Origin of the sequence: Streptomyces lydicus (genome assembly GCF_000717345.1) — a bacterium.
In the GTDB taxonomy this organism is placed as follows: Bacteria; Actinomycetota; Actinomycetes; order Streptomycetales; family Streptomycetaceae; genus Streptomyces; species Streptomyces lydicus.
Genome location: NZ_JNZA01000034.1, coordinates 1 through 55,057, shown reverse-complemented (window position 1 = coordinate 55,057; position 55,057 = coordinate 1). Strand labels below are relative to the sequence as shown.

55 protein-coding genes and 1 pseudogene (1 of these 56 cut by a window edge) are annotated in these 55,057 nt (G+C 72.6%); 29 read left to right on the top strand and 27 right to left on the bottom strand.

The window, feature by feature from the left end:
* The 4 genes from OO62_RS27800 to OO62_RS27785 form a co-directional block, all read right to left on the bottom strand.
* Positions 1-1,933: the 5' portion of a M48 family metalloprotease gene (locus tag OO62_RS27800; protein ID WP_033270354.1), read on the bottom strand. The gene continues 977 nt to the left of window position 1, outside the view; only the first 1,933 of its 2,910 coding nucleotides appear in the window; its start codon is at positions 1,931-1,933; its stop codon lies off the left edge, out of view.
* Between the two features lie 10 nt (positions 1,934-1,943).
* Positions 1,944-2,489, bottom strand: a complete 546-nt coding sequence (locus OO62_RS40235) for a hypothetical protein (protein ID WP_180290082.1) — start codon at positions 2,487-2,489, stop codon at positions 1,944-1,946.
* A gap of 95 nt (positions 2,490-2,584) precedes the next feature.
* Positions 2,585-4,432 carry an ABC transporter ATP-binding protein gene (locus OO62_RS27790; RefSeq protein WP_051733662.1) on the bottom strand — a complete coding sequence of 616 codons (1,848 nt, stop codon included), beginning with the start codon at positions 4,430-4,432 and terminating at the stop codon, positions 2,585-2,587.
* Between the two features lie 561 nt (positions 4,433-4,993).
* Positions 4,994-6,496 (bottom strand): MFS transporter, encoded by a 1,503-nt coding sequence (locus OO62_RS27785; RefSeq protein WP_063739061.1) that lies wholly within the window; start codon positions 6,494-6,496, stop codon positions 4,994-4,996.
* Positions 6,497-6,688: 192 nt separating this feature from the next.
* Between OO62_RS27785 and OO62_RS27780 the strand changes: the two genes are divergently transcribed.
* A complete protein-coding gene (locus tag OO62_RS27780) occupies positions 6,689-7,735 on the top strand; it encodes an Lrp/AsnC family transcriptional regulator (RefSeq protein ID WP_033270353.1) in 1,047 nt (348 codons plus the stop codon).
* Between the two features lie 67 nt (positions 7,736-7,802).
* On the opposite strand, the gene OO62_RS27775 is transcribed toward OO62_RS27780, so the two are convergent.
* Positions 7,803-8,579, bottom strand: a complete 777-nt coding sequence (locus tag OO62_RS27775; protein WP_033270352.1) for an Fpg/Nei family DNA glycosylase — start codon at positions 8,577-8,579, stop codon at positions 7,803-7,805.
* Between the two features lie 193 nt (positions 8,580-8,772).
* Between OO62_RS27775 and OO62_RS38345 the strand changes: the two are divergent.
* Positions 8,773-9,200 (top strand): annotated as a pseudogene (locus tag OO62_RS38345) (LLM class flavin-dependent oxidoreductase); the annotation flags it as partial.
* Here OO62_RS38345 and OO62_RS40885 read toward each other — a convergent pair.
* The 4 genes from OO62_RS40885 to OO62_RS27750 all read right to left on the bottom strand — a co-directional run bounded on the left by OO62_RS40885 (position 9,146) and on the right by OO62_RS27750 (position 14,284).
* Positions 9,146-10,003: an ICP22 family protein gene (locus tag OO62_RS40885; protein ID WP_051733661.1), complete on the bottom strand. Its 858-nt coding sequence runs from the start codon at positions 10,001-10,003 to the stop codon at positions 9,146-9,148. The pseudogene OO62_RS38345 and the gene OO62_RS40885 overlap by 55 nt on opposite strands.
* 166 nt (positions 10,004-10,169) lie before the next feature.
* Positions 10,170-12,407, bottom strand: coding sequence for a family 2 encapsulin nanocompartment cargo protein terpene cyclase (locus OO62_RS27760; RefSeq protein ID WP_033270350.1), 2,238 nt, complete (start codon positions 12,405-12,407; stop codon positions 10,170-10,172).
* 153 nt (positions 12,408-12,560) lie between these two features.
* Complete coding sequence (locus OO62_RS27755) at positions 12,561-13,388, bottom strand: ATP-grasp domain-containing protein (RefSeq protein WP_033270349.1); 828 nt, start codon at positions 13,386-13,388, stop codon at positions 12,561-12,563.
* Positions 13,385-14,284 carry an ATP-grasp domain-containing protein gene (locus tag OO62_RS27750; protein ID WP_051733660.1) on the bottom strand — a complete coding sequence of 300 codons (900 nt, stop codon included), beginning with the start codon at positions 14,282-14,284 and terminating at the stop codon, positions 13,385-13,387. Before OO62_RS27750 ends, OO62_RS27755 begins: the two co-directional genes overlap by 4 nt.
* A 355-nt stretch (positions 14,285-14,639) precedes the next feature.
* Between OO62_RS27750 and OO62_RS27745 the strand changes: the two genes are divergently transcribed.
* A complete protein-coding gene (locus OO62_RS27745; RefSeq protein ID WP_397787759.1) occupies positions 14,640-16,082 on the top strand; it encodes an amidohydrolase family protein in 1,443 nt (480 codons plus the stop codon).
* A gap of 199 nt (positions 16,083-16,281) precedes the next feature.
* Here OO62_RS27745 and OO62_RS27740 read toward each other — a convergent pair whose 3' ends face one another.
* Entirely contained in the window at positions 16,282-17,847 is a 1,566-nt protein-coding gene (locus OO62_RS27740) for an MFS transporter (RefSeq protein WP_051733659.1), read from the bottom strand.
* Positions 17,822-18,613 (bottom strand): GntR family transcriptional regulator, encoded by a 792-nt coding sequence (locus OO62_RS27735; protein WP_228332497.1) that lies wholly within the window; start codon positions 18,611-18,613, stop codon positions 17,822-17,824. The genes OO62_RS27740 and OO62_RS27735 overlap by 26 nt, the downstream gene beginning before the upstream one ends.
* Before the next feature lie 205 nt (positions 18,614-18,818).
* On the opposite strand from OO62_RS27735, the gene OO62_RS27730 reads away from it, so the two are divergent.
* From OO62_RS27730 to OO62_RS41585, 4 genes are all read left to right on the top strand, one after another.
* Entirely contained in the window at positions 18,819-19,325 is a 507-nt protein-coding gene (locus tag OO62_RS27730) for an Lrp/AsnC family transcriptional regulator (RefSeq protein WP_033270348.1), read from the top strand.
* 169 nt (positions 19,326-19,494) lie between these two features.
* Entirely contained in the window at positions 19,495-20,307 is an 813-nt protein-coding gene (ddaH, locus tag OO62_RS27725) for a dimethylargininase (RefSeq protein ID WP_033270347.1), read from the top strand.
* Positions 20,304-21,539, top strand: coding sequence for an ornithine--oxo-acid transaminase (gene rocD, locus OO62_RS27720; protein WP_033270346.1), 1,236 nt, complete (start codon positions 20,304-20,306; stop codon positions 21,537-21,539). Before ddaH ends, rocD begins: the two co-directional genes overlap by 4 nt.
* A 323-nt stretch (positions 21,540-21,862) precedes the next feature.
* Entirely contained in the window at positions 21,863-22,390 is a 528-nt protein-coding gene (locus tag OO62_RS41585; RefSeq protein WP_228332496.1) for a phospholipase, read from the top strand.
* Between the two features lie 61 nt (positions 22,391-22,451).
* On the opposite strand, the gene OO62_RS27710 is transcribed toward OO62_RS41585, so the two are convergent.
* Positions 22,452-23,027 (bottom strand): TetR/AcrR family transcriptional regulator, encoded by a 576-nt coding sequence (locus OO62_RS27710; protein ID WP_033270345.1) that lies wholly within the window; start codon positions 23,025-23,027, stop codon positions 22,452-22,454.
* Between the two features lie 104 nt (positions 23,028-23,131).
* Between OO62_RS27710 and OO62_RS27705 the strand changes: the two genes are divergently transcribed.
* The 3 genes from OO62_RS27705 (at position 23,132) to OO62_RS37125 (ending at position 25,852) form a co-directional block, all read left to right on the top strand.
* Positions 23,132-23,590 carry a nuclear transport factor 2 family protein gene (locus tag OO62_RS27705; RefSeq protein WP_033270344.1) on the top strand — a complete coding sequence of 153 codons (459 nt, stop codon included), beginning with the start codon at positions 23,132-23,134 and terminating at the stop codon, positions 23,588-23,590.
* 117 nt (positions 23,591-23,707) lie between these two features.
* Positions 23,708-24,061, top strand: coding sequence for a peptidase inhibitor family I36 protein (locus tag OO62_RS27700; protein ID WP_033270343.1), 354 nt, complete (start codon positions 23,708-23,710; stop codon positions 24,059-24,061).
* 240 nt (positions 24,062-24,301) lie between these two features.
* Positions 24,302-25,852, top strand: coding sequence for an IPT/TIG domain-containing protein (locus OO62_RS37125; protein ID WP_051733657.1), 1,551 nt, complete (start codon positions 24,302-24,304; stop codon positions 25,850-25,852).
* A gap of 86 nt (positions 25,853-25,938) precedes the next feature.
* Here the strand turns inward: OO62_RS37125 and pdxR are convergent, their stop codons facing one another.
* A complete protein-coding gene (gene pdxR, locus OO62_RS27690) occupies positions 25,939-27,471 on the bottom strand; it encodes a MocR-like pyridoxine biosynthesis transcription factor PdxR (RefSeq protein WP_033270342.1) in 1,533 nt (510 codons plus the stop codon).
* Between the two features lie 29 nt (positions 27,472-27,500).
* Between pdxR and OO62_RS27685 the strand changes: the two genes are divergently transcribed.
* Complete coding sequence (locus OO62_RS27685) at positions 27,501-28,331, top strand: methyltransferase domain-containing protein (protein WP_033270341.1); 831 nt, start codon at positions 27,501-27,503, stop codon at positions 28,329-28,331.
* On the opposite strand, the gene OO62_RS27680 is transcribed toward OO62_RS27685, so the two are convergent.
* Genes OO62_RS27680 through OO62_RS27670 form a run of 3 tightly spaced genes read right to left on the bottom strand, consistent with a single transcriptional unit; the run spans position 28,321 to position 29,546 of the window.
* Positions 28,321-28,539, bottom strand: coding sequence for a DUF397 domain-containing protein (locus OO62_RS27680; RefSeq protein WP_033270340.1), 219 nt, complete (start codon positions 28,537-28,539; stop codon positions 28,321-28,323). The two genes, OO62_RS27685 and OO62_RS27680, sit on opposite strands and share 11 nt — an antisense overlap.
* 1 nt (position 28,540) lies before the next feature.
* On the bottom strand, positions 28,541-28,759 hold the full coding sequence (locus OO62_RS27675) for a DUF397 domain-containing protein (RefSeq protein WP_033270339.1): 219 nt from the start codon (positions 28,757-28,759) through the stop codon (positions 28,541-28,543).
* On the bottom strand, positions 28,752-29,546 hold the full coding sequence (locus OO62_RS27670) for a helix-turn-helix domain-containing protein (RefSeq protein WP_033270338.1): 795 nt from the start codon (positions 29,544-29,546) through the stop codon (positions 28,752-28,754). The genes OO62_RS27675 and OO62_RS27670 overlap by 8 nt, the downstream gene beginning before the upstream one ends.
* A gap of 151 nt (positions 29,547-29,697) precedes the next feature.
* Between OO62_RS27670 and OO62_RS38340 the strand changes: the two genes are divergently transcribed.
* From OO62_RS38340 to OO62_RS27660, 3 genes are all read left to right on the top strand, one after another.
* Positions 29,698-29,979: a hypothetical protein gene (locus OO62_RS38340; RefSeq protein ID WP_078617380.1), complete on the top strand. Its 282-nt coding sequence runs from the start codon at positions 29,698-29,700 to the stop codon at positions 29,977-29,979.
* A complete protein-coding gene (locus tag OO62_RS27665) occupies positions 29,976-30,332 on the top strand; it encodes a hypothetical protein (RefSeq protein ID WP_051733656.1) in 357 nt (118 codons plus the stop codon). Before OO62_RS38340 ends, OO62_RS27665 begins: the two co-directional genes overlap by 4 nt.
* Positions 30,333-30,515: 183 nt before the next feature.
* A complete protein-coding gene (locus OO62_RS27660) occupies positions 30,516-31,874 on the top strand; it encodes an FG-GAP-like repeat-containing protein (RefSeq protein WP_033270337.1) in 1,359 nt (452 codons plus the stop codon).
* 78 nt (positions 31,875-31,952) lie between these two features.
* Here the strand turns inward: OO62_RS27660 and OO62_RS27655 are convergent, their stop codons facing one another.
* The 8 genes from OO62_RS27655 to OO62_RS27620 form a co-directional block, all read right to left on the bottom strand.
* The gene (locus tag OO62_RS27655) at positions 31,953-32,822 is read right to left on the bottom strand and encodes an AraC family transcriptional regulator (RefSeq protein ID WP_033270336.1); all 870 of its coding nucleotides are present in this window, start codon (positions 32,820-32,822) and stop codon (positions 31,953-31,955) included.
* A 112-nt stretch (positions 32,823-32,934) separates the two neighbouring features.
* Positions 32,935-34,077 carry an acyl-CoA dehydrogenase family protein gene (locus tag OO62_RS27650; RefSeq protein ID WP_033270335.1) on the bottom strand — a complete coding sequence of 381 codons (1,143 nt, stop codon included), beginning with the start codon at positions 34,075-34,077 and terminating at the stop codon, positions 32,935-32,937.
* A gap of 4 nt (positions 34,078-34,081) precedes the next feature.
* Positions 34,082-35,074: a diiron oxygenase gene (locus OO62_RS27645; RefSeq protein ID WP_051733655.1), complete on the bottom strand. Its 993-nt coding sequence runs from the start codon at positions 35,072-35,074 to the stop codon at positions 34,082-34,084.
* A complete protein-coding gene (locus tag OO62_RS27640) occupies positions 35,055-35,876 on the bottom strand; it encodes an aminotransferase class IV (protein WP_051733654.1) in 822 nt (273 codons plus the stop codon). Before OO62_RS27640 ends, OO62_RS27645 begins: the two co-directional genes overlap by 20 nt.
* Positions 35,873-37,960 (bottom strand): aminodeoxychorismate synthase component I, encoded by a 2,088-nt coding sequence (gene pabB, locus OO62_RS27635; RefSeq protein ID WP_033270334.1) that lies wholly within the window; start codon positions 37,958-37,960, stop codon positions 35,873-35,875. Before pabB ends, OO62_RS27640 begins: the two co-directional genes overlap by 4 nt.
* Before the next feature lie 29 nt (positions 37,961-37,989).
* A complete protein-coding gene (locus OO62_RS27630) occupies positions 37,990-38,418 on the bottom strand; it encodes a MaoC/PaaZ C-terminal domain-containing protein (protein WP_033270333.1) in 429 nt (142 codons plus the stop codon).
* Positions 38,415-38,885, bottom strand: a complete 471-nt coding sequence (locus tag OO62_RS27625; RefSeq protein WP_033270332.1) for an FAS1-like dehydratase domain-containing protein — start codon at positions 38,883-38,885, stop codon at positions 38,415-38,417. Before OO62_RS27625 ends, OO62_RS27630 begins: the two co-directional genes overlap by 4 nt.
* A gap of 416 nt (positions 38,886-39,301) precedes the next feature.
* Complete coding sequence (locus OO62_RS27620; protein WP_051733653.1) at positions 39,302-40,198, bottom strand: helix-turn-helix transcriptional regulator; 897 nt, start codon at positions 40,196-40,198, stop codon at positions 39,302-39,304.
* 152 nt (positions 40,199-40,350) lie between these two features.
* On the opposite strand from OO62_RS27620, the gene OO62_RS27615 reads away from it, so the two are divergent.
* From OO62_RS27615 to OO62_RS27595, 5 genes are all read left to right on the top strand, one after another.
* Positions 40,351-41,850: an MFS transporter gene (locus OO62_RS27615; RefSeq protein ID WP_033270331.1), complete on the top strand. Its 1,500-nt coding sequence runs from the start codon at positions 40,351-40,353 to the stop codon at positions 41,848-41,850.
* 169 nt (positions 41,851-42,019) lie between these two features.
* Positions 42,020-42,646, top strand: a complete 627-nt coding sequence (locus OO62_RS27610) for a TetR/AcrR family transcriptional regulator (RefSeq protein WP_033270330.1) — start codon at positions 42,020-42,022, stop codon at positions 42,644-42,646.
* A complete protein-coding gene (locus tag OO62_RS27605) occupies positions 42,633-43,325 on the top strand; it encodes a peroxiredoxin-like family protein (RefSeq protein ID WP_033270329.1) in 693 nt (230 codons plus the stop codon). Before OO62_RS27610 ends, OO62_RS27605 begins: the two co-directional genes overlap by 14 nt.
* Positions 43,326-43,456: 131 nt before the next feature.
* Entirely contained in the window at positions 43,457-43,708 is a 252-nt protein-coding gene (locus tag OO62_RS27600) for a hypothetical protein (protein ID WP_033270328.1), read from the top strand.
* Between the two features lie 11 nt (positions 43,709-43,719).
* Positions 43,720-44,886 (top strand): flotillin family protein, encoded by a 1,167-nt coding sequence (locus OO62_RS27595; protein WP_033270327.1) that lies wholly within the window; start codon positions 43,720-43,722, stop codon positions 44,884-44,886.
* 85 nt (positions 44,887-44,971) lie between these two features.
* On the opposite strand, the gene OO62_RS27590 is transcribed toward OO62_RS27595, so the two are convergent.
* Positions 44,972-45,469 carry a MarR family winged helix-turn-helix transcriptional regulator gene (locus tag OO62_RS27590; RefSeq protein ID WP_033270326.1) on the bottom strand — a complete coding sequence of 166 codons (498 nt, stop codon included), beginning with the start codon at positions 45,467-45,469 and terminating at the stop codon, positions 44,972-44,974.
* 292 nt (positions 45,470-45,761) lie between these two features.
* On the opposite strand from OO62_RS27590, the gene OO62_RS27585 reads away from it, so the two are divergent.
* Together OO62_RS27585 and OO62_RS27580 are read left to right on the top strand one after the other, a co-directional pair.
* On the top strand, positions 45,762-47,009 hold the full coding sequence (locus tag OO62_RS27585) for a cytochrome P450 (RefSeq protein ID WP_033270325.1): 1,248 nt from the start codon (positions 45,762-45,764) through the stop codon (positions 47,007-47,009).
* 58 nt (positions 47,010-47,067) lie between these two features.
* On the top strand, positions 47,068-47,262 hold the full coding sequence (locus OO62_RS27580) for a ferredoxin (protein ID WP_033270324.1): 195 nt from the start codon (positions 47,068-47,070) through the stop codon (positions 47,260-47,262).
* A gap of 98 nt (positions 47,263-47,360) precedes the next feature.
* Here OO62_RS27580 and OO62_RS27575 read toward each other — a convergent pair whose 3' ends face one another.
* Complete coding sequence (locus tag OO62_RS27575; RefSeq protein WP_033270323.1) at positions 47,361-47,783, bottom strand: nuclear transport factor 2 family protein; 423 nt, start codon at positions 47,781-47,783, stop codon at positions 47,361-47,363.
* An 88-nt stretch (positions 47,784-47,871) separates the two neighbouring features.
* Between OO62_RS27575 and OO62_RS27570 the strand changes: the two genes are divergently transcribed.
* The 3 genes from OO62_RS27570 (at position 47,872) to OO62_RS27560 (ending at position 50,279) form a co-directional block, all read left to right on the top strand.
* Complete coding sequence (locus tag OO62_RS27570) at positions 47,872-48,441, top strand: PadR family transcriptional regulator (RefSeq protein ID WP_033270322.1); 570 nt, start codon at positions 47,872-47,874, stop codon at positions 48,439-48,441.
* A gap of 255 nt (positions 48,442-48,696) precedes the next feature.
* Complete coding sequence (locus tag OO62_RS27565) at positions 48,697-49,050, top strand: hypothetical protein (protein WP_033270321.1); 354 nt, start codon at positions 48,697-48,699, stop codon at positions 49,048-49,050.
* Positions 49,051-49,223: 173 nt separating this feature from the next.
* Entirely contained in the window at positions 49,224-50,279 is a 1,056-nt protein-coding gene (locus tag OO62_RS27560; RefSeq protein WP_033270369.1) for an NAD(P)-dependent alcohol dehydrogenase, read from the top strand.
* Between the two features lie 19 nt (positions 50,280-50,298).
* Here the strand turns inward: OO62_RS27560 and OO62_RS27555 are convergent, their stop codons facing one another.
* Positions 50,299-52,557: an MMPL family transporter gene (locus tag OO62_RS27555; RefSeq protein ID WP_078617385.1), complete on the bottom strand. Its 2,259-nt coding sequence runs from the start codon at positions 52,555-52,557 to the stop codon at positions 50,299-50,301.
* Positions 52,558-52,764: 207 nt separating this feature from the next.
* Between OO62_RS27555 and OO62_RS27550 the strand changes: the two genes are divergently transcribed.
* The 5 genes from OO62_RS27550 to OO62_RS27530 form a co-directional block, all read left to right on the top strand.
* Positions 52,765-53,088 carry an ArsR/SmtB family transcription factor gene (locus OO62_RS27550; RefSeq protein ID WP_033270320.1) on the top strand — a complete coding sequence of 108 codons (324 nt, stop codon included), beginning with the start codon at positions 52,765-52,767 and terminating at the stop codon, positions 53,086-53,088.
* Positions 53,089-53,100: 12 nt separating this feature from the next.
* Positions 53,101-53,334, top strand: coding sequence for a hypothetical protein (locus OO62_RS27545; protein WP_033270319.1), 234 nt, complete (start codon positions 53,101-53,103; stop codon positions 53,332-53,334).
* Between the two features lie 125 nt (positions 53,335-53,459).
* A complete protein-coding gene (locus tag OO62_RS37120; protein WP_129322993.1) occupies positions 53,460-53,948 on the top strand; it encodes an LAETG motif-containing sortase-dependent surface protein in 489 nt (162 codons plus the stop codon).
* Positions 53,949-53,971: 23 nt separating this feature from the next.
* Positions 53,972-54,682: an RNA polymerase sigma factor gene (locus OO62_RS27535; protein ID WP_033270318.1), complete on the top strand. Its 711-nt coding sequence runs from the start codon at positions 53,972-53,974 to the stop codon at positions 54,680-54,682.
* The coding region (locus OO62_RS27530; protein ID WP_033270317.1) for a hypothetical protein at positions 54,679-55,057 on the top strand (379 nt) is incomplete at its 3' end. The genes OO62_RS27535 and OO62_RS27530, both read left to right, overlap by 4 nt.

The window sequence follows — 55,057 nt, the reverse complement described above, 5'->3', positions numbered from 1 at the left end:
GCTCCGGGGGCGGCTGCCAGGTGTGCATGACGGCCATGAGGGCGATCGTGCCCGCCCAGCACAGCGCGGTGCCCGCGGCGGCGGCGAGGAGCACCCGGCGCAGCGGCGGCAGCAGCGGTCCGGAGAGCTCCGGGGCGGGGGCGCCGCGCAGGGCCCGGCGGGCCCAGTCCGGTACGCCGGTCGCCGGCCGGCGCGTCCAGGCGAGCAGCGGCAGCAGCCACAGCACGGCCGCGGCCCAGCCGATGAAGGGGTCCACGCCGATCGGCAGGAGCAGCGGCAGCGCCGCGGCGAACCCGGCGAGCACGTCGCGGTCCGCGGGGACGGTGCCCGGCAGATCGTGCAGCAGCGCGTCCCGGATGCCGGTTTCGGAGTACGCCCAGCCCGTCGTGAAGGTGTGCCCGTCGGCCTGCCACCAGGCGTACCAGAGGGCGAAGACCACCCAGATCGCGGCCAGCCCCAGGAGCATGGCGGGCCGCAGCGTACGGCCGCGCCAGGAGCGCACCGACAGCTCGGCGAACTGCGCCGTCCAGCACATGATTCCCACGCTGATGAGGGTCAGCACGGTGAGCGTCTCGGGGTGGTTGGGCAGCCATCGTGTGCTGCCGGAGGTGCTGCTCGTCAGCAGCTCGCCGACCGCGAGGCCGAGCCCCGTCCACCAGCCCGCTCGCAGCCCGGTGGGGATCCGGCCGCCGGTGAGGACCGCCCGCGCCACGGCCCGCCAGACGGAGACGCCGGGGATCGCCGCGATCAGCCCCGCGAGCAGTGCCGTCAGCACCCGGAGTGCGCCGCCGGCCCGGGGGCCGTTCAGCACATCGGTCAGCTGGTCGCCGGCGATCGTCGCGGTGGCGCCGGCCACGAACAGGGTCAGGGCGTGCGGTGCGAAGAGTTCCCGGGGGTCGGTGAGCGCGGCCACCCGCCGGTCCCATGCCGGGTGGGTGCGCCACAGCGCGGTGAACGAGGCCAGCGCCCTGCGGATCCGGCCGGGTGCGGCGGCCTTGCCGGTGCCGTGTGCGGCGGCGTGGTGCCAGCCCCGGGCGTCGGCTCCCCAGGCAAGGGCGTCGAGATCGGCGTATGTCTCGCGGGTGCGCAGGATGTCCGCGCGGGCGAGGTAGACGAACGCGATCATCACGCCCGACAGGAGGAGTTCGTGCCCGGTGCCGAGGCGTTCCGCGGGGCCGAGGATCGCGGACGCCGCGGAGTCCTTGAGGTCCTGCGCGATTTGGAAGAGGTAGGCCGGGAGGACGGCGACCAGGAAGACCCGCCAGAGGGCGACCGTGGCGTAGGTGACGTCGATGTCGTGGTTGCGGAGGTGCGCGAGTTCGTGGAGGACCACCGCGCGGAAGCCCTCGGGGTCCCGGCGCCGGCGGGCGACCAGGCCGCCGTGCAGGCAGACGGAGTAGCGGCGCAGCCGTCCGAAGACCACCGCGCCGGCGGTGGCCGCGGCCGGTGCCACGACGAACCGCGGCGGGCGGGACAGCCCGGCGACGCGGACCAGTTCGTCCAGGAGCGGGCGTAACTCCCCTTCGGGGTCGACGGCTTGGAGCGGTACGACGCGGCCGCGGCGGCCCTTCCAGCGGGGCAGCAGCCAGTACACAGTGGCGGCCGCGATCAGCAGGGCGGCGAGGACGGCGAGCGGCACCCACGCGGCGGCGGTGGGCACGTACCGGCGCAGGCAGGCCGGGTAGGCGTCACCGGCGCGCACCGCGGCCAGGCCGATGCCCAGATAGTCACTCTCCGGGTCGGCGCCGGCCGCGAGCGCGCAGCCGACGCGGATGTTGCGCGGATCGGCCAGCGCCTGGACGATCTGGGTGACGATCGTGGCGCTGCTGGTCAGGAACAGCACCAGCAGCAGTGCGAAGCGCAGTCCGGTGCCGGCGCCGAGGACGCGCTCGTCGACGGGCGGGCGGGGCGGTGCGGCCAGGGTCCCGCTCACGTGTCGCTCCCTACGCCTCGGGTTCTGCGGACCCGTCGCTTCCGGCGTCGTTCGGCAGCCGGCCCTGCGGGCGCAGCACGAGGCGCGCCACCACCCGCTCGGCGAGCGCGGTGGCGGTCTCCGGCGCGAGGCCGCTCTCCGTCCCCAGCTCCAGGACCCGCGCGCGCACCGCGGCCAGTTGTTCCTCGCTCAGCGGGGGGAGCGTCCTGACCGCCGCCGGTCTGCGGGTGACGCGGCGCAGCCACCCTCGCGTGCGATCGGTCGCGCTGGTGACGGCGGTGCCGACGACCTTGCGGGCGGCCTCGTCCAACACCAGCCAGGCCACCGGCGTGATCAGGGCGGTGACCTCCTGGAGGCCGAAGCCGAGCGGTTCACGTGAGCGGCGGCGGCCGGCCAGGCGCGCCACCACGCTGTCGTCGTCGTACCGCCAGAGCCCTTCGACCAGCACCAGCTCGTCCGGGGCCAGCTCGGCCACGACCGACCGGACGATGTCCCGCACCGCCACGCCCGTCCCCGGCTCCGGTTGCCCGTCGGCCGGCTTCGCCAACGCGTCCATCCGCCCCCCTCACCGAACGCACTCTCGCCCACGCATCGTAAGTGCGCCGCCACGCGCGCGGGCGGTTTTCCACAGGACTTTGTCCGCCGGAGCGCTCAGCCGACGATGCCGCGCCGTCCCACGGCGGGGTTGGCCGCTCCGTTGTGCGGGTGGGACGGGGGGTGGGCGTGGAACAGGGTGGCGTACAGGCCGCGTTGGGCGAGCAGCTGGGTGTGGGTGCCGGACTCGACGAGCAGGCCGTGGTCGAGGACCAGGACGCGGTCGGCGTCCGCGGCGAGGTCCAGGTCGTGGGTGATCACGAGGGTGGTGCGGCCCTCGGCGAGGCGGCGCAGGGGGCCGAGGATGCGCTGGGTGGCGAGCACGTCCAGGCCGGTGGTGGGCTCGTCGAGGATGAGGACGGGGGCGTCGCGGAGCATGGCGCGGGCGATCGCGACGCGCTGGAGCTGGCCGCCGGAGAGGCGGGCGGTGCCGGGGGCGATGACGGTGTCGTAGCCGTCGGGGAGGGCGGTGATGAACTCGTGGGCGTCGGCGGCCCGGGCGGCGCGTTCCACGTCGTGGTGGGTGGCGCGGCCGTGCGGGCGGCCGGCGGCGATGTTCTCCGCGACGGTGTCGTGCAGGACGAGGGTGTCCTGGGGCAGCAGCGTGATGTTGTGCCGCAGCTGGGCGAGCGGCAGGCGGTGCACGGGGATGTCGTCGAGGCGGATGCTGCCCGCGTCGGGGTCGTAGAACCGAAGCAGCAGCGCGGCCAGGGTCGATTTGCCGGCGCCGCTGGGGCCGGTGATGACGAGCAGTTCGCCGGGGACGGCGGTGAAGGAGAAGTCGCGGAGGACGTCCTCGTGGCCGCCGGGGTAGCGGAAGTGGACGTGGCGGGCCTCCACCTCGCCGAGGGCGCGGCGGTAGCGCGGCGGGGCGACCAGGGAGGGCGCCGGGTCACTGACGGCGGGGCGGGCGTCGAGGATCTCCAGGAGGCGCTCGGCGCCGGCGGTCGCTTCGGTGGCGGTCAGGCCGAGCTGGCCCAGGGAGCGGATGGGCGGGTAGAGGTAGCCGACGAAGGCGGCGAAGGCGAGCAGCTGGCCGAGGGTCATCCGGCCGGCGGAGATCTCCCAGGCGCCCAGGCCGATGATCGCCAGCACGCAGAAGGTCTCCAGGAGTTCGACGACCTGGTCGTAGAGCCCGTTGAGGCGGGCGCTGGTCACCGACGCCCGGAACCACTTGCGCGCCTGGCGGTCGAGCCGCTCCTCCTCGTCGCGCTGCCGGTTGTACGCCTGGGTCAGCACGACGTTGACCAGGCCCTCCTCGACGACGGAGGTGATGGCGCCGTCGGCGGCACGCTCGCGGCGGGAGACCTCTTTGACCCGGCCGGTGAAGCGGCGGGTGGCGGTCCAGAACAGCGGGGCCAGGACGAAGGTGGCCAGTGCCAGGTCCCAGCGCAGCCAGAGGGCGGCGCCGGCGTAGAAGATGATGCCGAACAGGGCCGCGGCCACCTGGACGAGGCCGGTGATGACCATCTGCTCGATGGCGTCGACGTCTCCCGTCAGCCGCTCGACGAGGTCACCGCGGCGGCTGCGCTGGAAGAAGTGCGGGGGGAGCGTCTGCAGATGGGCGAAGACCCGGGCACGCAGCCGCATGACGAAGCGCTCGGCGGTCCAGGCCCCGAGCGAGTTGCCGAGGTAGCCCACCACCGCGCCGACCACGGCGACGCCGAGCCACAGGGCCGCGGGCACCCAGAAGGCGCTGACCGAGCCCTTCTGCAGGGCCTTGTCGGTGAGTTGGGCGAAGAGCAGGATGGCCGCGGTCTCGGCGAGGGCGGCGACGACGGCGGCCAGGCAGACCAGGACGATCCAGCGCCGGTCGCCGTGGGTCAGTGGCCAGAAGCGGCGGAGCGATTCCTTGAGTCCGACGCGCCTGGTGCGGATCGTGAGGTCCGTCTGCAGGCTCCACATGCCGTGGTCAACAGGCGGGGATTCCGTGCCGGGTTGGGGCGGGGGCGGCGGCTCCTCTAGGGGTGCCGGGCGCCCGCGGGAACTACGCAGATGCATGGTCGCCACGCCATATCGGGCTGCTCGGAAACCTGGACCGGTTCACGGGCCCCAAGCACACGAGGCGGACCCGCGTGGCACGCGAGTCAGCCTCGAGCTCAGAGCTTTTGGTCAGTAGTTGTCGTAGCCGAAGAAACGACGACGCCTGCGGCCGAAGCGGCGGCGATACCTGCGACGGCGGCGGCCGTGGTCGTGGTCGTGACCCCAACCATCGTCTCTGCGCCTGCGTGGGAAGACCTTACGGAAGCTCATTCTCGCCTCCTAGAAGTTCTTTTCCTTGCTGACGAGCCGTTTCCGACTGCGTCAACTCCCAAGCTACGTCCATGACCTGCCTACCAACAAGGAAATATGCGTGAAAATTCAGACAAACAGCAAAATTCTTGGCGCATCACCACAAAGTGGCGATGCGTGACCCTCCGGAGGCGGGCTGGCCGCGGCAGCACCGGCGCCCCCACCAGGCAAGCGTCACCTCCCGTAGCCGGAAGGGGACTTGGCGTTCCGCAGGCGGCGGCCCCACCGCGGGGAAGCGGGCCGGGTGCGGGCAGCGGCGTGCAGCAGGACGGCGGCGGCGACGGTGCCGGCGAGGAGGGCGACGGCCGCCCCGCAGGCGTCGCGGGCCCCGAGGAGCGCGGCATCCGCGCCCGGGGCACCGGTGCCGGGGGCGGTGTGCAGGAAGACCGTGCCGAGCAGGGCGACGCCGAGCGTGCCGCCCAGCTGCTGCGCGGCGTTGAGCAGGCCCGCCGCCGAACCGGTCTCGTGCGGGCGGACCCGGCCCAGTGCGGTGGTGAAGAACGGCACGGAGAACAGCCCCTGCCCCAGCCCGGCGGCGGTCAGCGCGGCGAGCAGCGGCCACGGGTACGCCGCGGGCCGGCCGGTGGCGTAGACGACGAGGGCGCCCAGGGTGCCGAGGAGCAGTGCCGCGAGCCCGGCGAACATCACCCGGGAGCCGTGGCGGGGCACCAGGCGGGCGCCGGCGGTCCAGGACGCCGCCGCCATCGCCGCCGACCACGGCAGCAGGGTGAGCCCCGCGGACCGGACGTCGGTGTGCGGTCCGAGTTGCAGCTGGAGGACGACGACCAGCATCACGCCGTTGATCACCGCGAAGAACAGCACGGCGGCGGCCAGCGCGGCGGGGAATCCCCGGTCGCTGAAGAGGCGGGTCTCGACGAGCGCGCTGCGTCCCCGGGCCGTCCGGCGCCGCTGGTGCGCCCCGAACAGCGCCATCAGGCCCAGGCCCGCGGCGAAAAGGGCCCAGCGCCCGGGTGATCCCCGGTCCGGCCCGGACTCGATGAGCGGGTGGACGAGCGCGCCGGTGCCCAGGACGGCCAGCACCGTACCGGTGAGGTCCAGCCGCGGCCGCCGCTCGGAGCGGTCCTCGCGCAGCAGCGGCGCCGCGGCGAGGACACCGAGGCCGAGCGGCACGTTGACCAGGAACACCGCCCGCCAGGAGGAGCCGAACAGGTCGGCGTGGGTGAGCACTCCGGCGAGCACCGGGCCGCACACCGCGGCCAGGCCCATGACCGGGCCGATGCTGCCCATCGCCCGGGCCAGTTCGTCGCCGTGGAACATGCCGCGGATCAGCCCGATGGTCTGCGGGATGACGAGCGCGGCCGCGGCGCCCTGGACCGCCCGCGCGCTGATCAGCATCGCGGGTGACGCGGCCAGCGCGCAGAGCGCCGAGGCGAGCACGAACGCCGCCACCCCGGCCCGGAAGACCCGCTTGCGCCCGGCGATGTCGCCGAGCCGGCCCCCGGTGATCAGCAGCACCGCGAACGGCAGGGTGTAGGCGGCGCTGAACCACTGGATGCCGGAGGCGGGCCCGCCGAGATCGGCGTGGATCACCGGTGCGGCGACCGTCATGATCGTGGAGTCGAGCAGATTCATCGCCTCGGCGACCAGCAGCACCGCGAGGGCGCACCAGCGGCGGGGGTACGGCGTCGGCCGTACGGGCGGCAGGGGGTGGGGCATGGCTCTTCCCTTCGGTGGAGTACGGGCAGAGCGTGCGCCGGCGCCCACCGGGTGTTCCCTCCACGAGCCGGAGATCGCTGATGTTTTCCATCCGGGCGCGTGTGGTGAAGGATTTGTCCGGGCGCAAGGATTTCTCCGCAACGCGGAGGCAGCCGGCCCCGCCGCCTCGGACGCACCACGGAGGGAATCACCATGAGGGACGCGGCCACGACCGGGGTGCCGGTGCTCGACGACGTCGACCGCGGGATCGTCCATGCGCTGCACCTCGACGGGCGGGCCCCGTTCAGCCGGATCGCCGAGGTGCTGGGCGTCTCGACGCAGACCGTCGCGCGCCGCTACCGCAGGCTGCGCGCCGACGCCGGACTGCGGGTCGTCGGGCTCGCCGATCCGCACCGTGCCGGCCGGGCACAGTGGCTGGTGCGGCTGACCGCCGCCCCGCACAGCGCGCAGGACCTGGCCCGCGCCCTGGCCCGGCGGACGGACACCTCCTGGGTGAAACTGGCCTCCGGCGGCACCGAGATCCTCGCGGTCGTGCACACCCCGGCCGACGGCACCGGCGGCCACGCGCTGCTGCTGCACGACATCCCGCGCACCGCCGGCATCACCGCGGTCTCCGCCCATTGCCTGCTCCACACCTACCTCGGCGGCCCCACCGCCTGGCGGGGCCGAGCCGGCACCCTGGACGAAGACCAGCAGCGCCGGCTCGCACCGCCCGGCGCCGGGCCGCACGACGGCCAACTCGCCCAGCCCGGGCTGGTGTTGACCGAGACGGACCGCGCGCTGGTCGCGGCGCTGGAGCGGGACGGCCGTACCGGCCAGGCCGATCTGGCCGCCGCCACCGGGTGGTCACCGGCGACCGTGGCCCGCCGGCTGGCCGCGCTGCGGGCCGCCGGCGCGCTCTTCTTCGATGTCGAGGCCGACGACGCGCTGTTCGGCGCCACCACCCAGGCCATGCTGTGGATGACCGTCTCCCCCACCCACCTCGACCGGGTCGCCACCGCGCTGGCCGGGCACGACGAACTCGCCTTCGTCGCCGCCACCACCGGCCGCACGAACGTGGTCGCGCACGCGCTGTGCCCCGACCCGGCGGCCCTGCACCGCTATCTCACCCGGCGGCTGGGCGGTCTGCGCGCGATCCACACCCTGGAGACCGCCCCGGTCCTGCGCACCGTCAAGGGAGCCGGCCCGCTCGCCCCGGCGGCCGCCCCGCGCCCGTCACCGAGGGCCGCCCGGCGCTGAGGAGGCGGCTCGGCCGGCCGCACCCGCGCCTCCGGTGAGCGCCTCGGGCCCGGCGGGGTCCGCCGGGTCAGGGCTGGCAGCGGGGGCACCACACCGTGCCGCGGCCCGCGACGCGGCCGCGGCGCAACGGGCCGCCGCAGCGCGGGCAGTGCGGGTCGGGGTCGTCGCGGCGGCCGGTCAGCCAGGTGTCGCGGGGTGGCACGCAGCCCGCGCGCACCGCCGCGCGCAGGGTGCGGCGCAGCTCCGTGTGGAGGCGGTCGCCCTCCTCGTCGGTGAGGTCGCGGGCCGGCCGGGACGGGGGCAGCAGGGTGCGCCAGAGGATCTCGTCGACGAGGAGGTTGCCGAGTCCGGCCAGCACCGACTGGTCCATCAGGACCGCCTTGAGGCGGCCGCGCCGGGCGGCGAGCGCCGCCCGGAAGGCGTCGCGCGGCACCGTTGCCGCGTCCGGTCCCAGACGGCCCAGCACCCGGTCCAGTCCGGCCTCGTCGACGAGCCACAGGCCCTGGAGTTTGCGCTGGTCGCGGTAGCGGAGCCGGTGGTGCCTGCTCATGGTGAAGACCACCCGGTCGTGGGGGTGGGGGGCCTCCTCCGGCGTGGTGCACACCAGCCGGCCGGTCATGCCGAAGTGCAGCAGCAGGATGGGGCCGCCGGTACGGGCGATCAGCCACTTCCCGTGCCGCTCGGGCTCGGCGAACCTGCGGCCCTCCAGTGCGTGCCGCAGCTGACGGCCGCTCAGCCCGTGCAGCACGCCCGCGTCGTGGACCTCGATGTGCTGGACCACCCGTCGTTGCGCGCAGCGGACGAAGGTTCGGCGGAACGCCTCGACGTCGGGCAGCTCGGGCATGCCGTCCTCCGCCCTCCTGGCCGTGGTCGCGGGGTCGTTTGGTATCCCTGACCCGGGACCCGGTCGGCGAAGGCCGCCAGTTGGGCCCTCATCCGCGCGGGGGTCCCTCCGGCCGGGCGCCCGCCGCGCACCTTCCGCGCGCACGCGCATGCTCACCGGTCCGGCGGGGCCGCCCGTATCCTGGCGCCATGAGGCGGCCGGCCGCACCCGCGCCGACCTCGACATCTGCCAGGGCGCCGAGGTCGCCTTCGCCGAGTACGAGGAGGCGCTGCGGGCCATGGTGGCCGGCCGTCAGAGGAGCTCGCGTTCAGCCTGGGCGGGATGGGCTCCGCCCGCACCAACTTCTACAACGCCGCCTACAGCCGCCAGGGCTGGGCCCGGGTCGCGGCCGAGGTCCGGGAGCGCTGGCAGGCCGGGGACCGGGACGGCGCGGCGGAGCTGGTCACCGACGAGATGGTGCTGGGCACCACCCTGATCGGGACCGAGGAGATGGTGCAGGCGCGCCTGCGGGTGTGGCGCGCCGCCGGGGTCGACACCGTACGGCTCTACCCGGCGGGCGGCACGCTTCAGGAGCGCTTGACCACCTTGGGGCGGGCGCTCGACTTGGTGGGTGAGCTGGACGACGGGCGGGTGACGCGCCGGGGGCGGGCGCTCGACTTCGTGGGTGAGCTGGAGGACGGCCGGGCGACGCGCCGGGGGACGGCGGCACCCGGGGAGTTGACCGGGTCCGAGGCACCGGCCGGGGCGGGGAGGGTGCTGGGATCACCGGGGTCCGAGGAGCGGGCCGGGTCCTGAGGGTCGCGGCGGTCCGGCGCGTCGCCGGTGTCCCGCGCGTCGCCCGGGTCCAGGTAGTCGTCGGAGTCCCGGGGGTCACGGGAGTCGCCGGTGTCCCGGTCGCGTCCCGGGTCACGGGAGTCGGACGGATCGTTGTAGTCACCGGGGTCGCGGGAGTCCCCGGAATCGCGCCTGTCGGACGGATCCCGGTAGTCCCCCGGGTCACGGGAGTCGCCCGGGTCACGGGAGTCGGACGGGTCCCGGTAGTCGCCGGGGTCACGGGAATCCCCCGGGTCCCGGGATTCGCTGGGGTACGACGGCGCGGGGGCGCTGGCCGGGTCCAGCTGCAGGCTGCCGTACCGCGCGAACCGCGCGGAGCTGCCGGCCCGTACGGTCGCCATGGCGCGCCCCGTGCAGTCGCGGGAGGACCACAGCACCAGGTCGAGGGGGGTGTCGTTGTCCACCAGGCCGCCCCCGTCGCCCAGGCCGTAGCAGTGATCGTCGCCGGGGTCGACGATCTGGTAGTCCTTGTTCCGCGAGCGCATGTGGAAGGTGATGGTGCCGGTGGTGGCCTGGGCGGCGATCGGGCCGAGCAGGGCGAAGGCACCGGTGGCGGCCACGGCTCCGAGGAAGGCGGTCTTGTGTCGCATGACGCCAAGGTTCCCGACGACATATCGGGCTATTCACCTCGAAACGGATATTCACCCATCGCCACGACCCGGTAGCGCGCACGGGAGGAGCACAGGGGGCACGCGCGGCCGGTCGCGGCAGTCCGCAACCGGCCCGGCGGGCGCGCCCCTCACGGGCCCACCGGCGTCATCCGGCGCTCGCGGCCGCTCGCTGGAAGAACCGGGCCGCCGACGTCCCCAGCCCCGACGGGGCACCGAGCCGGCCCGGTGAGCCCACCGGGTGGCGCAGCTCCGGCTCGATGTAGCGCCGGCAGCGCTGGTGCCAGTTGAGGATCCCCGCCATCCAGTTCTCCAGCTCCCGCACATAACCGTCGAGCGTGGCGCGGGCCTCGGCCGGCAGCTGGAAGTCGTCATACACGACCGGGAGTTCCTTCGCGGCGACGTGCTGGAACTCCCGGATGCGGGAGGTCATGAGGTCGTTGACGATGGCCAGCGCGGTCGGGTAGTCGCAGTCGAAGAACGTCTGGACGACCAGGATGCCGTTGTGCACCTCGCCCTCGTACTCGATCTCCTTCTGGTAGGAGAAGACGTCGTTCATCAGGGCGGCGTAGTCGGCGGCGGCGTTCTCCAGCGAGCGGAGGGTGCCGGTGCGGTAGACCTCCGGCGGGATGTGCCGGCCGTGGCCGAGGCGGCTGAGGGCCATGGTGAGGTCGGAGCCGAAGGTGGCCCGGCGCATCTCGATGTAGTCGACCGGGTCCGGGATGCGGTTCTGGATCTGGTTGTCGATCTCCCAGAGCCAGCTGGCGGTCATCGTGTCGACGGCCGCGCGGAAGGCCCGGCGGGCCTCGGGCGTCATCGGGCGGGTCGTACGGGGCCACAGGTCGGCCAGTGCGCGTTCCATGGCGTTGACCGGCTCGGGCGGGGTCTTCGCGGGGTCGAGCGGCATGAAGAGCTTCAGCCGTTCGGTGCACGCGTAGGCCGCGGCGGCGTCCCGGGTCCGGCCGAAGACCTGCGGGTAGTAGTCGTCCGCGTAGGTGCCCCACGCCAGCCAGGCGGAGTCGAGGTCGAGCTGCTCGGGAGTGGCGTCCGGGTGGATGCCGGCCGCGCACAGCGCCAGGTCGTGCCGGGCCATCGCCGCCTCGTCCCAGACGTCGGAGAGCGGCACGCCGGGCTGCGGCTGGAGCAGGCCCATCCGGTCGGCCCAGTCGATGACCCGGCGGCGGGCGCCCTCCAGGTGCGGGCTCAGGGTGAGCGGGAACGGCATGCAGAAGTCGGGGATCCGCGAGGGCCCGACCTGCTGGTGCGGGACGTGGGTGTGGCTGCGGACGCGGTGCGCGCCGGCCGTGGCCAGGGCCTTCTTGAGGTCCGTGGCCGAGGTGCCGAGGCCGCCGGCGGAGAACGGCGACCAGGCTGGTGCGGAGCCGGCCGCCGCCCCGCCGTCGTTCATGTAGCGGCTGGAGCGCATGTGCCATTCGTGGCCGCCGGACTGCCAGTCCTGCAGCCCCTTGGCGTACGCGAGCACGTCCGCGCAGGACTTCGGGTCGAGGCCCTTCTCCAGGAAGAGCGCCGGGAGTTCGGCGACCACGGTGTTCTCGAACTGCTGGAGCCGTGAGGTGATCAGGTCGTTGACGGCGTCCGCGGCCTCCTGGGTGGTGCAGTCCAGGAAGGTCTCCAGGACCAGCACGCCGTTGCTCAGCTCGCCCTCCTCCTCGGTCTCCCGCTGGTAGGAGAAGAGGTCGTTGCGCAGGTGGACGGCGTCGGAGAAGGTGTCACGCAGCACCCGCAGGGGACGGGAGCCGGCCACCCGGGCCGGGACCTCGGCCCCGGTCGCGTACTCCACCAGCCCGGCCGACCAGGGCGCGCCGCCGACCTTGCGGCGCATCTCGATGTACTCGACGGGGTTGGGCACCCGGTTGATGTTGATGTTGGACAGTTCCCACAGCGATTCGTTGAGCAGGTGCTCGGTGCTCTCGGCGAACCGCCGGCGCCAGTCCGCCGACATGTGCGGCACGGTGCGCGCCCACAGGTCGGCGAGTCCCGCCTCGACGGGGTTGGTCGGCTCGGGCACCGGCGCGCCGAGGTCCATCGGCATGAAGGCGGGCAGCCGGTCGAGGTACTCCTTGCCGCCCGCGCGGTCCAGCGTCCGCTTGAACTTCTCCAGGAAGTGGTCGTCGAAGAAGAAGACCCAGACGTACCAGTCGGTGACGAGTGACAGCGCCTCCGCGTCGCAGTCGGGGTGGGTGTAGGCGCAGAGCAGGGCGTAGTCGTGGGCGTCGAGGTCCCGCTGCTCCCAGATGCCCGAGCCCTCCAGCATCCCCATGCCGCGGGCCCACTTCCTGGAGTGCGTACGCGCCGCTTCCAGGTGCGGGTTGAGCCGCGCCGGGTAGGGCGTGTAGAAGTCGGGCAGTTCGAATGGCTTGGTCACCGTTCTGGCCTCTCCCCATACGTGTGGAGGAAGACGTGCTGGACCACGCCCCCCTGACGGGGCAGCGCTACCCCGGGGATTGCCGCACTAGACCTTACGGAGGAGGAGCTTCCGCCTCCCCGCCCTTTCCGCTCGGCCGATGTCATTCATTGATCATTCGGGGCCGTTTCCCGACGCCCTTCTTCCGGCTCGTGCCCCCGTACGCAGGGCGAGTTCCGCCAGTGCCTCCGGGGCGCCGGCCTGGCCGCGGATGCCGGGGAAGGCGTTGACGTCCACGAGGAGCGGGGCGCCGCCGCCGGCGTCGAGGAGGTCCACGCCGTAGACCTCCAGGCCGAAGACCTCGCCGACCCCGAGGGCGAGGGCGCGCCAGTCCGCGGGCAGTTCGCCGGGCGGCAGCGGCAGCGTCTCCCCGCGGCCCTCCGGGGCCAGTTCGGAGCGGCGCAGCCCGGCGAACAGCCGCCCGTCGACCACCCACACCTTGTGGTCCCAGCCGCTGCCGGCGAGGAAGTCCTGCACGACCACCGGTTCCTCGGGCCACTCGGCGGCCAGCTCCCGCAGCCGTACGGTGCTGTCGGCGCGGGTCACCAGGTCGCCGCGCCGGCTGTGGCGGCTCTTGACGACCAGCGGGCCGGCCGGCTCCCCGGCCGCGGCCAGCTCCGCCGGCGTGCCCACGAAGCGGGTGCGGGCGAACGGCAGTCCGGCCCCGCGGGCCAGCTCGGCCATCGCCACCCGGTCCTGGCAACGGGCGGTCGCCGCCGCGGAGTTGATGACCGCGGCGCCCCGCCCCTCCAGGCGGGCGGCGAGGGCCAGCGCCCGGGGCGTACGGGCCTTGAGGAGGTAGACGTCGGCGAGCGGGCCGGGGCCCTCAGGCACGCCACCGGGGTCCACGACCTCGACCCGGTGGCCCTCCCCGACGAGCAGGGCGCCGGTCGCGGCCAGCACCGGGTGGGCGGCGTCCGCGGTGATCAGGCCGATCCTCACCGGTCGCCGCCGATCGCCGCCAGCGGGGGCTCGGCGGGGGCGGCCGGGCCGGGAACCGCCGGTTCCGCTCCCTTGCGGGCGAGACGCAGAACCGCGGAGGAGACCCGGGCGACGGCGTCCGGCACCTGACGGAAGCTGGGGAAGTCGTTGATGTCGACGACCACCGGGCCGTCCGGCCCGAGCAGCACGTCGACGCCGTACAGGTCGAGGCCGAAGACCGCGCCGATCTCCGCGGTGATCCGGGCGACCTCGGCGGTGAGCGGGACCTGGCGTTCCCGTACGGGGTGCCCGGGGTGCAGCGGCGAGCGGCGCTCGGTCGCGTACAGCTCACCGGCGACGCAGTACACCTTCAGGTCCGTACCGGAGTTGGGCACGTACGGCTGGGCGATCAGCAGGCCGCCGGCCGCCCCGCCCGATTCCGCGGGCTCCGCCGCGCCGGCGGCGGGCAGCCGGTCCGGCGTCTCGACCAGCCGTACCGCGCGCCCGGAGCTGCCGTCCGCGGGCTTGACGACGAGGGGGAACTCCGCCTCGGGTATCTGCGCGAACTCCTCGGCCCGGGCAGCCGCGTAGGTCACCGGGACCGGCAGTCCGCTGCCGCGGGCGATCACCGCGGCCAGCGCCTTGTCGCGCACCCCCCGGATCGCCCGGACGTCGTTCACCGTCGTCAGCCCGACCGCGGCCGCCGCTTCCAGGAGGGTCAGGCCGGGGCCGCCGGAGACGGTCTTGAGGACCCAGGCGTCATGGCTGCCGGCCCGCACCGCCTCGGACAGCGGCAGCAGCGAGCGGCCCGGCCACAGCACGTCCACCTGGTGCCCCCAGGCGGTGAGTTGGCGGATCACGTCCAGCGGCATGCCGTCGTAGCGGTACTGCTCCTCCACCAGGAAGCAGAGTCTCATCGGGGCACCCTCGTCATCGCCGCACGTCCGTCCACCGTCCGCCCGGCAGATCCATGACGCACCAGGATCCCACGGGGGGCCGGGCGGGGCGGGGCGGACCCACGCGCCCGGCTCCCCCACCGTCAGCGGCCCCATGTTTCCGCGGTGTTACGCCACCCGGCAGCGCCCGGCCACCTGCCCTGACCAGGCACGCACCGAGGGCGCGGCGGCGTTCCGCCACCCGCGCCCAAACCCTGCAAATCCCGTATGCCGGAACCCTTGTTCCACTTACGGCCCGGTCCTAGGGTCAGGCCACCCCGGGGACGGTCCAGCAAGAGGTACACACGTACCGCAGTACGGGAAGCAGGCGAGCGGGTTGGCGAACGAACAGCACAGCGGCTTCGGACGGCGCGGGTTTCTGGCCGGCGTGGGCGGATTCGTCGGCGCCTCGGGCGTCGGTTCCCCCGGCACCGCCGCGGCCGACACCCCCCACAAGGGGCCGCGGCCCACGGACTTCCACGGCAGCCGGCACCTGCTGGTCCCCGAGCTGCTGCTCCTGCCGGACGGGCCGGCCCGCGGCCGGGCGGTGCTGGTGGACGGCGGGAAGTTCCGCGCCGTCGGCCCCGCGGAACAGCTCATCGCCGCCCACCGGGACCTGCGACCGGTCCGCCTGGACGGCCATCTGCTGATGCCCGGCTTCGTCGACGCCCATCACCATCTGACCCAGAGCTTCGGCAAGGCGCAGTCCTTCGGCCAGCCGTCGGAGATCTTCAAAACGGTGTGGGAGCCGCTGGAACACGCACTGGACGAGGAGAGCGCCTACGTCTCGGCGAAACTGGCCGCGCTGGAGGCGCTGCGCGGCGGCTTCACCACCGTCGCCGATGCCGGCACCCGGGCCCCCGTCGACGTCCGGGCGCTCGCGAAGGGCACCGAGGAAGCCGGGATCCGCTGCGTCCTGGGCAAGATCGTCTCGTCCGGCACCGGCGGCCCGGAGCACCTGGGGCGCTGGGAGGGGCATCCGCTGGTCCACCCCTCGCTGGCCATCGCCGTCCCCGAGGACGCGTCCGCCGACGTCATCAGGAAGACCGCCGACCTGTGCGCCGAGGCCGGTGCGGTGCTCCAGGTCCACGTCAACGAACATCTGGCGTCCGTGGAACGCTCGTTGAAGAGCACCGGCCGCCGCCCGCTGGAGTATCTGCACCACATCGGCGCCCTCGGCCCGCACACCCTGGGCGCGCACGCCACCCTGCTCACCCCCTCCGAGACCCGGCTGCTGGCCGACTCCGGTGCCGCCATCAGCTACAACCCGGTCGCCAGCGCCTGGAAGGGCAACGGCGTGGCGCACGCGACCCTGCTCGCCGCGATGGGCGTGCGCTTCGGCATGGGCACCGACGGCACCCGCGGCGACGGCTTCCGGATGATCGACGCCGGGGAGACCGCCCAGCGGCTGGCGTACGGGATGGCGGCGGGCGACTCGGTGTGCGGAGCCGGGCGGACGTGGCTGGAGCACGCGACGTCGGGCAGCGCCGACGCGCTCGGCCTGGGCGGGGTGACCGGTGAGATCGCGGCCGGCAAGGCCGCCGACTTCCTCGTCGTGAACCTCGAAGTCCCCGAGCTGACGCCCTCCTACGACCTGCGCTGGGAACTCGTCCGGCTGGCGAACCGCGACCAGATCGCCGCGGTCGTCGTCGGCGGGAAGCTCCGCCTGTGGCACGGCTGGCCGACGGACTGGGACGGCCCGGCACTGGTGGCCCGGGCCGCGAAGCTGGGCCCGGAGGTCGTCCGCCGGGCGAAGCTGCAGCGGGTGGAGCCGGTGTAGGGCGGGGTCTCGCGGGGCGGCCGGGGGGGGCCCGCCTAGGGGGTGTCTCCCCGATCTCCGTGGATCAGCCTGCGGCGTCTGGTGCCGTGCATCGCAAGGCGGAGCGTCGCCCTCGGACTGGGTGTCCGTGGGTGATGCGACAACGCCGCGAGGTGCGGTGCCAGGCGTCGCAGGCCCACGGAGATCGGGGAGACACCCCCTAGCGCCGCGGACGGCCGGGGGCGGGGTCCGGTGCCGGGCGCCGACGCCCGGCACCACCGCTGCGTGACCGGTCCGACGGGATCCACCGGGCGACGATCAGCGCCACGACGGTGACCGCCGCGGCCAGCGTCAGGGTCGCGGTGTGCAGCCCGGCGGTGAACGCGTCGACCACCGCCGCGTGCATCCGCGGGCCGGAGCTACGGGCCTCGGCCGCCGCCACCGTCGTCGGCCGGCCGCGGCCGGACAGCGCCACGGGCAGGCGGGCGGTGAAGACCGCGGTGGTCAGGGTGCCGGTCACGGCGATGCCCAGCGCGCTGCCCACCTCCCTCGCCAGGCTCTGCAGCCCGGACCCGGCCCCGGCCCGCTCGGGCGGCAGCGCCGCCATCATGGCGTGCGAGAGCAGCGGGGTGGTGATACCGCAGCCGAGCGCGGTCAGCCCGGCCCCCAGGGCGTACCACGCGTAGGGGGTGTGCGCGTCGGCGCCGGAGACCGTGCCGAGCCCGGCGGCCTGTACCAGCATCCCCGTCACGACCGTGCCCCGCCGCCCGCACCGCCGCTCCAGCAGCAGCCCGCAGCGCGGGCCGGTCAACAGCGCCGCGGCCATCGGCAACAGCCGCAGTCCCGCGCCGAACGGGCCGTGGCCCTTGGCGTACTGGAGGTACTGGCCGTTGAGGTAGAAGAGCCCGAACATGCCGGTGAACAGGGCGGCCATGCCCAGCGCGCCCGCGCGCACGGCGGGCCGGGCGAACAGCCGGGGGTCCAGCAGCGGCCGGTCGGCGCGCAGTTCGCAGCGCACCCACCCGGTCAGCAGCAGCGCCGCGGCGGCGAGCGACCCGAGCGCAGCCGGGCTCCGCCACCCCTCCTCCGGGCCGCGGACCAGCCCGTACAGCAGGGTCAGGAAGCCCCCGGTGAGCAGCGCGCTGCCGAGCGGCGCGACCGGCCGCGGGTGCCGGGCGCCGGCCGGTGCGACCACCCCGGCCAGGACCAGCGCCGCCAGCGCCGGCGGCACCGCACACCCGAACAGGGTCCGCCAGCCGCCGTACTCGACGGCCGCCCCGCCGCCGACGTTGCCCAGCACCGCGGCGAGCCCGGTCATCGACGCCCACACCGCGACCGCCCGCCGCCGCGACCGCTCGTCGCGCCCTTCCACCAGCAGCGCGAGCGTGGTGGGCAGCACCGCGGCGGCCCCCGCCCCGCTGATCATCCGCCCCGCGATCAGCACCCCGGCACCGGGCGCCAGCGCGCAGACCGCACAGCCGGCGGTGAAGACCCCCATGCCGCACAGCAGCACGCCCTTGCGGCCCCACCGGTCGGCGAGCGCACCGGCCGGCACCAGCAGACAGGCGAAGACGACGACATAGCCGTCCACGATCCAGATCACCGCCTGCGCGGAGGGGTGCAGCGCGCTCGCCGCCAGCGCGGGCAGGGCGAGGTTGACGGCCGAGACCATGCCGATGACCAGGGTGACGCACAGGCACATCGCGAGGGTCAGCGCGCCGCGCGGCGCTCCCCGTACCGCGGCGGCCGCACCAACTCCCTTACGTGACAGGGAGGTCGGCAACATGCCGGGCGGCCCGGTCGAGGGTGGCGTGCAGGGTCAGCCGGTCCCCGCGCAGATGGATGAACTCCAGGTCGGCGGGGCGGCCGTCGGCGAGCCGGGTGAGGCGCTCGACGGCGAGGACCGCGCCGCCCTCGGGCATCGCGAGCACCGCGCAGGTCGCCGGGTCGGCCACCACGGCCTGGACGGACACCTCCGCCCGGCCCAGTGGCGCGCCCGCCACCTGCTCGATCAGGTCGAAGACGTCCTGCCGTTCCAGCGTCTCCCGCCCGCGCGCCAGCAGTGGCTCCCCGACCTCCTGGATGAGGTACGTGCAGTCCAGGGACAGCGGCAGTCCGTCCACCCGCCGCAGCCGCTCCAGATAGACGGCCGGGGTGCCCTCCGCCAGGCCCAGCCGCCGGGCGACCGTCAGCGGTGGCCGTACGCTGCGCGCCTCCCGCACCTCGTTGACGACGGTGCCGTGCCGTTGCAGCACCTCGGCCAGCCCGGACAGTTCGCCGAGCGGGTGCTGATAGGCCCGGCCGACGACGACCGTGCCCACGCCCCGCCGCCGCGCCACCAGCCCCTCGTCGCGGAGCAGCCCGAGCGCCTCCCGCACGGTGTTGCGCGAGGTGCCGAACTCGGCGACCAGGGCCCGTTCGTCCGGCAGCACCCCGTCCGCGAAGGCCCCGCGCAGCACCTGCCCGCGCAGCACGTTCGCCACCCGCCGGGCCCGGTCCGCCCGGGTGAGCCCGTCGCCGGCCCCGTCGTCCCTCACCGTCGCATGCTGCACGGCCCGGCCTCCTCACCTTCGCCAGCGGGACACCGACGCTAGGCGAGCGGTGTTGCGGCGACGTTACGCCACCCCCTGTGACCTGCATAGATGCCTGAACTGGGGGTTTGGCGGGCGGGGTGGGGGATACGCCACCGCCGGGCCGGCTACCGCTACCGTGAGGCGACCGCGACGCCAGCGGCACCTGGATGGAACGGGAGGTCCAGTGACCCACAAGGCCGTGCCCTTCGACGAGCTCGACCGCAAGATCGTCAAGGCCCTGATCGACAACGGCCGGGCGAGCTTCGCGGAGATCGGGGCGTCCGTCGGACTGTCGTCGACCGCGGTCAAACGGCGGGTGGACCGGCTGCGGGAAACCAACGTCATCACCGGCTTCACCGCGACCGTCCGGCCGGCCGCGCTGGGCTGGCTGACCGAGGCGTACGTCGAGGTGTACTGCGACAGCGCGGCGCCGCCCCGGCGGCTGGCCGAGGTGGTGCGCAACCACCCGGAGATCGCCGCCGCGATGACCGTCACCGGGGGCGCGGACGCGCTGCTGCACGTGCGGGCGACCGACGTCGAGCACTTCGAAGAGGTGCTGGAGCGGATCAGGGCGGAGCCGTTCATCCGCAAGACGATCAGTTACATGGTGCTGTCCCACCTGCTGCCGGAGAGCCCGGAGGCGGGCGGCCGGGGGACCGCGGCCGGAAACGGCGCAGGAAAGCAGCGTTGACCTGCACTTCTCCGCAGTATTCGTGCGCCACTGAGCAGCGTTTGTTTCTTGTGGCCGGAATGCGTCCTTCCTACCGTTGAGGCACCGCGGGTGACGACCGGTGACAGCTGGTCACCCCGCATGTCCTCAGAGGAACGTGTCCTCACATGGAAGCGGAGGGGGTACTCCTGTGCCGACGAGTCGAGTGGCGAGTCCACGGCGTTATCTGGTCTGCGAGCCCAGGCACTTCGAGGTGCGCTACGCCATCAATCCGTGGATGCGGGCGGAGGTGCCGGTCGACACGGCACGCGCGGCCCGGCAGTGGTCCACGCTGATCGACACCTACCGCGCCCACGGGCACGCGGTGGAGTCCGTGCCGCCGGTCCCCGGCCTGCCGGACATGGTCTTCGCGGCGAACTGCGCGGTGGTGATGCGCGGCCGGGTCTTCGGCTCGCTGTTCCACGCGCCGGAGCGGCGGCCGGAGTCCACCGCGTACGAGACGTGGTTCAAGGCCGCCGGGTTCGACGTCTACCGGCCGGAGTCGGTGTGCGAGGGCGAGGGCGACCTGGTCCCGGCGGGCCGCTTCCTGCTGGCCGGCACCGGCTTCCGTACGGCGCGGGCCGCGCACCACGAGGCGCAGGAGTTCTTCGGCGTCCCGACCATCGGCCTCCAGCTGGTGGACCCGCACTTCTACCACCTCGACACCGCGCTGTTCGCCCTCGACGAGGAGAACGTGGCGTACTTCCCCGACGCGTTCTCGCCCGGGTGCCGTGAGGTGCTCGCGCGGCTGTTCCCCGACGCGGTGCTCGCGACCCGCGAGGACGCCATGGCGTTCGGCCTCAACTCGGTCTCCGACGGCCGGCACGTCTTCATCGCCCCGCAGGCCACCGGCCTGATCGACCAGCTCACCGACCGCGGCTATGTCCCCGTCCCCGTCGACCTCTCGGAGTTCCACAAGGCCGGCGGCGGCATCAAGTGCTGCACCCAGGAGATCCGCTCATGACTGCTCCCACCCGTACCGCCGTCGTCGGCGCGCCCCGCTCGTCCGCCGAGCTGATCCAGGCCGAGGCCCCGGTCCTGGCGCACAACTACCACCCGCTGCCGGTGGTCGTGGCGCGCGCCGAGGGCGTCTGGGTCGAGGACGTCGAGGGGCGCCGCTACCTCGACATGCTGGCCGGCTACTCGGCCCTCAACTTCGGCCACCGGCACCCGGACCTGATCGAGGCCGCACACCGCCAGCTCGACCAGCTGACCCTGACCTCGCGCGCCTTCCACAACGACCGGCTCGCCGGATTCGCCGAGGGCCTGGCCGCGCTGACCGGCCTGGACATGGTGCTGCCGATGAACACCGGGGCCGAGGCGGTCGAGAGCGGCATCAAGGTGGCCCGCAAGTGGGCGTACGACGTCAAGGGCGTCCCCGCGGACAAGGCGACGATCGTGGTGGCCGGCGGCAACTTCCACGGCCGTACGACGACCATCGTCGGCTTCTCCGACGACGACACCGCCCGCGTCGGCTTCGGCCCGTTCGCCCCCGGCTTCCGCACCGTCCCCTACAACGACCTCGCCGCGCTCGAAGCGGCCGTGGACGAGACCACCGCCGCGGTGCTGATCGAGCCCATCCAGGGCGAGGCGGGCGTGCTGATCCCCGACGACGGCTACCTCACCGGCGTCCGCGAACTGACCCGCCGCGCCGGCTGCCTGTTCATCGCCGACGAGATCCAGTCCGGGCTGGGCCGCACCGGCACGACCCTGGCCGTCGAGCACGAGTCCGTCGTCCCCGACGTGCTCCTCCTCGGCAAGGCGCTGGGCGACGGCATCGTCCCGGTCTCCGCGGTCGTCGCCCGGCGCGACGTCCTGGGCGTGCTCGGCCCCGGCCAGCACGGCTCCACGTTCGGCGGCAACCCGCTGGCGGCGGCGGTCGGTTCGGCCGTCATCGACCTGCTGGCCACCGGGGAGTTCCAGCGCCGGGCGGCCGAGCGGGGCGAGCAGTTGCGCGCCGGCCTGGCCGCGCTGACCGGCAAGGGCGTGACCGGTTTCCGGGCCCGCGGCCTGTGGGCCGGCGTGGACGTCGATCCCGCCCTCGGCACCGGCCGGGAGATCAGCGAACGCCTCCTCAAGGAAGGCGTGCTGGTCAAGGACACCCACGGCTCGACGATCCGGCTCGCCCCGCCGCTGACCATCACCGACGAGGAACTGGCCTCGGCGCTGGCCTCCTTGGAGCGGGTGCTGGGCTGAGCACTCCGACGTCGTGGCAGGCGAGTGGGCCGGAGAAGGCTCACTCGCCTCTTCGTTTCCCCATGAGGAGCAATTCATTCCGCATTCTCGGCGGAATTCTCGCGTCCGGATCTTTTCTTCCTTTGACCTGTCGATGAATTGATGGCGTGTTAATCTTCGGGCGCGGTCAGTTCGGGGGAAGAACGCACGGACGCACTTTCACTTTCACGTGGGTGCCTTGCTGTGCCCTGACCACCTTTCTCCGGCCGGCCGCGTAACGCTTCCGGGACGATCGCGCCCGGAAGCTCCCGAGAATGGGGGAATTACACGTGAAGAAAGTCGGCATGTCCTTGGCCGGCGCCGCACTGAGCGGCGTACTCGCGCTCTCCGCGGCCACCCCGGCGCTCGCCGGCCCCGCGCACCCGGACGGCTCCACGGTGCGCACGTCCTCTGCCACGGCTGACCACCAGGCGGCGGCGATCAGCAAGGCACAGAAGCTCAAGCGGCTGAACCAGCTGACCGAGAAGTACGCAATGCCGCTGTGGGAGAACACCCGCGTCAAGTGGCAGGACGGGCACGACGCGTACCGCTTCGACTGGGGCACCGACGGCTGTTCCCACGTCAGCGACAACCCCGGCGGTTTCCACTTCTGGGAGTCCTGCGCCCGGCACGATTTCGGTTACCGCAATTACAAGAAGATGCATGAATTCACCCGTGCGCACAAGAAGCGGGTGGACGACTCCTTCCTCGAGGACATGCAGAACCAGTGCAAGAGGCAGTGGGGTCCGTACACCGAATTGCAGCGCAAGGGCTGCCTGAAGGTCGCCAAGAAGTACTACGAGGCGGTCCGCACCCTGGGCCACCTCCAGTAACACCCCGGAAGTAACCCCGAGGCCGGCGGACGACCGGCCCGGATCCGGCGGCGGCGGCGCGTCACGCCTCGCGTGCGCCCGCCGCCGCCAGCAGGCTCCCCGCGGCGGTACGGGCGTGCCGGGCGGCCGCGGGGTCGCCGGTGAGCGCCGCGGTGGTGATCGCCCCGTCGACGAGCAGCGCCAACTGACCCGCCACCGCGTCCGGTCCGTCCACCGGCAGCGCACGCACGAGCCCGGTCAGATAGGCCAGCAGGGCCCGCTTGTGCTCCCGGGCGACGCGGCCGACCCCGTCCGAGGTCGCCCCCAGCTCCCCGAAGGAGTTGAGGAAGGCGCAGCCGCGGAAGTCCGGCTCCGCGAACCAGTCGTGCAGCCAGTCGAAGACCGCGAGCGGCCGCTCCCCGGGCCCCCCGGCGCGCCCCTCGACGTACTCCGCGAGCGCGGCCCGCCACCGCGTGTCCCGCCGCCGCAGATACGCCTCGACGAGGTCGCCCTTGGCGGGAAAGCACTGGTAGAGGCGCTTGAGCGAGACCCCGGCGGCGGTGCGCAGCTCGTCCATGCCGACGGCCTGTACCCCGCGCCCGTAGAACAGCCGCTCCGCGGCGTCGAGTATCCGCGTGCGGGCTTCTTCCTGATCCATGACTCCCCGACGGTTTCGGCCTTGCGCGAGAACGATCGTTCTCTACACTAGCCGAAGCAGCGGAGAACGCTCGTTCTCCCTCGTACGGAGACAAGGACCCCGCCATGGCACCCCGCCCGCCCCTCCCCCCGTTCGACGAGCCGAGCGCGCTCCGGAAGGTGCAGGCCGCCGAGGACGCGTGGAACACCCGCGATCCGGAGAAGGTGGCGCTCGCCTACACCGAGGACTCGGTCTGGCGGAACCGCGACACCTTCCTCACCGGCCGCGACGAGATCGTCGCCTTTCTGCGCCGTAAGTGGGCCCGCGAGCTGGACTACGCCCTCCGCAAGGAACTCTGGTCGTACAGCGGCAACCGCATCGCGGTGCGCTTCCAGTACGAGAGCCATGACGCCGGCGGCCAGTGGTGGCGCAGCTACGGCAACGAGCTGTGGGAGTTCGACGACCAGGGCCTGATGCGCCGCCGCGAGGCCGGCATCCACGACGTGGCGATCACGGAGGCGGAGCGCCGTATCTTCGGCCCGCGCCCGGAAGCCGAGAAGGGCCACCCGCTGCCGTTCCGCTGACGCGCTCCCGGTCCGCCCGCCGTGGCAGGCCGTCCCCCGGGGCTGACGGCGCGGCTCCGGCGAACGCTTCACCCGCCGCGGCCGCACGTCAACGCGCCGCATCCCTGGGGGATTTCTGTGCGTTCCATCCAGCACATAGCGCGCTCGACCGGCGTGCTGGCCGCGGCCGGATGTCTCGGCCTGGCCGTGATGACGAGCCCCGCGCACGCCGCGAGCGGCGGCTGCGCGAGGAACTACGCCTGCGTCTGGTCGAAGCCGCACTACCAGGGCAAGTCCGGGAAGCTGCACGTCAAGCCGGGCACCTGCTACAACAGCCGCTCCGAGCCGGCCCGTTCGATCAACAACAACACCCCGTACCTGCTCACCCTCTACGCGAAGCCGAACTGCAAGGGGAAGTCCTTCGCGCTCAGCTGGGGAAAGAAGTGGGACGCCTTCCCCTTCGGCGTCATGAGCTTCAAGGCCATCGGGTGAGGTAGCCGGGCCGGCGCGCGGCGGAGGTTTCGGTCTCCCCGCGCGCGGGAACGGAAACAGCGACCGAACCAATGGGCTGCCCATCCCTCCTCGGGGATGCGCAGCCTGTCGTGTTTTTGTGACGTGTGGTCTGTGGGTGCGGTGCCCCGGAGCGGGATCTCTGTACCTGTGCCGATGCCCGCGTGAGGGCTTGGCGGCATGGGGTGCAGCGGCCGGGCGGCCCCATCGAAGGGGCCCCACATGAATACGATCCTTCAGTCACCGACGCCGGAGCTGCTGCAGGCAGCCACGCTCCCCGGCCAGGCGGCGCAGGTGAGCCAGGCGGCAGCCCCGGCGCACCTCTTCCTGGCCGTCACATCGGTCCCCGTCGGCAACAACCCGGTCGGGCTGGCGACCGCCCCCAACAACAACCTCTACGTCGCCAACTCCGGGTCGGCCAACGTGTCGGTGATCGACACGACCACGGACGCCGTGATCGGCGGCCCGATCGGCGTCGGCGGTACGCCGGTCTGGCTGACGGTCGCCCCCAACGGCAACGCCTACGTCCCCAACAGCGGGTCGAACACGGTGTCGGTGATCGACACCGCCACCAACACCGTCGTCGGCGGCCCGATCCCCGTCGGCAACCAGCCGGCCGTGGTGGCGGCCGTCCCCGGCGGACGCGTCTACGTCACCAACTTCGCCGCGAACACCGTGACGGTGATCGACACCACCACCAACACCGTCGTCGGCGGCCCGATCGCCGTCGGCGCCCAGCCGGTCGGGATCGCGGTCGCCCCCAACGGCAACGCCTACGTCTGCAACCGGGGATCGAACACCGTGACGGTGATCAACACCGCCAGCAATACCGTCGTCGGCGGCCCGATCCCCGTCGGCGCCCAGCCGAACTTCGTGGCGATCGCCCCCAACGGCAACGCCTACGTCGCCAACATCGGGTCGAACAGCGTGACGGTGATCAACACCATCAGCAACACCGTCGTCGGTGCCGCGATCCCCGTCGGCAACCAGCCGTGGGGCATCGCGGTCGGCGCCGACGGGATGGCCTATACGGCCAACCGGGCGGCGAACAGCGTGACGGTGATCGACACCGCCACCAACACCGTCGTCGGCGCTCCGATCCCCGTCGGCGCCGGACCGATCGCCGTGGCGGTCGCCGTCAACAACAAGGTCTACGTCAGCAACATCAACGCGAGCAGCGTCAGCGTCATCCAGTTCGACCCGACGCTGACCGGCATCACCCCCAACCAAGGGCCCATCGCGGGCGGCACGGTCGTGACGATCACCGGCACCAACCTGACCGGGGCGAGCGTCGACATCGGCGGCAACCCCGCCACCGGGGTGAGCGTCAACGCCACCGGTACGCAGCTCACCGCGATCACTCCTCCCGGAGTGGCCGGTCCCGCGGACGTCGCCGTCACCACGCCGGGCGGCAGCGCCACGCTGGTGGGCGGCTTCACCTACGTGCTCCCCGTCCACGCCACCTCGCTGGCCGCGACCCCGGCGCTGTCGAAGCTGTTCCCGCCGCACGTGTACTTCCCGTTCCTGACGGCCACGCTGACCGACACGGTCACCGGTCTGCCCGTGCCCGGCCAGACCATCGTGTTCCATGTCGGCGGCAACATCACGGGCACCGGCATCACCGATGCCCAGGGCACCGCCCGGCTGAACGAGACGCTGCTCCTGTCCCTCATCCTCGCCAACGGCGGCTATGACGTCTCCTTCGCCGGCGCGACCACCCCGACGGCCATCCTGCCCCCGTCCAGCGCCCACGCAGGAGTCATCGAGCCCTGATCCCGGCCGGTCACCCGCCGGAAGACCCGGCGAAACCTCCGGGCACGCCACGCCCACGTGCCCGGTTCGGCCCGAGCGCCGCCGGTTCACCGAGGTGGCACCCCACTGGCCAGCGCCTCGCCCAGGACGCCCACGCCCTCCGCGATCTCCCCCGGCGAGCGCGCCGCATAGCCGAGCACCAGGCCCTGGCGGTACGGGCGTTGGGCGTGCCAGGACAGCGGATGGACCTTGACGCCCCGTGCGAGGGCGGCCGCGGCCAGCTCCGTGTCGGCCCCCGGCCCGGCCTCGTCCCCGAAGGTGATCGTCAGGTGCAGCCCCGCCGCGGCGCCGTGCACCGTCGCGCCCGGCAGACGGTCGGCGATCGCCGCGATCATGGCGTCCCGGCGGCGCCGATGCCGCCTCCGCAGCAACCGCAGCCCGCGCTCCAGCTCACCGGACTCCATCAGCCGGGCCAGCACCAACTGGGGCAGCACGGCGTTGCCGAGGTCCGCGAACCGCTTGGCGTCCACGAACGCCTCCCGGTACGCAGCCGGCGCCAGCAGCCAGCCCACCCGTAGCGCGGGTGCCAGCAGCTTGGAGACGCTGCCCGCGTAACAGACCTGCTCGGGCAGGAGGGAGCGCAGGGCGGGCACCGGCGCCCGGTCGTAGCGGTGCTCGGCGTCGTAGTCGTCCTCGACGATCAGACCGCCCTCCGCCGCCCAGCCCATCAGCTCCCGGCGCCGTCCGCCGCCGAGCACCACTCCGGTGGGGAACTGGTGCGCCGGGGTGAGCAGCACCGCCCGCGCCCCGCTCGCCCGCAGCGCCTCGACACGTATCCCCTCCTCGTCGACCGGCACCGGCGGGGTCGCGACCCCCCAGTGGGCGAGATGCTGCCGCACGCCGAGCGAGCCGGGGTCCTCCACCGCGACCGCGCCGATGCCGTCGCGGGAGAACACCTGGGCGATCAGCCCGAGCGCCTGCGCCGTACCGGAGACGATCAGCACCTCGTCCGGGTGCGCCCTGAGCCCGCGGTAACGAGCCAGCCAGTTGGCGACCGCCCGCCGCAGCGCGGGGGTGCCGCGCGGGTCCCCGTACCCGAACCCGGCCGCCGGGAGATCCGCGAGCACCGCCCGCTCGGCCCGCAGCCAGGCGGCGCGCGGGAACGCGGCCAGATCCGGCACCCCGGGAGAGAGGTCGATCCGGGCGGGCGCGGCCCGCAGCGCGTCGAAGACGTCCGCACCGGGCACCGCCCCGAACGCCACAGCGGTGGAATGCCCCGGCGCCTTCTCCGGCCTCTCCTCCCCCACGGCCGGCACGGGCGCGGCCACCACGACCGTGCCGCCCCGCCCCCGCCCGGCCAACTGCCCGTCCTCGCCCAGCCGCCGGTACGCCTCGGTGACCACCCCGCGGGAAACCCGTAGCTCGGCGGCGAGCACCCGGGTCGCGGGCAGCTTGCTCCCCACCGGCAGCCGGCCGTCCGCGATCGCCCGCCGCAACTGCCCGGCCAGCCAGTCGGCGCGCCCGCCCGCCGGCGCGTCCCCCATGTCCAGCTGCAGGAAGTCCGACGCGCCGCCCGCGGTGGCCTCGGCCGGGTCCGCACTTATGGACCTTTCGAAGCACTCTTCATTGGACCTGTGCATCGGTCCATTGTCCGCGGCAGGCTGAACCCATGCCCAGCCCCACCGCGACGCCCAACCCCACCTACGTACACGGCTATTCGCCCCGCGAGGCACACCGCCTCGGCGACCAGGCCGACACCCTCGCCGCGCTGCTGCACGCCGGTACGGCGTACCCGGCCGGCAGCCGGGTACTGGAGGTCGGCTGCGGCGTCGGCGCGCAGACCGTCCACCTGGCCCACAGCAGTCCCGGGGCGCGGATCACCGCCGTCGACCTGTCCGAGGAGTCACTCACCCAGGCCCGCGCCCATGTCGCCGCCCAGGCCCCCGCGGCCGACGTCACCTGGCGCCGCGCCGACCTGCACCAACTGCCGTATCCCGATGGTCACTTCGACCACCTCTTCGCCTGTTTCGTCCTGGAACACCTACGGGACCCGGCACAGGCCCTGACCGAACTCCGCCGCGTGCTGCGCCCCGGTGGCACCCTCACGGCGATCGAGGGAGACCACGGCTCGGCCCTCTTCCACCCGGACAGCCGCCACGCCCACGAGGTCATCGCCCACCAGGTGCACCTCCAGTCGGCGGCCGGCGGCAACGCTCTGCTGGGACGGGAGTTGCAGCCCCTCCTCACCGACGCCGGCTTCCGCGACGTAGCGGTGCAGCCGCGTACCGTCTACGCCGACGCCACCCGCCCGGCACTCGTCGACGGCTTCACCCGCAAGACCTTCATCGCCATGATCGAGTCCGTACGCGACGAGGCCCTGCGCACCGGCCTGACAACACCCGCCGCCTGGAACCGCGGCCTCGCCGACCTGCGCCGCACCGCGGAGCCCGGCGGCACCTTCCACTACACATTCTTCAAGGCGACGGCGATCAGACCGTAGGCGAGTCCTTGACGGCCCCGATGAACGCCCGCCAGGCAGCGACCGGGAAGACGACCGCCGGACCGTGCGGGTCCTTGGAGTCCCGGACGGGGACGCCGGCGGGGTGACCGTCCAAGACCTCCAGACAGCTGCCCCCTTCGGCCCCGCTGTACGACGACTTGCGCCACCCGGTCCGCGCTAAAGCCCGCGGAACGACTCGCTCAGCCATGTCACGCCGCCTCCCGCTCCTTGACAGCCGTAACGAAGCAGGCCCAGGCCGCGGCCGGAAACACGAGCGCCGGGCCATGCGGATTCTTGGAATCACGGACAGGGACACCGGCCGGGTGACCGTCCAGGACCTCAACGCATTCCGAGCCTTCGTTGTCGCTGTACGAGGACTTGCGCCAGCCGCTCAGAGTGGCGGCGTTCGGAATGCTGTACTCAGTCATGGTGTCCGTATTCCTTCGCTGTTGCCCTCATGAGGGCCAGGGACTCCGTCAACGGCAAGGCATCACTCAATGCCAGATCGTAGACGTCCTCAAGCCGTTGGACCACGGTCGGGGAGTCGTGCAGCTTGCCTACGGACAGACCCTCCGTATACGCAGCCGGAGGCTGATCCTCGAACCGCATCAGCTTCATCAAGCCCATCATGAGCGGATGGGCCCCCAGGCCGAGCGGCAATACATGAACACGGACCCGACCGCTCTCGACCAGTCGCATGAGGTGCGCGATCTGTCCCGCCATGACGGCCGGGCCACCCACCGGGCGGCGTAACACCGCCTCGTCCAGCAGCACCCACAGCACAGGCGTCACAGGGTCAGTAAGGATCTTCGCTCGCTCAAGCCGTGTGACGACGAGCCGGTCACATTCTTCTTCGCTCCACGGTGGAAAGGCCGTGCGCATCACCGCATGCGCATACCGTTTCGTCTGGAAGAGCCCAGGCACGAGGGACGAGGCGAACTCGCGGATGGTCGTGGCCTGTTGTTCAAGCTTCAAGGCATCCGCGAAGCGATCGGCCACCGTCGTGTCATCCCGCGGCAGAAAACTACTCAGCACATTCCCCGTATCCAGCGCCTTGTCCAGCCGTCGCGCGTCCTCCTTCGACGGGATCCGGCGCCCCGCCTCGATGTGCGCGATGTGCGAGCGGGTCATCACCGCCGCGTCGGCCAATTGCTGCTGCGTCAGGCCCGCCGCTTCCCGTTGTTCGCGGAGCCAGTCCCCGTACGTACTGCCCATGCCCCAACCCCCTTGTGCGAAAAGACTCGTCACACTCTGAGTACTGGCGAGACTACTCGTCGTCACTGACATTGATGGTTGTACGCAAAGACCCCCGCGACCGCTAGCGACGGCCCGGGGGCATGGCCACCAACCCCCAGAGGTTGACGACATGAGCAAACCTATCGCCCGGCTCCGCGAGGCGCTGCTGCGTCTGCTGTTTCCCGCCAGGGGGCGCCACCGTGCGCCCGCCGGTGCGCCGGCCACCGCGGCGGTGTACGTCGCGCCGGTCCGCGTACCCGTGTGGCGAGGGCCCGAGGTCCCGTTACGCGGGGAGGACGCGGACCTCGTCCGGCCCTACCTGCTGACGCCCGAAGAGCGACGGGAGCGCTGGGAACAACGTAGGCGGCAGACGCGGCCCGCGCGACGCCGGACGCTGGTGATCGCGCGATGACCTACGACCCCGACAACCCCCAGCTGCCCGGTTCCGCGCTGCGGCTGCTGCCGTGGGCGACGCCATCCGGAAAGCCGTGCTTCCTGAGTACCGACAATGCGTACGGCTTCCTCTCCCTGAAGGCCGATGCGATGGAGGCGGAGCAGATGCGCGACGCCGCCGCCGTACTCGCCGACGCGGAGGAGGTGTTGGACGACCCGGCGGCCGGGCCGCTGACCCTGCGGGTGACGCTGAAGCGGACCAGCGCGGCCCTCGGTGACGTGCTGCGCGTCGCGGACAGCCGGGGCGGGCGGCTGCCCGCCCCGGACGGCCCGGACGGCCCGGACGGCCCGGACGACGGAGAGCACGCATGAATGTCGTGGGGCATGCGCTCATCCCGGCCGGCTCGTCCCGCTTCGTCCCCGGCCCGTATATTCCCTCCGCTCCCCCTGCAACCTTCCGCCCTTGCCCGCTGTCTCCTGTTCATCAACCGACCCGTGTCCCGGAGGTATCGCCCGGCGCACGGGCGGTCGCACGGAACATCGGAGAGAACTTTCATGCGCATTCGCCCCGCAGCCTGCGCGGCGCTCCTCGTGGCGGCCCTCGTCCCCGTCTTCACGGCCCCCTCAGCGAACGCGGCCGCTGCGAAGTACGCGGACGACTTCAACGGCGACGGCTATCGCGACTACGCCACCTACTCGCCCGGGCACAGCCCGGGCGGCGGCGTCCTGATCACCTTCGGCACCGCCAACGGACCCGGCTCCCGGACCCAGGTGATCGACCAGTCCAGCCCCGGTGTCCCCGGTGCCGACGAGGAGGGTGACCTCTTCGGCGGTGTCATGGCCCCCGCCGACTTCAACGCCGACGGATACGCGGACCTGGCGGTGACGGCGTACGGCGAGGACGTCAACGGGTTCACGGAACAGGGCTCCGTCACCATCCTGTGGGGAAGTGCGGGCGGCCTCTCCGGCGGCACCTCGATCCCCAATATGGGCGCCAAGCGGTCCAACGGCCACTTCGGCCGGGACCTCGCCGCCGGAGACTTCAACGGGGACGGCAAGAAGGACCTCGCTGCGATCAGCGCGGGCAAGACGTACGTCTACCGCGGCTCCCTCACCCGTTCCGGCGTGGCCGGTTCGGTCTCCACCCTCGACAAGTCCTCGTCGAGCTTCGAGTCCGGGTCCCTGGTCGCCGGCAACATGAACGGCGACTCCAAGACCGATCTGGTGATCGTCGGACTCGTCGACGAACCGGACAACTTCGGCACGGACGCCTGGTTCATCAAGGGCGGCTCCACGCTGACCTCGGGCAAGACCCTGCGCCTGGTCACGAACTACGCCGACCTCTTCGACGACCAAGGGGTGATCGCCGACTTCAACAAGGACGGCTACGGCGACCTCGCGGTCGGTACCCAGATGTACGGCAACAACAAGGGCGCGGTGTCGGTCTGGTACGGCTCCTCCACCGGGCCCGCCACCAGTGCCCGCATCACCCAGGCCACCAGCGGCGTGGCCGGCACGCCCGAGACCGATGACCGGTTCGGCTCCTCCGTCTCGGCCTCCGACGTCAACGGCGACGGCTACCAGGACCTGGCGATCGGTGCGTACGGAGAGAAGATCAACGACCAGAACACCGAGGGCGGAGTCCACGTCCTGCGCGGCAGCGCGCGCGGCATCACCGGCACCGGCTCCCAGTGGTTCGCCCGCAACACCGCCGGCGTGCCGGGCTCCGTGGCATGGAACGACTGCTTCGGCGACACGGTCCGCCTCCGTGACACCGACCGTGACGGTCACGCCGACCTGTTCGTCACCGGCATCGTCGACGGCTCACTCCGCCTCCCCGGCACGTCGTCCGGCATCACCACGTCAGGTGTCTCCTCGGTGAACACGGAACTCGTCGAGGGCATGCTCCAGTAGGAGCCCCTTCATCCGGCTTCCAGGCGGGCGGTCCCGCCCGCCTGGAGGCCCGCGCCCACGCCGTGTTCCGGCGGTCCCTCAGGCCGCCGCCGTCCGCTCCACCGGGATCCACAGCTGCGTGTCCGCCTCCGTCCAGTCCGGCGAGGGCCGGGTGGAGAGGATCTCCGGGCCCGGCCGGCTCACGTACGGGTTGGAGGGGAACCACTGGGTGTACACGTCGCGCCACGTGTTCTGGAGCGTCTCGGGGAACGCCCCGCTGTTCTCGAAGACGGCCCACGTACCCGCGGGGACGACGCGGACGTCGAGGTCTCCAGGGGCCTCGGCGTCCGTCACCACCGCGTGGTAGTAGTCGAGTTCGGTGCCTTCCTCGCGGCTGGCGGAGAGGTGCTCGGTCACCGAGACGATGCCGGCCGGCTCCTGGTCGGACAGGCTCGTGATGCGCTGCACGGTGTCCGGCCCGAGGTCCTTGATGAACGCGGCGATGGCCGGGTTCACCCCCTCGTGGACCAGCGGGACACGGGTCTTCCTGCCGACGATGCGGAACGTGTCCTTCTCCACGATCCGGTAGCGCATGGTGGTGCTCCCTTCGACGATGAGGCGGAAGGACATCCGTGGCTGGGAGTGCAGAGCGGCCCCGGTGCGCCGGGCCTCACCGGGGCCGACACCGTGCACCGCACGGAACGCACGCGCGAACGCCTCCCCCGACGTGTAGCCGTAGCGCACCGCGATATCCAGCAGCGTCCGCTCGTCCGCCAGCACCTCGGCACCCGCGACGGTCAGCCGCCGGCGGCGGATGTACTCCGACAGCGGGAGGCCCGCCAGCGCGGAGAACATCCGCCGGAAGTGGTACTCCGACGTCCTCGCGATCCGCGCCAGTTCGCCGGCCTCGATCCGTTCGTCGAGGTGGCCCTCGATGTGCTCCATGGCGCGGTTCAGCTGCTCCAGCACCCCGGCCTCCTTCCTTCTGACGCGACAACCGTAGGAAGGAGCCACCCTGCCGGACCCGACATCCTGTGCCCGCTCCGGTCGGGTGCCACGGCCGGGTACGACCGGCCGTCGCTCAGGCCGCCGTGCCCACCACGCTCCGGGCGATGATCAGCCGCATGATCTCGTTGGTGCCCTCCAGGATCTGGTGGACGCGGAGGTCGCGGACGATCTTCTCCAGGCCGTACTCGGCGAGGTAGCCGTAGCCGCCGTGCAGCTGGAGGGCCTGGTTGGCGACGTGGAAGCCGGCGTCGGTGACGAAACGCTTGGCCATGGCGCACAGCTCGACGGCGCGCGGGTCGCCGGCGTCCAGGGCGGCGGCGGCCTGCCAGAGCATGGTCTTGGCCGCCTCCAGTTCCGTTGCCATGTCGGCCAGTTGGAACTGGAGGGCCTGGCGGTGGACCAGTTTGTCGCCGAACGCCTCACGCTGGCTGAGGTGGCTGATGCTGCGGTCGAGGGCGGTGCGGGCGCCGCCGAGCGAGCAGGCGGCGATGTTCAGCCGGCCGCCGTTCAGACCGTGCATGGCGATCTTGAAGCCCTCGCCCTCCTGGCCGAGGCGGTGGGTGACGGGGACCCGGACCCCGTCGAGGATCACCTGCCGGGTGGGCTGGGCGTTCCAGCCCATCTTGCGTTCGTTGGGGCCGAAGGACAGCCCCGGGGTGTCCTTGTCGATCAGGAGGGCGGTGATGCCCCGGGACCCGGCCTCATGGGTGCGCACCATCACCAGGTAGACCTGGGAGGACGCGGCGCCGGAGATGAACTGCTTGACGCCGGTGACGACGTAGCTGTCACCGTCCCGTACGGCGCGGGTGCGCAGCGCGGCAGCGTCCGACCCGGCCTCCGGTTCGGTCAGGCAGTAGCTGGCGAGGTGCTCCATGGAGCACAGCAGCGGCAGCCACCGGTCGCGCTGGGCGGCGGTGCCGTAGGTGTCGATCATCCAGGCGACCATGTTGTGGATCGAGATGTACGCCGAGATGGTCGGGCAGCCGGTGGCCAGCGCCTCGAAGACGAGCGCGGAATCCATCCGGGTCAGCCCCGAACCCCCGCTCTCCTCACGGACGTTGACGCCGCCCATGCCGATCTCGGCGGCCTTGCGGAGCACGTCCACCGGGAAGTGCTTCTCGCGGTCCCACTCGGCGGCGTCGGGGGCCAGGTACTCGTCGGCGAAGTCCCGCGCCGCACGCCGGATCGCCTGCTGGTCGTCGGTCAGGGTGTACACGCCGTCAGCTCCTTCGCGCGGGGGTGGTGGCCGGTATGGCCAGGGCGGGGCCGAGGTCCTCGGAGAGTCCCAGGTCGGCGAGGAGGGACTGGAGGGGGCCGGTGTCCCTGGGGGCGGCCGGGCGACCGGCGGCCGCGTCGCGCAGCTCGTCGGCGGTGACGGCCATCCCGCCGGTGGCGGCCACCCCGACCCAGGGGTCGAAGTCGGGCGCCCGGAAGGCGTCCAGGCCCTGGACCAGCGCGTCCTTGAACAGTTCGCGCTCGTCCGGGGAGAGTGCGCCGTAGAGGGAGACGGCCAGTTCGCGGAAGACCACGGCGTGGCCGCTCTCGTCGCGGCGGTGCAGATCGACGGTGAGGCGGTTCATCGGCTGGATGCCGAACTCGGTGGAGATGGTGGAGAGGAACGCGTTGATGGTGGTCTCCGCGGCCAGCGCGAAGGCGATCTCCACCAGGTCGCGGGCCGGGCCGGTCAGCTCGCGGCGGCGCTCCTCCAGGGCGCGCACCACCGACCAGCCCTGCGGGTCGAAGGCGAGGTCGGCCAGCTCGCGGCGGCGCCGGGTGACCGAGGCCGCGTTCTGGCACATCAGGATGTGGTAGTGCTCGTCGATGATCGTCTGGTGCAGTGCGACGACGGCCGCCTCGTCCTTGCGTACCGGGATGCGGTCCTGAAGCATCAGCCGGCAGGCGGGCAGGATGACCTCGTCCTCGATCGCGGTGGTCTTGGCGTTGTACGCGATCCAGGAGGCGGAGAGGATCCGGCCCCGGGCCTCCGCGTCCAGCGGTGCGGCGCCGGGCAGGGCCAGCAGCGGCACCAAGTGGTCGGGGAAGTCCGGCAGTTCGGGATCGAAGTGGCCGTCGAGGTCGAGTTCGTCCTTCTTGACGGCGACCCGCTTGCCCCAGCGCCTGGTGAGCTGGTGCAGCAGATCACGTTCGAAGGCCGGCGGCGGGCCGGATCTGCCGCCGGGGGCGACCGGTGCGCTAACGGGTGTGCTGGACATGGTCGGGCGTCCTAGTGGAGAGGGCGGAAGGGGCGGGCTGCGCCAGGCGGCTCAGATGGCCGCGCCAGCGCGGAGCGCGGATCGCCGGTCCGGCGCTGACCTGCGCGGATGTCCATTGCGTGACGGGCCGGATGCCGTGCAGGGCGTTGACCGCCCAGACTTCGAGGCCGTCGAGTGCGCGCGGCGTGGGGGTTTCGCGGGCGGTGCGGATGCCCTGGGCGGCGGCGATGCCGAGGAGCAGCTCGCGGGTGACGGAGGCGAGCCGGCGGGGCGTGTCGGGCGGGGTGCACAGGACGTCGTCCCGCCACCACAGGAGGCTGGTGGTCGCGCCCTCCACGAGGCGCCCGGCGGCGTCGAGGAGCAGCGCCTCGTCGGCGCCTGCGGCCAGTGCCTCGTTGCGCAGCGCGGTGAGCCGGTCGAGGTCGAGGCCCTTGATGTCGGGGCGGCTGCGGCGGTCGGGGCCCTCGGCCGTCCACAACCGTACGCTCTCGCCGAGGGCGGGCGCGGGGCGTATCCACAGGTGGAGGCGTAATTCCCGGTTGTCCACAGCGAGTTCGACGCGCGGGAACCAGGTGCCGGTCGCCGGGAGCCGTTCCGCCACCGCCTGGAAGAAGGCGTGCACCTGTGGGCCCGGCGGTCCGCCGAGCGCCTCGCAGGCCGCGGCGAACCGGCGCAGGTGCAGCGGGAGCCCGCGCACCCGGCCCTCGGCGCACAGCCAGGAGTCGATGGCGTGGACGGTGCCGGGCGGGCCGGCGGGGACCAGGGCGCCCTGCGCGTCGTCCCAGCGGAGCCGTTCGCTCATCGTCCGGCCTGCCAGGCGCGCAGCGGGGCGGCGGCCTTGAGGAGCATCTCCTCGTACTCGTCCTGGGGGTCGGAGTCGAGGACGATGGCGCCGCCCGCGCCGATGGTCAGCTCCTCGCCGTTGCGGACCGCGGTGCGGATCACGATGTTGAGGTCGGTGCCGCCGGAGAGGCCGAAGTAGCCGAGCGAGCCGGAGTAGATGCCCCGGGCCTCGGTCTCCAGGCGGTCGATGATCTCCATGGTGCGCAGCTTGGGCGCGCCGGTCATCGAGCCGCCGGGGAAGCAGTGGCGTACGCAGTCGACGGCGCTGACGGAGGGGCCGAGGTGGCCCTGGATGGTGGAGACGAGCTGGTGGACGGTGGCGTAGGACTCGATGGCCATGTAGCGGTCGACCTTCACGCTGCCGATCTCGCAGACCTGCCCGAGGTCGTTGCGCAGCAGGTCCACGATCATCAGGTTCTCGGCCTGGGTCTTGGCGCCGGCGGCCAGTTCCTCGGCGAGCTGCCGGTCGCGTACGGGGTCGGCGTCGCGCGGTGCGGTGCCCTTGATGGGCTTGCTCTCGACGGTGCCGTCGCGCTCGATGCGCAGGAACCGCTCGGGCGAGGAGCTGAAGACGGTGGTGCCGCCCAGGCGCAGCAGCGCGGAGTAGGGGGCGGGGTTGGCGCGCCGCAGCCGGCGGTAGAAGGCCAGGTCGGCGGCGGCGGTGGCGTCGACGGGCGGCATCCGCAGCTTGTCGGTCAGGCAGATCTCGTAGCTCTCGCCGCGGACCAGCTGGCGCCGGCACTCGTCGATGTCGGCGAGGTAGCCCGCCCGGTCGCGGACGAGGTACGGGGCCGCGTCGGGGGCCGGGTCGGCGGGCTGCCGGCTGCCCGCGTCGTCGTCGGGGAGGGGCTCCAGGGCGGTCAGGCGCTCCGCCGTCGCCTCGACCCACTCCTTGGCGGCGATGGTCTGCTGCTCGTCGTCGGTGTGCACGGCGAGTACGTAGGTGCGCTGTTCCTGGTGGTCGACGGCGATCAGCCGGTCGGCGAACATCCAGACGGCGTCCGGGGTGTCCGCGGCGTGCCGCCGGGACGCGCCGCAGTCGGCCTTGAGTTCGTAGCCGAAGTAGCCGACGTAGCCGCCGGTGAGGTCGAAGGGAAGGTCGGGGGCGTCGAGGCGGCGCTGCTTGAGGCGGGCGTCCAGGACCTCGAAGATCGAGCCGCTCTCCAGGCGGAGTCCGCCCGCGTCCTGCACCTTCACCGCGCCGGCGGACAGCCGGTAGGTGAGGATCTCGCTGAGCGGGCCGGTGGCGTCGCCCAGGAAGGAGAAGCGGGACAGGCCCTCCTCGACGCGGCTGCTGTCGAGCCAGAAGCAGTGGGGGGCGTCGGCGTGCAGCCGGGCGAAGGCGGCTTCGGTGTCGACGGCCTGCGGCAGGACGGTGGTGATCAGCTGGTGGGTGGGCGCGCCGGCCGGGCGCCGGCCGGCCGGGCGGGCGGTCGCGCGGGCGGTGTGCCGGGCCTCGTCGCGTACGCCGTGGGTGAGGTCGCGGAAGTTGGTGAGGATCTCCCGGCCGTATTCCGAGGCGATGGACTCGGGGTGGAACTGCACGCCCCAGCGCGGGAGGTCGCGGTGGCGCAGCGCCATGATCACGCCGTCGTCGGCGCGCGCGGTGACCTCCAGCTCCGGCGGCAGCGGCTCGTCGACGCACAGCGAGTGGTAACGCACGGCGGTGAATTCCGCGGGGACGGAGGCGAAGAGGGCGTCGCCGTCGTGGGTGACCCTGGCGAGGTGGCCGTGGCGGGGCCGCGGGGCGGGGACCACGGCGGCGCCGGCGGCGTGCGCGATGGCCTGGTGGCCGAGGCAGACGCCGAGGACCGGCAGATCGGTGTGGCGCAGCAGGTCGGGCACGTATCCGAGGTCGCGGGACTCCTGCGGGCGGCCCGGGCCCGGGGAGATGACGATGTTGTCGAATCCGCCCTGGCGGAGGGTCTTCAGCATCGGGGTGTCGTTGGTGACCACGACCGGGTCGACGCCGTTGACCTCGGCTATGAGCTGGAAGAGGTTGAAGGTGTAGGAATCGTGGTTGTCGACGAGCAGTGTGCGCATGGGTGAGCTCCTTGGGGTCTCGGGGGCATTCACGCGAGTTGCACTACCGCGCGTACGGTGGCCAATTCCTCTTCCTGCGGGGATACCGCGGTCAATTCGACCACGACTCGCCGGTCCGCCAGTTTCTCGGTCACGGTTCCGTGGATGCGGTAGCGGGCACCCACGCCGTCGTCGGGTATGAGGACCGGCTTGTGGAATCGGGCGTGCTGGGCCACGACGGAACCGGGATCCCCGGTCCATTCGTGCACGAGGCTGAGCGCTTTTGCCTCGGTCAGCGGGCCGTGGGCGACGATGTGATCCATTCCCACGGAGCGCGCGACGCGCGGGTTCCAGTGGACACCGACGAAGTCGAGAGAGGCGCCGCAGTACATGATTTCGTTGACCGGCAGGAGCTGGAATTCCTGGGCGGCCAGCTGCATTCCGACCGGGACGTTGTCGTAATCGACCTGGGTAGTCATGACCGCTGCTCCTTCGGTGCCGCGGAATTGCGGGAAATCATCTGGTCGACGACGGTGCAGACGGGTTCCCCGTCCTCCGAGGTCACCTGGTGTTCCATCTCGAAGAGTTCGTGCCGGCCGATGTCGCGGATGTCGCGGACGGTGGTGGTGAACCACAGCCGGTCGCCGGCGTGGATCCGCCGGTGGTGGGTGACGCGCTGGTCACCGAGGACGCAGACCGGGTCCTTCTGCTTGCCGAACTCGGGTACCAGCATCGGCCAGTTGCCCATGCGGAACCACAGCGTGGTGGCGAAGGTGGGCGGTGCGATGACGGTCCGGTGGCCCTGCTTCACCGCGGCTTCCTCGTCCAGATAGACCGGGTGCGTCTCGCCGATCGCGACCGCGAAGTCGCGGAGTTTCTCGCGGCTTACCTCGTAGATTTCCGCGGCCCGCCAGCTGCGGCCGATGAATTCCCTGTTCAAGGGCATGTCGGGATTCCCCTCCGTATCTCAACAATGAATTTCCCGAAGGACGCGGGCGGCCGTGGTCGAGTGGCCGGAGCAGGCCGTCATGACCGTACGGCGCAGTCGGCTGCGCGCCTCAAGGGAAAGGGATCGCACCGGGCGCAGGCAGCGGAAGAGAGAACACGCTGGCGCCGGACGGTAAAAGAAGGTGAAAGGTGAACGACGGAATGCGCTAACAGCGCGTCAAGGCAGTCGACTACGCAATGCCATACCCCCCGGTGTGCATTCGTCGCGCGCCCTCGGTCGACATGGGCCGCGTGCCGCCAATAGAAGAGGGCTGGCTATCAGCCAGTCAAGCAAACGTGACGCAGGTCACTCCGCGTACTGGGGTATTGGGAATTCGTTGAGAATTCCATGACCCGGCGCACCGCGCGGGCCCGCTACGCTCCCGCGCGCGAGACGCTCAACTCGTCGACGGCGTCGGCCACTTCGGCGGCGTCCGGCACCTCGCCGGTCGCACACCGCTGGAGCGCGGGCAGCTTCCCGGACGTCTCCGCGTCGGCCGGCATGCACGCGAACAGCTTGACGCCGGGCGCGTCCATCGCCGCCAGCTTCACGTAGTCGAAGGTCAGCCGGCCGACCCAGGGGTGGCGGAACTGCCGGCGGTTGCTGCCGAAGTCCGCGATGTCGTGCGCCTCCCACCATCCGCGGAACTCCGCACTCGCCTCCCGCAGTCCGCCGGTGAGCCGCTCGAAGCGCGGATCCCCGAAGCGCGCCCGGGCGTCCGCCCGGAACTGGGCGACCAGATTCTGCGCCTGCCCCTCCCAGTCGACCATCAGCGTGCGCATGGCCGGATCCATGAACACCAGCCACAGCAGGTTGCGTTCGGCCGGCTCCAGCTGTCCCGGGTCACCGATCAGCCCCGCCTCGGCGCGGTTCCAGCCCACCAGGTCCCAGTTGGCGTCCAGCAGGTACGCGGGGTGCGGTTCGAGCGCGTCGACCAGCCGCTGGAGCGCGGGGCCCGGGCCGCGGCCCGGCGGCTGCTCCGGCAGCGGCACCCCGGCCAGCGCGAACAGGTGCCGGCGCTCGATCGAGCTGAGCATCAGGGCGCGCGCCAGGCTCGTGAGGACCTGCCGGCTGACGGTGATGTCGCGCGCCTGCTCCAGCCACGTGTACCAGGTCACGCTCACCCCGGAGAGCTGGGCGACCTCTTCGCGCCGCAGGCCGGGAGTGCGCCGCCGCGGTCCCGCGAGGATCCCCGCCTCCTCGGGTGTGAGCCGCTCCCGCCGCGAGCGCAGGAACTCCGCCAGGCAGCGCCGCCGTTGCTGGTCAGCCATCCGATACTCCCGTTCGCCGCGGATCGCGGGGTGTGCCGGCCGGGTCAGGGCCTCCGCACGTATATATGGGCGTAGCACGTATATGGGGGTAGTGGGAACACCAGCATAATCGGTCTCTGTTTGTCGGACGGGGGCTGTTCGACGCTTACCTCATGACCCAGACCCAACCCTCAGGCGCCACGGGGCAGCAGTCCGCGCCGGTGCGGCCGGCGACGCCGCAGGCAGGACCGCCCTCCGGTGCGGCCGGAGGGGCGGCGCCGTGGCGGGCCCTGACCATCGTGCTGGTCGGGGCTTTCATGGCCGTTCTCGACACGTTCATCGTGCTGGTCGCCGCCCCCGCCATCCAGGCCGATCTGCACTCCACGCCCGCCGACATCCAGCTCATCCTGGCGGGCTATCAGCTCACCTACGCCATCGCACTGATCACCGGCGCCCGCCTCGGCGACCGCTTCGGCCGCAAGCGGCTGTTCATGATCGGGATGGCGCTGTTCACGCTGTCGTCCGTGGGCTGCGCGCTGGCGCCGGACTCCGTCAGCCTGATCGGTGCGCGGCTGGTCCAGGGGCTGAGCGCGGCGGCGATGTTCCCGCAGGTCTTCGCGATGATCCAGGTACTGATCCCGGCCGAGAAGCGCCCCAAGGCGTTCGGTGCGCTCGGCGCGGTCATCGGCATGTCCACCATCATCGGCCAGCTGCTCGGCGGGGTGCTGATCTCCGCGGACCTCTTCGGCTCCTCCTGGCGGCCGGTGTTCTGGGTCAATGTGCCCGTCGGTCTGGTGACGCTGCTGCTGGCCGCGCTGTTCGTGCCCGAGTCGCGCGCCCCGGAGGCCCGCCGGCTCGACCTGCCCGGCGCGGTCGTCCTCACCGTGGCGCTGTTCCTGCTCGTGGTGCCGCTGGTCGAGGGGCGTTCGTACGGCTGGCCGCTGTGGACCTGGCTCAGCCTGGCCGGCAGCGCGCTGGCGTTCGCGGTGTTCGGGCTGGTGGAGCGGCGGGTGGACGCCGCGGGCGGCGCCCCGCTGATCCAGCTGGGGCTGCTGCGGGAGCGCCCGTTCGCGGTCGGCATGACCCTGGTCGTCCTGGCCTACGCGGGCATCAACTCCTTCTTCCTCATCCTGTCGCTGACGCTGCAGGACGGCCTGGGGATGGACGCGCTCGGCGCCGGCCTGGTCTACACGCCGCTCGCCGTCGCCTTCTTCGCCGCCAGCCTGATCGCCGGCCGGCTCGCCCGCTTCGGGCGCCGGGTGCTGCAACTCGGCGGCCTGATCGGCGCGCTGGGGTTCCTGGGCACGATCTTCCTGGCCGTCAGCGCCGGCTCCGCGCTGACCGCCTGGGAGCTGGCACCGACGCTGATCCTGGTCGGCGCGGGCAACGGTCTGCTGGTCACGCCGCTGCTGAACGCGGTGCTCAGCAACGTGGGTCCCCGGCACGTGGGGATGGCCTCCGGCGTGCTCTCCACCGGTCAGCAGATCGGCGGCGCGGTCGGCGTGGCCATCGTCGGCGTCCTCTACTACAACGCGCTCGGCGGCGCCGCGCACAACGACGCCGGGGCGTACGGGCACGCGCTGACGACCGCGGTGGTCTTCAACGTCGTACTGTCCGCCGCGATCTCGGCGCTGCTTCCGCTGCTGCCGAAGCCGGGCTCCCGGCGCGCGTAGCGCCCGCCCCCTCCACCGAACCGGTCCCTCCGCGCCCCCCGACGCGGAGGGACCGGTTCCGCATGTTTTCCACAGGGCTTCCCCCAACTCCCTTGCGCCGTCGACCGGTTCGCGTATCTTGGAATGACCGTTCCCAGTTGGGTCGGAGCGCGAAAGGAGCAGGCTCGCCATGCCCGACATCAAGCACTTCAACCCCGACGTCGTGCTCGACGACGCCCTGCAGATCTTCTGGCGCCAGGGCCTGCCGACGACCGGCATCCAGGCGCTGGTGACCGCGACCGGCCTCAGCCGCTCCAGCCTCTACGCGACCTTCGGCAGCAAGGACGGCCTCTACGCCGCGGCGCTGGAGCGCTACATAGCCCAGCACTCGGCACCGGCCTTCGCCCGTCTCGCGGCGGCGGACGGGGGGCTGACCGCGATCGAGGAGTTCTTCGCCGGGCTGATCGACGTCAGATGTTCCGGTCCGGTCGCCGGCTGGGGCTGCATGGTCACCAATGCCTACGCGGGCCCCGAGTGCGCCGACCCCGGTATCCGCACCCTCCTAGAGGCCCACCACACCACCCTGGAGCGCGCCATGCGGGCGGCCCTCGGCAGCGCCGCCGGGCTGGGGCAGCTCCCGCCGTCCACGGACCTCGACGCCGCCGCGTCGGTGCTCGCGACCCTCGCCTACGGCGTCAATCTGCGCTCCCGCGCCGGTGCCGACGCGAGGGCGCTGACCGACACGGTGACCGCCGCCCTGGCCCCGCTGCGCGCCCACCCCACACCACAGGAGCACCCTCACCATGAGCCTTCGTGACGAACTCGCCGCACTCGCCGCATCGTTCCGCACCCGCCACCCCGAAGTCCCGGCCGCGTCCCGTGCGGTGATGGAGCGCGCGGCCCGTGACCTGGCCGCCTCCGGACAGGCCGCCCGGGCCCTTCGGACCGGCGACAAGGCGCCCGGCTTCCGCCTCCCCACCGCGACCGGCGAGACGGTGTCCCTGGAGACCCTGCTCGACGCCGGGCCGGTCGTGCTCACCTTCTACCGCGGCGCCTGGTGCCCGTACTGCAACCTCGCCCTGCGCGCCCTCCAGCAGCAGCACGCCGGGATCACCGCCCGCGGCGCCCGGCTGGTGGCGGTCTCCCCGCAGATCCCCGACGAGTCCCTCACCCTCGCCGAGAAGCACTCCCTGGAATTCGACGTGCTCAGCGACCTCGGCTCGGATACCGCGGCCCGATACGGCCTCGCCTTCGACCTGCCCGACGACCTGGCCGCCGTGTACGACTCCTTCGGCTTCGACCTCCAGCACGTCAACGGCGGCCACTCCCGGACCCTGCCGCTGCCCGCCACCTACGTCATCGACCGCGACGGCGTCATCCGCTGGTCCTTCATAGACACCGACTACACGGTGCGCGCCGAGCCTGCCGACCTCCTCGCCGCACTCGACGCGCTGCCCTCCGCCGAGTCCCCCGGCGCGGCTCTCCGCAAGGAGTAACGGCAGGTCTTGACGGGAATTTGATCGCCGCGCACGGCCCGTTCAACTCGCCGCCGTCCCGCCATAGGCCCCCGCGGGCGGGGGCGCTATGGTCGGTTTTCCAGGTACGTAACGGGGGAGGGCAGCCGCTGATGGCACAGGACGATGCCGTGATCGGCTGTACCGGAGTGCTGCTGATCGGCACTCGCGGGGCTGCCGGTCCCGGTGAGGTCCTGGTGCGGGTCAGGGGCGGCTCCGAAACGTTCCTCGCCTGGTCCGCCGACCCCCTTCCGGTGGGGGCGACCGTGCTCGTGATCGATTCCCGTGGCCAGCGCCAGGTGGACGTCATGGAGTGGGCCGATCCGTTGGACGCGTCGGCCGGCGATGCCGGCGACGCAGGTTGAGGAGACGAAGCATGTTCGGTTACCGCGTACCTGCCCCCGATCAAGCGATGCTGATCTCGGGAGGCAGGCGTGGCCAGGGCGGCGCGCCGTTCCGGGTGGTGACCGGCCACGGCAAGTTCGTGCTGCCGGTCTTCCGCAAGGTCCGTTTTCTGACGCTGGCGATGTGTGAGGCGGAGGTCGCCGAGAAGTGCGTGACCCGGCAGGGCATCGCCCTCACGGTCCGCGCCGTGATCGCGTTCAAGGTCGGCAACGACACCGAGAGCATCGTCAACGCCGGTCAGCGCTTCCTGTCCGACCAGGACCAGATGTCGGTGCTGACCGGACGGATCTTCGCCGGCCATCTCCGGTCCATCATCGGCTCGATGACGGTCGAGGAGATCGTCACCGAGCGGCAGAAACTGGCCACCGAGGTCCTGGAGACGTCCAAGACCGAAATGGCCAAGATCGGTCTGATCGTCGACTCGTTGCAGATCCAGTCCATCGACGACGGCGACACCGGTTACATCGAGGCGATGTCCGCCCCGCACAAGGCGGCCATCCAGCGGCAGGCGCAGATCGCCCAGGCCAAGGCCACCCAGGCGTCCGTCGAGGCCCAGCAGGAGGCCGCGCGGAACCAGGCCGAGTACTCCCGGCAGACCGCCGTGGTCCAGGCCGAGTACTCCGCCGAGGTGGACCGCGCCCAGGCGCACGCCGCCCAGGCCGGTCCGCTGGCCCAGGCCAACGCCCAGCGGGAAGTCCTCGCCGCCCAGACCGAACTGGCCGAGCGGCGGGCCCAGCTGCGTCAGCAGGAACTGGTCGCCGAGGTCGTCAAGCCCGCCGAGGCGGAGGCCGAGCGCATCAAGCTGCTGGCCCTGGCCGAGGCCGAGCGCATGAAGATCCAGGCCGAGGCCGCCGCCTCGTACGACCGGGTGGCCCTGGACCGGATGCTCATCGACCAGCTCCCGCAGATCGTCAAGGAAGCCTCCGCGGGCCTGGCCAACGCCAATGTCAACATCCTCAACGGCACCGACGGCCTCGGTGAGGTCGCCGCCGGCCTGGTCGGCCAGGGCCTGACCATCCTGGACTCGGTCCGCCGCAACCTCGGCTCCCCCGACGCCCAGAACACCAAGACCGACAAGAACGGCGCCGCGGCCTCCGGCGGCACCCAGGGCCACAGCGGCCGGGTCGAGATCGAATAACCACGGCCACCGAGGGGGCGGGGGCCGGCTGTTCCGCCCCGCCCCTACCTCTCCGCCCCGCCCCTACGTCATGTGCCGTACGCCGCTACGCGCCCCGGCCGCGCGGCCGGTCCTCCTCCGCGTGCTTGTGGCGGGCCCAGGCCACCAGGTGGTTGAGCACCGCGACGGTGGTGGCGATGTCGGAGTCGTCGAATCCGTCCAGGGCCTCGTGCAGACCGGCCTGGCTGCTCTGCTGGAGGCGCCGGAGTATCGCCCTGCCGTGCGGGGTGATGGCGACCTTGCGGGCCCGGCGGTCGAGCGAGTCCGGGGTGCGCTCGACGAGATCCTGCGACTCCAACTGGCCGATCTGCCGGGTGACATGAGGCGGCTCGACCATCAGCGTCGCGGCCAGATCGCCGACCCTGCTGACGCCTCCGCAGTCCTCCAGCGCCATCAGCAGCCACAGGTCGGAGCGTGCCGCCGTGACGCCCGCCCGGGCCGCCTGGCGTTCGTGCGCCCGGGAGCGGGTGAGCAGGTAGGACAGCGTGGCCAGCACTCTTTGCAGTGCGGCGGTGGGGTCCTGGTCTCTTCCGGGGTCCGGCATGCAGGCACTGTAGCGGCCCCTGGAACGACGGGATCCGTACGCGGACAGGCACGCTGCGTACCGCTCTGCGCTCGCTTTGAGCCAACCTCGCGCACGCCTTGATCTGCCCTTCCCCGCCTCGTTCGGGGTGAGTTAACGTGTCGACAACTTAGTTGCTTAACTTAGGTAACTAGCTGAGTTCTCACCGGGGACGGACCGTTCCGTCCAGGCCCGTGAGCCCGTCGAGGAGTGGCGCCACCCGCACCGTTCGTCACGGCGCACGCCGTGTCCCGACCGTGGAAGGACCAGCCGCATGACGACTGCAGAACGTACCGACGCGGAGCGCGAGACCGGCCCGGGTGCGCGCACCGCCACCCCCGCCGCCCTCGCCGTACCGGCCGCCCGGGCCGGCGGCTGCCCCTTCGACCCGGCTCCCGAGATCGAACGCGCGCGCCGGGAGGAACCGGTCACCCGGGCGACGCTGTGGGACGGCTCCTCCTGTTGGCTGGTGACCCGGCACGAGGACGTACGGGCGGTCCTCGGCGATCCGCGCTTCAGCGCCGACGCGACCCGGCCGGGCTTCCCCTTCCTGACCGCCGGCGGACGCGAACTGGTCACCAGCACCCCGACGTTCATTCGCCAGGACGACCCCGAGCACGCCCGGCTGCGCCGCATGCTCACCGCCGACTTCATGATCAAGAAGATGGAGGCGATGCGCCCCGAGGTGCAGCGCATCGCCGAGGAACTGCTCGACCGGATGACCGACGGCCGCGACGCGGCCGACCTGGTCACCGAGTTCGCGCTGCCGCTGCCGTCGCTGGTGATCTGCCTGCTGCTCGGCGTGCCCTACGAGGACCACGCCTTCTTCCAGGAGCGCAGCCGGATCCTGCTCAGCCTCCGCTCGGCACCCGAGGAGGTCCGCGCCAGCCAGCAGGAGTTGCAGCAGTATCTGAGCCGGCTCGCCGAGTCCAAGCGGCACACGCCGGACGACGGCATCGTCAGCCGGCTGGTGGCACGCGGCGAGCTCGACAACGGGGACATCGCCTCCATGGGACGGCTGTTGCTGATCGCGGGCCACGAGACCACCGCGAACATGACCGCACTGTCCACGCTCACCCTGCTGCGCAACCCCGACCAGCTGGCCCGGCTCCGCGAGGACCCGTCACTGATCAAGGGCGCCGTGGAGGAGTTGCTGCGCTATCTGACGATCGTGCACAACGGTCTGCCGCGGGTCGCGACCGAGGACGTCAGCGTCGGCGGCGTCACCGTCCGCGCGGGCGAGGGCGTGCTGTGCACGCTCAACTCCGCCAACCGTGACGAGGCGGTCTTCCCCGGCGGCGACGCCCTCGACGTCGGCCGCGACGCCCGCCGCCATGTCGCCTTCGGCTTCGGCGTCCACCAGTGCCTGGGCCAGCCGCTGGCCCGGGTGGAGCTGCAGATCGCCCTGGAAACCCTGCTGCGCCGGCTGCCCGGGCTGCGGCTCGCCGTCCCCTTCGAGGAGGTCCCCTTCCGGCACGACATGGGGATCTACGGGGTGCACGCGCTGCCGGTCGCCTGGTAGCCACGACCCCGCAAGAATCGCCCCACCACCCTTTTCGTACGCCTCACTTGGGAGAACCATGCGCATTCACGCCGACCAGGAGAAGTGCTGCGGCGCCGGAAGCTGTGTGCTGGCCGCGCCGGACGTCTTCGACCAGCGCGACGAGGACGGCATCGTCGTCGTCCTGGATGCCGAGCCGCCGGCCGCGCTGCACGACGCGGTACGCGAGGCGGCGGCCATCTGCCCGGCCGCGGCGATCTCGCTGACCGGCTGAGCCCGCGTAAGCGGCCGGGTCAGGGCGGGCCGACCGGCCCCCGCACCCCCGCGCACGCCGGCCCCCGCACCATCCACCGGGGGGCCGGCCCGCGGGCCCTACGGCTGGGGCACCAGCCCGTCCGCGACCAGCCCGGCCAGCACCGCCTCGCCCAGCGCCTGCACCGCGGACTGCGGCCGCACCATCACCGTGAACTCCTTGATCCGGCCCGCCTCGTCGAACTGGAGCAGATCGATGCCGTGGATCTGCTTGCCGTTGACCGTGGCCCGGAAGATCAGGATCTCCGAGTCGGCGGTCCCGCCCGCCGCCGTCTCCGCGCGGCCGGCCAGCTCACCCACGTAACGGAAGTCCTCGAAGGTGCGCAGCAGCACCCCGAACAGCCCCAGCACCATCGGCCGCCCCTCGAAGGGCGTGAACTTCACCGGGCTGTAGAGGCGGACGTCCTCGGTGAACAGCTCCGCCACCCCGTCCAGTTCGCGTGCCTCCACCGCCGCCTTGAACCGCTCCGCGGTCGTCGCCATGCCGTCGTCCCCTCTCGTGTGTGCCCATCCCACCTAGTCGCGACTATGATTAGTCAGATTCTTGAGTATGGGAAGGGGTGGCCGGGGCATGGCTCTCAAGCACGCGGTGCTGGCGGCGCTGCTGGACGGCGAGTACAGCGGCTATCAGCTGGCCAAGGCGTTCGACATCGGCGTCGCCAACTTCTGGCACGCGCTGCCGCAGCAGCTGTACGCCGAGCTGACCCGGCTGGAGGCGGAGGGGCTGGTCGCCGGGCGTCAGGTGGTCCAGGAGACCCGGCCCAACAAACGGCTGTTCCATGTGACCGACGCGGGCCTGGCCGAACTGGAGCGGTTCGCCGCGGGCTCCGCCAAACCGTCCTTCATCCGTGACGACCTGCTGGTCAAGGTGCAGGCGGTGGACCGGATCGACGCCGGTCCGGTGATCGAGCAGCTCGACGAGCGGGCCCGGATCGCGGCAGCCAAGGCCGAGGTCCTCGGGAAGCTGCTGGTGCGGCTGCGCGGTGACCGCGACGAGGCCGATTTCCTGGCCCACGGCACCCGGATCGGCCCGTATCTGACCTGCCTGCGCGGTCTGGGCTTCGAACGGGAGACCCGCGAGTGGTGCGAGCGGATCGCGGACGTCCTGCGGGCCCGGATCGCGGCGCCCCAACGGCCGTAGCGCTGGGGCCGCGTCGACGCCCCGCGGCCGCCGGCCCGGAACCCCGGAGAGCCCCGGCTCCCGGCTCCCCGCTCCCCGCTCCCGGCTCCCGGCTCCCGGCTCCCGGCTCCCGGCTCCCGGCTCCCGCTCGTACAACGCTCGACGGATCGATTCACCGGTCCTCCTTCGTGTGAGGCCGGACATCTCCGTACATCTCCGGGCACGCGCCTGGGCAGCCCACCTTCCGCACGGACACCGGAAGAGAAGGGACGCCCCATGCGTCTGCACCGCCCCGCCACCGTCGCCGCCACCGCCGTCGGCGCCCTCGCGCTCGCCCTCGCCCTGCCCGCCGCGCCGGCCGGCGCCGCCACCGGCCCGTTCACCTACGTCTACGAGGACTCCAGCGGGCCGCACGTCGGCGTGCTGTCCGATCCGGCCAGCCGGGAGTGCATCACCCTCCCCGAGGTGGCCGCCGAATTCGTGCCGCCGGCCCACTCGCCGCGCAACTACACCGATGCCACCGCGACGGTCTTCACGGGACCCGACTGCACGGGCGACTTCTTCAGCCTCCGGCCGCACGGCGGCCACGCCTCCGACCGGCTGAAGCTCCGCTCGGTGGTCTTCTCCTGATCCGGGACCGGGCCCCGGCCGGCGCGGTGAACCCTCACCCGCCGACCGGGGCCCACCCATGACCGGGATCCGGCCCGTCCCCCCCGGAGGGGGGTTCTGCCAGTGCTAGGCACGGCGTGCATATGTTCAAGCGGCTCTGGCTGGAAGAACCGGAGGGTCGCATTCTCGTTGGCATGACCCACACCTCTGTCTCCGCGTACGCCGCACCCGCCCCGAAGGCACCGCTGGAGCGGATCACGATTCCGCGCCGCGAGCTGGGTGCCCACGACATCCTCATCGAGATCAAGTACGCCGGCATCTGCCACTCCGACATCCACACCGTGCGCGCCGAGTGGGGCGACGGCGGGAACTTCCCGATCGTCCCCGGCCATGAGATCGCCGGTGTGGTCGCCGAGGTCGGTGCCGAAGTGACCCGCTACACGGCCGGCGACCGGGTCGGCGTCGGCTGCTTCGTCGACTCCTGCCGGGAGTGCGAGAACTGCCGGGCCGGGCTGGAGCAGTACTGCACCGGTGACCTCGGCAACGTCGGCACGTACAACGCGACCGGCCGGGACGGCGAGCCGACCTACGGCGGTTACTCCACCCACGTCGTCGTCGACGAGAACTACGCGCTGCGCATACCCGAGACCATTCCGCTGGACGCCGCGGCCCCGCTGCTGTGCGCCGGCATCACGCTCTACTCGCCGCTCGCCCACTGGCAGGCCGGCCCCGGCAAGAAGGTCGCGGTCGTCGGCCTGGGCGGCCTCGGCCACATGGGCGTGAAGATCGCGCACGCGATGGGTGCGGAGGTCACCGTCCTGAGCCAGTCGCTGCGCAAGAAGGACGACGGCCTGCGGCTGGGCGCGGACCACTACTACGCGACCTCCGACCCGGCCACGTTCGAGGCGCTGGCCGGCACCTTCGACCTGATCGTCAACACCGTGTCCGCCAACCTGGACCTGAACGCCTACCTCGGGCTGCTGCGCACCAACGGCACCCTGGTCCAGGTCGGCGCCCCGGAGAACCCGCTGCCGGTCGCGGCCTTCGCGCTGATCCCCGGGCGCAAGTCGCTCGCCGGGTCGATGATCGGCGGCATCGCCGAGACCCAGGAGATGCTCGACTTCTGCGGTGCGCACGGGCTGGCCGCGGACATCGAGGTGATCAGCGCGGACCGGATCAACGAGGCGTACGAGCGGGTGCTGGCGAGCGACGTCCGCTACCGCTTCGTGATCGACGCCGCGACGATCTGACCGTCCGCCCTCCCGGCGTTCACCCGTCGGCGAGCGCGACGCGCCGTCCGGCGCCCTTCCCGGCGCCGGACGGCCACCAGCTCGCCCGCCCCAGGAGCATCAGCGCGGCGGGCAGGATCATCACGCGGATGACGAAGGCGTCCAGCAGCACGGCCACCGCGAGGCTGAAGCCGATCTGCTTCATCTCGGCGAGGTGCAGCAGCATGAAGCTGGCGAAGACCGTGACCATGACCGCCGCCGCGCTGGTGACGACCTTGGCGGAGGCGCCCAGACCGTGCAGCACCGCCTGCCGGGTCGGGACGCCGCGCAGCACCTCCTCCCGGATGCGGCTGACCACGAACACCTGGTAGTCCATCGACAGGCCGAAGAGGATCACGAAGAGGAACAGCGGCACCCGGGACCCGATGGCGCCGGTCGCGGCCTCGTCGACGCCGAACAGCACGCTCGCCAGGCCGTGTTGGAAGAAGACCACGACCAGGCCGAAGGCCGCCGCCGCGGACAGCAGATTGAGCGCCACGCCGAGCAGCCCGATGACGACGGAACGGAAGACCAGGGCCGTCAGGAGGAAGGTCAGCAGCAGCAACGCGCCGACGACCAGCGGGAGCTTGGCGTCCTGATGGGCCAGGTAGTCGGTGTCGTGCGCGACGTCCCCGCTGACCGCGAACCGCGCGCCGGGCACCGCCCCGACCGTCTCCGGCAGATAGCGCGTACGCAGCCGATCGAGCGAGCGCCGCGCCTCGGGCGAGCTGACCTTGTGGGGCGACGACAGCTCCATGGTGGTGGTGCGGTGGTCCCCGGAGGTGCGCACGAGCGGGGTCCGGACCGTGGCGTAGAGCGGATCGGAGGCCGTCCGTGCGTTCAACTTCCGCAGTGCGGACGCCACTTCGGAGGACCGGTCGGCGGGCGCCCGGACCACGATCTGGTGCCGCACCCGCAGGTCGGGGAAGGCCGCGGTGAGCCGGTCGTAGGTCCGCATGGCGGGGATCTCGCGGGAGTGGCTGTCAACGTTGAGGACCCGCAGCTGCATGCCCAGGGCGGGGGCGGCCAGGCCCAGCATCACCAGGACGGAGACGCAGAGCGTGGCGGCCGGGTGCCGGCGCGCCGGGAGCAGCAGGGCACCCCAGACGCGGCCCTGCCCGTCGGGCCGGTGCCGCTCGGCCGGCCGGCGCCCGTTCCGGCGCTCCCGGTTTCCGCGCCGGGCCGCGCGGCGTTCGGTCCGCCGGGCGAGCACGACCAGCAGCGCCGGCAGCGCGGTCAGCGAGCTGAGGACGGCGGCCAGCACGACGATGACGGTGCTGGTCGCGAGCGAGGCGAAGACGACGTCGGTGGCCAGGTAGAGCGTGGCGGTGGAGACCACCACCGCGAGGCCGGAGACCACGATCGCCCGGCCGGAGGTGGCGGCGGCCAGCTCCACCAGCGCCTCGGCGCCGAGCCGGCCGCCGGACCGGGCCCGTTCCTCGCGTTCGCGCTTGAGGTAGAAGAGCGTGTAGTCCACCCCGACGGCCATGCCGATCAGGATGATGACGTTGTTGCCGACACCGGCGTCCGGCAGGACGTGGGAAACCACCATGGACAGGCCCATGGCGGCCGCGATCGAGGACAGCGCGAGCAGCAGCGGGACCGCCGCCATCAGCGCGGAGCCGAAGACGGCCAGCAGCGTCAGCAGGGTGATGGGCAGGGTGAGCGCCTCGGAGAGGGCCAGGTCCTGGTCGCGCTGGTCGTCGAGGCCGACGGAGATCGACGGACCGCCGGTCTCCGCCACCCGCAGCTGCGGGTGGCTGCGCTGGACCGCCGCGGTCTGCGCGGCCAGCGGGGCGACATGACGCTTGGCGTCCGCCGCGGCGCCCTTCATGGTCACCGCGACCCGCAGTGCCCGGCCGTCGGCCGAGCGGACCGGATCCGCGACCCCGGCCACCTCGGGCAGTTTCGCCATCCGGGCGGTGACGTCCCGTACGGCCGCCTCGGCGGCGGCCCGGTCCAGCGGCCCGGACCGGGCGGTGATCAGCACCTGTTCGACCCCCGGGCGGTCCAGGTGCCCCTCCGCGGCGAGGGTTTCGGCGCGGCCCGCCTCGCCGACGCGGTAGTCCGCCGCGGTGGCCTGGTGGGTACCGAGCGCGGCGCCCACCCCCAGGCACAGCACCACGAACGCCAGCCATCCGGCCAGCGCGCGCCAGGGGTGCCGGGCACTCCACACCGCGACGCGTACGGTCACCGGCCGCCGGCCCGCCGGCCGGTCCCCCTTCGGCCGGAGCCCTCCCGGCCGTTCGTGCACGGTCATCTCCACTTGCCCTCCCCCTTCGCATGCGGTCGCCCCCATGGGCACCTGTCAGTCATGACTTACATGTAAGTGGAGAATTACAGGTGTCACAGCAAAGCGTCAACCGTAAGATTGTGGCGGCCGGAGGGCGGCGGACCTGTTTGACAGTCCGTCGCGGCATGGGACAACCTCCGCTGACAGGCGTCCGGAACGGCGAGAAGGTGGGCCATGAACAGCGAGGAGCTGCTGGCCCTGCTGTCCGCCGTGGGCCATGCGCAACGACTGCGGGTGATCGCGGAGCTGGCCGACGGCCGGCTGTACGTCAGCGAGCTGGCCCGCCGCCTGGAGATGTCCCGGCCGCTGCTCTACATGCATCTGGACCGGCTGGAGAAGGCCGGCCTGGTGGTGGGGCGGCTGGAGCTGTCCGAGGACGGCAAGGCGCTGAAGTACTTCGAACTCACGCCGTTCGAGCTGAAGCTGAACGTGGCCACCGTCCTCGCCGCCCTCCACGAGGACGCGGCCGCGGGGGCGGCACCGGACGAACGACCCTAGGGGGACGCCCACATGAGCAGCACCATCATCCCGATAGCGGTACTCCTGATCCTCTTCGCCTCGGTCACCACGATCGTGGCCTCGTACTTCAAGCTGCAGCGGCACCGCGCGGACGCCGCGGCGCTGGCCGAGTACCGCAAGCTCGCCGAGCGGGTCACCGTCCAGCAGGAGACGGTGAGCGCACAACTGGCCGAACTCGGCACCCGGGTCGAGGCGGTCGAGAAACTGCTGCGCAGCGTCGGCTGAAACCGGCCCCCGGCGGGGCCCGGAAAAATTTCCGCACCCTCCGGCAACCCCCGCCGCCGCCGCACGTCGTGACGGGTGAGGGCGCCAACAGGCGCCGCCCGTCGAAGAACGTGGAGCAGCCGACCGTGAAGTCTTCCCGTACGACCCCCGCCGCCCGCCCCTCCGCCCATCGCAGCCGCCGGCGCGGCGCGGCCGGCGCCGGGCTGATCGCGGCACTGGCCCTCGCCGCGCTGTCCACGGCGGGCCCCGCGCACGCCGACGACCGTACGAGCACGGCACCGCCGACGGCCACCCCGTCGGCCGGCGCCTCCCACACCCCCAGCCCCCGGCCCACCCTGCCCGGAGGCCCGCGGCCGACCGCCGAACCCAGCTCGCCCGCCAGCTCCCGGCCCACCGCCGAACCCAGCTCGCCCAGCAGCCCCCGCCCGAGCGCCGAGCCCACCCTGCCGCCCAGCGCACAGCCGTCGAAGCCCGCCAAGAGCAGCGGCAATGGCAAGGAACTCGCCCACACCGGCGCCTCCTCGACGACCACCGCGGTCCTCGGCGCGAGCGCCGCGGCACTGATCGCCGCGGGCGGCGGCACCGTCTACGCCGTCCGCCGCCGGCGCGGCTGAGGACCACCAGGCCCGAGGAATCGATGGAGTACTCCGCCGGCCCGCACACCGCCCCGGTACGGTTCGCCCTGCCGGGGCCCCGGCACGCCCTGTGGCGGTGGCTGCTGCGCACCGTCCGCCCGGCGTCCGCCCACCGCGAGGCCCCGCACCGCACCGGCCGCCCGGCCCGCCACCCCGCGGCCGGCCCGCCGGCCCACCGCCCGCACGCCCTGCCGGACGAAGGCGGCGGCGCACCCCCGCCCGACCCCCGGCCCACCCTCAGCGACCTCTACCACGCCCACCGGCTCACCATGGTCCGGCTGGCCGTCCTGCTCGTCGACGACCGCGCCACCGCCGAGGACGTCGTCCAGGACGCCTTCGCCGCCCTCTACAAACGCCACGGCGAACAACTCGGCGAGGTGGACAACGCCCTGGCCTACCTGCGCACCGCGGTCGTCAACGCCGCCCGCTCCGTACTGCGCCGGCGCCGCACCGCCCGCGACTACACCCCGCCGTACGAGGCCGACGCACCGTCCGCCGAGGAGCGCATCGTGCTGGACGAGGAACACCGCGAGGTCCTTGCCGCGCTGAACGGACTGACCGCGCGCCGGCGGGAGGTCCTCGTCCTGCGCTACTGGGGCGACCTGACGGAGGCCCAGATCGCCACGACCCTCGGCATCAGCCGCGGCTCGGTGAAGTCCCTCGCCAGCCGCGCCCTGGACTCCCTGGAAAAGATCTTGGAGGCGCGGTCATGAACGGCCCCGGAACCCCGCCCGAGCGGCCCGTCGAGGAACGGCTGCGCCGCGCCTTCACCGCCCGCGCCGACAGCATCGGCCTCCGGGACCTGCGACCCGCCGCACCACCGGGCCCGTCCCCGCGCCGCGGGCTGCCGGCCCGCCTCTCCGGGCCCTGGCTGCGCCGCTTCGGGCTGCCGCTGGCGGTGGCCGCCGCGGCCGCCGCCGCCGTGCTCGGCCGCCTGGCCGCCAACCCGGACGACCCGGCACCCCGCCCCGTACCGCCCGCCACCTCGCCGAGCCCCCTCGGCCCGTCCCCGTCCCCCTCCCCCACCGACCCCACCGCACAGCCCTCCCCCGACCCCCCGCCCACGTACCCCGGCCGCACCACCGACC

Coding starts and splice junctions, on each gene's coding strand:
- OO62_RS27535 (WP_033270318.1), top strand. CDS start 53,972: ATGGAGTACTCCGCCGGCCCGCACACCGCCCCGGTACGGTTCGCCCTG.
- OO62_RS27780 (WP_033270353.1), top strand. CDS start 6,689: ATGAGGGACGCGGCCACGACCGGGGTGCCGGTGCTCGACGACGTCGAC.
- OO62_RS27545 (WP_033270319.1), top strand. CDS start 53,101: ATGAGCAGCACCATCATCCCGATAGCGGTACTCCTGATCCTCTTCGCC.
- OO62_RS27670 (WP_033270338.1), bottom strand. CDS start 29,546: ATGGGCAGTACGTACGGGGACTGGCTCCGCGAACAACGGGAAGCGGCG.
- pabB (WP_033270334.1), bottom strand. CDS start 37,960: ATGCGCACACTGCTCGTCGACAACCACGATTCCTACACCTTCAACCTC.
- OO62_RS27625 (WP_033270332.1), bottom strand. CDS start 38,885: ATGCCCTTGAACAGGGAATTCATCGGCCGCAGCTGGCGGGCCGCGGAA.
- OO62_RS27585 (WP_033270325.1), top strand. CDS start 45,762: ATGACGACTGCAGAACGTACCGACGCGGAGCGCGAGACCGGCCCGGGT.
- OO62_RS27705 (WP_033270344.1), top strand. CDS start 23,132: ATGGCACCCCGCCCGCCCCTCCCCCCGTTCGACGAGCCGAGCGCGCTC.
- OO62_RS27555 (WP_078617385.1), bottom strand. CDS start 52,557: ATGACCGTGCACGAACGGCCGGGAGGGCTCCGGCCGAAGGGGGACCGG.
- OO62_RS27570 (WP_033270322.1), top strand. CDS start 47,872: ATGGCTCTCAAGCACGCGGTGCTGGCGGCGCTGCTGGACGGCGAGTAC.
- OO62_RS27610 (WP_033270330.1), top strand. CDS start 42,020: ATGCCCGACATCAAGCACTTCAACCCCGACGTCGTGCTCGACGACGCC.
- OO62_RS27565 (WP_033270321.1), top strand. CDS start 48,697: ATGCGTCTGCACCGCCCCGCCACCGTCGCCGCCACCGCCGTCGGCGCC.
- OO62_RS27595 (WP_033270327.1), top strand. CDS start 43,720: ATGTTCGGTTACCGCGTACCTGCCCCCGATCAAGCGATGCTGATCTCG.
- OO62_RS27785 (WP_063739061.1), bottom strand. CDS start 6,496: ATGCCCCACCCCCTGCCGCCCGTACGGCCGACGCCGTACCCCCGCCGC.
- OO62_RS27615 (WP_033270331.1), top strand. CDS start 40,351: ATGACCCAGACCCAACCCTCAGGCGCCACGGGGCAGCAGTCCGCGCCG.
- OO62_RS27680 (WP_033270340.1), bottom strand. CDS start 28,539: ATGGCTGAGCGAGTCGTTCCGCGGGCTTTAGCGCGGACCGGGTGGCGC.
- OO62_RS27750 (WP_051733660.1), bottom strand. CDS start 14,284: ATGAGACTCTGCTTCCTGGTGGAGGAGCAGTACCGCTACGACGGCATG.
- OO62_RS27560 (WP_033270369.1), top strand. CDS start 49,224: ATGACCCACACCTCTGTCTCCGCGTACGCCGCACCCGCCCCGAAGGCA.
- OO62_RS27710 (WP_033270345.1), bottom strand. CDS start 23,027: ATGGATCAGGAAGAAGCCCGCACGCGGATACTCGACGCCGCGGAGCGG.
- OO62_RS27620 (WP_051733653.1), bottom strand. CDS start 40,198: ATGGCTGACCAGCAACGGCGGCGCTGCCTGGCGGAGTTCCTGCGCTCG.
- OO62_RS27740 (WP_051733659.1), bottom strand. CDS start 17,847: ATGTTGCCGACCTCCCTGTCACGTAAGGGAGTTGGTGCGGCCGCCGCG.
- OO62_RS27605 (WP_033270329.1), top strand. CDS start 42,633: ATGAGCCTTCGTGACGAACTCGCCGCACTCGCCGCATCGTTCCGCACC.
- pdxR (WP_033270342.1), bottom strand. CDS start 27,471: ATGCACAGGTCCAATGAAGAGTGCTTCGAAAGGTCCATAAGTGCGGAC.
- OO62_RS27645 (WP_051733655.1), bottom strand. CDS start 35,074: ATGTCCAGCACACCCGTTAGCGCACCGGTCGCCCCCGGCGGCAGATCC.
- OO62_RS41585 (WP_228332496.1), top strand. CDS start 21,863: ATGTCCTTGGCCGGCGCCGCACTGAGCGGCGTACTCGCGCTCTCCGCG.
- OO62_RS27685 (WP_033270341.1), top strand. CDS start 27,501: ATGCCCAGCCCCACCGCGACGCCCAACCCCACCTACGTACACGGCTAT.
- OO62_RS27600 (WP_033270328.1), top strand. CDS start 43,457: ATGGCACAGGACGATGCCGTGATCGGCTGTACCGGAGTGCTGCTGATC.
- OO62_RS27580 (WP_033270324.1), top strand. CDS start 47,068: ATGCGCATTCACGCCGACCAGGAGAAGTGCTGCGGCGCCGGAAGCTGT.
- OO62_RS27775 (WP_033270352.1), bottom strand. CDS start 8,579: ATGCCCGAGCTGCCCGACGTCGAGGCGTTCCGCCGAACCTTCGTCCGC.
- rocD (WP_033270346.1), top strand. CDS start 20,304: ATGACTGCTCCCACCCGTACCGCCGTCGTCGGCGCGCCCCGCTCGTCC.
- OO62_RS27575 (WP_033270323.1), bottom strand. CDS start 47,783: ATGGCGACGACCGCGGAGCGGTTCAAGGCGGCGGTGGAGGCACGCGAA.
- OO62_RS27660 (WP_033270337.1), top strand. CDS start 30,516: ATGCGCATTCGCCCCGCAGCCTGCGCGGCGCTCCTCGTGGCGGCCCTC.
- OO62_RS27640 (WP_051733654.1), bottom strand. CDS start 35,876: ATGAGCGAACGGCTCCGCTGGGACGACGCGCAGGGCGCCCTGGTCCCC.
- OO62_RS27665 (WP_051733656.1), top strand. CDS start 29,976: ATGACCTACGACCCCGACAACCCCCAGCTGCCCGGTTCCGCGCTGCGG.
- OO62_RS40235 (WP_180290082.1), bottom strand. CDS start 2,489: ATGGACGCGTTGGCGAAGCCGGCCGACGGGCAACCGGAGCCGGGGACG.
- OO62_RS27550 (WP_033270320.1), top strand. CDS start 52,765: ATGAACAGCGAGGAGCTGCTGGCCCTGCTGTCCGCCGTGGGCCATGCG.
- OO62_RS27590 (WP_033270326.1), bottom strand. CDS start 45,469: ATGCCGGACCCCGGAAGAGACCAGGACCCCACCGCCGCACTGCAAAGA.
- OO62_RS40885 (WP_051733661.1), bottom strand. CDS start 10,003: ATGCGACACAAGACCGCCTTCCTCGGAGCCGTGGCCGCCACCGGTGCC.
- OO62_RS37125 (WP_051733657.1), top strand. CDS start 24,302: ATGAATACGATCCTTCAGTCACCGACGCCGGAGCTGCTGCAGGCAGCC.
- OO62_RS38340 (WP_078617380.1), top strand. CDS start 29,698: ATGAGCAAACCTATCGCCCGGCTCCGCGAGGCGCTGCTGCGTCTGCTG.
- OO62_RS27790 (WP_051733662.1), bottom strand. CDS start 4,432: ATGTGGAGCCTGCAGACGGACCTCACGATCCGCACCAGGCGCGTCGGA.
- OO62_RS27675 (WP_033270339.1), bottom strand. CDS start 28,759: ATGACTGAGTACAGCATTCCGAACGCCGCCACTCTGAGCGGCTGGCGC.
- OO62_RS27630 (WP_033270333.1), bottom strand. CDS start 38,418: ATGACTACCCAGGTCGATTACGACAACGTCCCGGTCGGAATGCAGCTG.